Below are 57,671 nucleotides of genomic sequence, written 5' to 3'. Positions count from 1 at the left end.
ACATAAGGCGGGTCTAAATAGGTATTAAACACCAGCTCAACACCTTGCGCTGGCAAGCTTAAGGCTAGGCTGGCACTTAAGCAGCTGGCTTTTAAGGTTGCCATTGTTTAATTAACTCTGTGTAGTTTAAGGTTTTACCCGGCGGTTTTTCGTTTTCCAGCTTGGGTTTGGGAGAACCGGGATGAGCCAGCCATAATGAGGCTTGTTGTGCTGAGATGAGCTTAGGGCTGCAGGGACCAGGGTTGTCTTTACCAATTTTAGCTAGTGCTAAATCCATGCTTTGTGCCAATTCTTTCATTATCTGGGGAACTGCTTCTCCATGGTCGCTAGCGCGGCCAATGTATTGCCACCACAGCGAAGATAAAGCTGGATAATTGGGCACATTTAGCCCGGTGGGCGTCCATTCATTACGCGCATTGCTTTGGTAAAACTCTACCAAGCCGCCTAGCTCGGCTGAGCGCTCACTAAATGGTTTCGACATCACATCACTTTGGCGAATAGGGGTTAAACCCACCATGGTTTTACGCAGCGAAACCGTTTTGGCGACATTAAATTGAGCGTATAACCATGCCGCTTGTTGGCGCTTTAAAGGGGTAGATTTTACCAGTGTCCAAGCTCCTACATCTTGGTAGCCCGACTTCATGCCGGGTTGCCAGTATGCACCACGCGGTGAAGGTGCTACTCGCCATAAGGGTAAGCCATCTTTATCGGTAACGGCTAAGTCTGGTTGGCTTAAATCTGCAGTAAAGGCGGTATACCAAAAAATTTGTTGCGCTATGTGGCCTTTGGCTATTTCGGCCCCAGCTTGGCTAAAGGTCATCTTTTGTGCTTCTGGAGGGGCATAACGTTTTAACCAATCTACATACTTTTGAATGGCATAAATGGCAGCGGGAGAGTCGAGAGCGCCGCCCCGTCTCATGCTTGCGCCCACAGGGCGACAACCATGGCGACGTATGCCCCATTCATCCACAGGTACGCCGTTGGGTAAACCTACATCACCCATGCCTGCCATAGAAAGCCAAGCGTCGGATATTCGCCAGCCCAACGAGGGATCGCGTTTCCCATAATCCATATGGCCATATACTTTTTGCCCATCTATTTCTTTTACGTGCTCGGTAAAAAATTCGGCGATGTCTTCATAGGCCGACCAGTTAACTGGCACGGCTAAGGGGTAGCCATAAATGGTTTGAAATTGCTGCTGAAGCTCGGGGCGCTTAAACCAGTCTTGGCGGTACCAATAAAGGTTGGCGAATTGCTGGTCGGGGAGTTGCAACAAATCGCCGTAAGGGCCGGTGGTAAAGGCTAAGCCAATAAAATCGTTGATATCTAGGCTGGGTAAGGTGACGTCTTTTCCTTGATGTTGCATAAACTGGCTTAAGTTAACGATGTTGCGAGAACGAAAGTGACCACCAATTAAATCACTGTCACTGACATAGATATCATAATAGTTGATGCCCAAGTCCATTTGGCTTTGTAGCTTTTTTACTACGTCGTCTTCACCGCTGATCTCGTGGATAACTTTGATACCCGTGAGTTGGTAAAACAAGGGGGCAATAACAGTGGCTTCGTACCAGTGAGTATTAATGCGCTCTGAAATAGCGCGAATAGTAATGCCTTGATAGGGTTGAGCGGCTTGTTTAAACCAACGTAGCTCTTCGATTTGTTGCTGTTGGCTTAGGCTAGACGGCTGAAATTCTTCTAGCCAAGGGCTAAAATCCTCTGCCCAGCAGCTGCCTACTAGCCAATAAAGCATCCAAAGCGATCGCCGCAACACCTTTCTCCGTTGTTTTTACTCCTATAAAAATAGCAGTAAAATCAGGCTGTCAGGATCTAGCCTTGGATATTGTGAACAGGATTAGTCTTTTAGTACGCTTTGTAGATATTGATCTTTAGTTTGCCAAGTCTCATCAAGCCAAAGCTTAAAGTGGCGCTTAAATTGTTTATCTTGCAGGTAGTCGCCGCGTAACTCTTGGTTAATTGCTATGGTATCGATTTTCACCACTACCTTATCGAGCTTACCTGATAATAAGGCCTTAAAAGGCGGAAGTGTTTCGGTGGTGCCGGGATAGGCCAAGGTTACATCAATAATCTGGTCAAATTGTTCGCCTAAAGCCGATAAGGTGTAAGCAATACCCAGCGCTTTGGGCGGCAGCAAGTGTTGATAGTTAGAGTGGCTTTGTTGTTGCTTTTGTTGGGTAAAGCGGGTCCCTTCTACAAAGTTAATGACTGTTGTGGGGTTGGTTTTAAACTTCTCACAAGAGCGTTTGGTTGATTCTAAATCTTTACCGCGCTTTTCTGGATGTTTGAGCAAGTACTGGCGTGAGTATCTGCGCATAAAGGGCATGTCTAAAGCCCAGCAGGCTAGACCAACAAAAGGCACATACAAGAGCTGTTGTTTGAGAAAAAACTTAGGCATGGGAATACGTGAGCCAAACAACATGCACAGTAATACGATATCGGCCCAGCTTTGATGATTACAAATCATCAAGTACCAACTTTTTTTGCTGAGCTGGCTATTATCTTCGATCACAAATTCGGTGTTGTTTACCAAGCGAAATATGGCGCGATTCATTTCGCTCCAACACCACATTAAAAAGTTAGTTAGTTTACCCACCCAAGGATAAAGCCCTTTAGGTAACAACAGTTTAATGATGCCACAAACAATGATTAAAGAGCCCACCATGGCGGTATTCATAATGGCTAAACTGGCAGAAAGAATCATTAACAAGGATGCTGGGAAAAAACGTAACATAGTGGTCGATATAGCTCTTTAAACAGCCAAGGGCTGGTAGTTATTGAGATTTAAATCAGCTTAAATTATGGTTGGCGCCATTCTAGCACTTTTTTTGATAAGCGAAACGCCGACCACTGTATAGTATCTGTCAGTTGGCTGCAGTTTAAGGCCGCAAGGGAGAATAAAATGAGCGAATTTAAGTTACATCCTCAACTAGAAAAGGATGGCATTTGGCTGGGTGATTTTGAGTTATCGCGGGTTCTGTTGATTAACGACAGCCAGTTTCCTTGGTTAGTACTGGTGCCAATGCAAAATGATATTGGTGATATATATCAATTAGATAGTTGCCAACAAGCGCAGTTTTGGCGAGAATCTAAGCGCTTAAGTGAAGCGGTAATGGCCCTTTATAAAGGTGATAAACTAAACTTGGCGGCCATTGGTAATATGGTTCCGCAGCTGCATGTGCATCATATTGTGCGTTTTCACAACGATGCTTTGTGGCCACAGCCTATATGGGGCAAGCTTCCTGCCAAACCTTATAGTGAGCAACAAAAACAACAACAAATAGCTCAGTTACAACAGGCTTTACAGCCACATTTTCAAGTTGTTGCTGAGTATTAAAACGGTAATTTAGTCGCAAATTTACAGTAGGAAAAACTATGGACGGTTTTTGGAAGTGGTTATTTATCATCGTGATGGTGATGTTAACCGTAAGGTGTGAAACTAACAGCTCACTCTACGAGGCCGAAGAAAACGGTATTCGATTTGAAGCGCCGCGTTTTTTAGTTACGCCAATTATTTGGTTTGATAAGCAGGTGGGCGAGTCGCCTGAATGGGGTTACAACTCTCCGTTTGCCGATGATTACGAGTTTAAGTTTGCTAAAGCCAGAGAAGAAGAGGCTATTCCCGAGGAATAGCCTGCTTAAACTGGTTTTAGTTGAAGCGGAGGTTTTTGAGGTGAATACTCAAGGCCTCTGCTACGCCAGACAAGTGACTATGTACTTGTTTACCTTGCTCCGCTGCACCGGCGTTAGCTTCGCTGCCATCACGTAGTGTGAGCACATTTTGGTTAATCTCATCACTCGCTAAGCGCTGCTGCTCGGTGGCCACTGCGGTTTGTTGATTACGCTGTTCTAAATTGCCCACCATATTTTCAATTTTTTCAATTTGTAGAATATTTTGTTGAGCTTGCTCAGCCTGCTGCGCCAAACCTTCGGTAGTAGTAACAATTTCGGTTTCTACAGTGAGCGATACTTGCTGCAGTTGCGCAATGGTTTGCATGATCTCTTCAGTAGACTGCTGAGTACGTGAAGCTAAGTTACGCACTTCGTCTGCGACCACTGCAAAACCTCGACCTTGCTCGCCGGCTCGGGCGGCCTCAATGGCAGCGTTTAAGGCCAATAAGTTGGTCTGCTCAGAAATTGCGTTAATCACATCAATCACCGAGCCAATGTTTTGGCTACAATCTCGTAGCTCTGCAACCGCAGGTTTCGCCGAGGCCATTTGCTCCGACAGTGCGCTTAAGCTTTTAACGGTGTTTAGCTGTTGCTTTAAGCTAGTACCTGCTAGCTCCAAGGCTTGCTTAGAGGCTTCAGCCGTCTCTGCACTGTTGTTGGCTACTTCTTCTACCGTGCAGTTCATTTCGGTCATCGCTGAGGCTATTTGGTCTATTTCCGAGAACTGTCTTTGGGTATTACTGTGAGTAGTATGGGTGGCCGAAGCTAGGTCTTTGTTAGCATCTAATAGGCTATCACTTGAGTGTTTTACATCTTGCAGTAAACCTTGTGTTTGCAGACGTAGGCTTTCAAGCTGCTGGCCAATATTAGAGAATTCATTGCGCCCACTCACCTTTATGGCTTGTTGGTAGTTACCTTTGGCTAGGCCTTTAATGGCACTATCTAACTCTTGCATTTGACCGGCTAAGCTGCGGCTAACTAGCCACGCCACTAAACCAAATAAGCCAAAGGCTAATGCTAAACGCAGCAAGGTGTAGAAATAGATACTGTTAAGCTGGGTGTCTATTTGGTCGATATAAACGCCAGTTCCAATTATCCAATTCCAGCCCTTAACTTGTTTAACGTAAGACAGCTTAGCGTGCATGACTTGGGTTTGTGGGTGTAAAAAGTGGTATTGCACCGCGCCTTCGCCCTGTTGTTTTACGGTATCGCGCATGGCTTGCCAATGGGCTAAGCCTTTAGCATCGCGCACTTGAGTCATGTCTTTACCGATGCTGGTGGGGCGAATTGGGTGCATAAGTAATTTAAGATCTAAATCGTTTACCCAAAAGTACTCGTTACCTTGATAGCGTAGCTCGGCTAAGGCGGCTAAAGCCAGTTGTTGGGCTTGTTCGCGACCAAGATGTTGCTCTTGTTGTTGGTAGTGATTGACCAAGCTGGTAGCTAGGTCTAAGTTGCTAGCTAATTGGGTTTGGTAACCTTGATACAGCGTTTCTTTAATTTGCTGGGTATTGTTCCATGCTTGGATGGAAACCACTACTAGTACCAATAGTGAGCTTAATAAGAAGAGCTGTGGAATTCGGATTTTATTGAACATAGTTTTACTTCTCTAATGGAATAAAACTATGTTCAGTTAATATTGAGGTTTTGGGTTTAATTAAGATCAATAATCATTCCGGAAAAAACTCAAAATTAAAGCAATTACTCTAATTTTATCATTTATTCCTGATCTAGCTTATCCCAGGCTTCTTTGTTCATTTGCATTTTTGCCCACCATTCATCGTCGGCTATGATTTGGCCTTCTTCATCAATGTGGGGAATAGGCAAACCTTTGCGTTTACATGCTTTAGCAAAAATAGGGTGACCGCCTTCAAACATGATGCGATTTTGCTCGGTTTTATCAACCATGCTGGGCGCTTGATACATGCCGGCTATTTCACGTTGGCGTTGTGCTTCATATAAGATTAATGCGCTAGCCACTGAAACGTTGAGTGATTGCACCATGCCCACCATGGGAATAATAATGTCTTGGTCGGCAAGAGAAAGCGCTTTATCAGAAATGCCATACTTCTCTTGCCCCATTAAGATGGCGGTAGGTTTGGTGTAGTCTATTTCACGAAAATCCACCGCGCTATCAGATAAGTTGGTGGCTAGAATTTGCATTCCGCTGGTGCGTAATGCTGCTACTGCATCTTCAATATTTTCGTGATTATGTACTTTTACCCAGTTTTGGCTGCCAGTAGCAGTACCACGACGGATCTCATCTTGATAGTTTTCCCACACTGCATGCACGTGGTCTACACCCACGGCATCGCAGGTACGCACAATGGCCGACAAGTTATGAGGTTTGTGCACGTTTTCCATGCACACGGTGAGGTCGGTTTGGCGAGCATCTAACATTGCACGAATGCGTTGATAGCGTTCTGGAGTCATGGCTTTCTCGTTATTTATTTCTTAATCGAACAACACGTAATACTTCTGGCATTACGCGAATTTTTCGCATGATATCGGCAAGATGAATACGGCTATGCGTGGTTACCAATAAGTCTACGGTGTAAACCCGGCCTTCTTTTTCTTCGGTAACAATATTCACGATGTTAGCGCCGGTTGAGGCAACCACACTGGTTAGGCTAGCAAGTATGCCTTGGTGGTTAACCATATCAATGCGCATTTCGGTTTTGTATTCAGCTTCTTCGGCAGCATCTTTAGACCAATCAACATTAATGTAGCGATCGGGTTCTTTTTGGTAGCCGCTAATATTTTTACAGGCTTCCATATGCACCACTAAGCCTTTACCTTGGCTAATGTGGGCAACCACAGGGTCACCCGGTATCGGGCGACAACAGTTAGCGTAAGTAAGTAGTAAGCCTTCGGCGCCTTGAATAGCAATCTTACCTTTGCCTTCTACATTGCTTAGTTCATCGGTATTACCTAATAGGCGGCGTGCCACCACAATGCTCATGGCATTGCCTAAGCCAATTTCGGCTAACAAGTCGTTGAGTGACTCGGCTTTTAAGTCTTTAAGAACTTGTTCTAAAGATTCGGGATTAATCTCGTCTAACTTAACGCTGCCCAAAGCATGATTAAGCAAGCGGCGGCCAAGGTTCACTGATTCTTCACGGCGCTGGTTTTTAAGTAGCTGGCGAATCTTTCCGCGTGCTTTACCGGTCACCACAAAGTTTAACCAAGCGGCATTGGGGCGAGCCCCCGGCGCTGTAATAATCTCTACGGTTTTACCATTGCTAAGTGCTTTACTCAGCGGGAAGGGGTGGCGGTTTACGCGCGCGCCTACACACGCATGGCCTACATCGGTATGCACCGCGTAGGCGAAATCAACTGGAGTAGCTCCAGCGGGAAGTTCAATGATTTTACCCTCTGGGGTAAACACATAAATCTCGTCGGGGAACAGATCAGTTTTTACGTTTTCGATAAATTCGAAAGAAGAGCCAGCGCTTTGCTGTAGCTCTAACAAACTTTGCATCCAGCGTTGAGCGCGAATTTGCGCGGTGGTGCCTGGGCTTTCGCCCGCTTGTTTGTAAGACCAATGTGCCGCTACACCCTTGTCGGCCATTTGGTCCATATGTTCGGTACGAATTTGCACTTCCACAGGAACGCCATGAGGGCCAACTAAAGAAGTATGTAAGCTCTGGTATCCATTTGCTTTAGGAATGGCTACATAGTCTTTAAATCGGCCAGGACGAGGCTTGTAGAGGCTGTGGCTTAAGCCTAGTACTCGATAACAGGTATCAAGGCTGTCTACGATGATGCGAAAGGCGTAAATATCCATAACTTCATGGAATTGCAGCTCTTTGTTTACCATCTTTTTGTAGATGCTATAGAGATTTTTTTCACGACCCGTTACCGAAGCTTGAATGCCCGCCTCTTCTATGCGGCCTTGCAACTCTTGATGAATACCGTTGATTAACTCTTTACGGTTACCACGGGCATTTTTTACCGACTCTTTAAGTACTCGATAACGCATTGGGTATAGGGCTTCAAAGCCAAGCTCTTCCAATTCGTTTTTAATGCTGTGAATACCCAAGCGGTTGGCAATTGGCGCGTAAATCTCTAAGGTTTCGCGGGCAATGCGGCGGCGCTTATCTGGGCGTAACGAACCTAACGTGCGCATATTGTGGGTGCGGTCGGCCAGTTTAATAAGGATAACGCGGATGTCTTGCACCATCGCCATCATCATTTTGCGAAAATTTTCTACCTGGGCTTCTTTTTTGTCGCGAAACTTAATTTTATCTAGCTTGCTCACGCCTTCAACTAAGTCGGCGATTTCGGTGCCAAACTGTTCTTGAAGTTGTTCGTAAGTAACCGGAGTGTCTTCAATAGTATCGTGTAATACAGCGGCTACTAGAGTTTGATTATCTAGCTTGAGCTCGGCAAGAATGCGAGCAACAGCCAGTGGGTGAGTAATATATGGCTCACCGCTAGAGCGGAATTGTCCTTCATGGGCATCTTTACCCAAAATATAAGCATCACGTAATAGGTTTACGTGTTCTTCACTTAGGTAGCTAGAGGCGACTTCACGCAGGCTTTCGAATAAATACAAACATTACCTCATCAGCGGAGGAGCGCAGAAATAGATATGATTGAATTATGGGAGTTTTACCGTGCAGAGTAAACCCAGCACGGTAATTTTATAGACGGGGACGAATTAGATGCGCTTATCGGCGATAGCGGCAACGGCTGCCAATTCGGCTGCCTCACGTTCCTGACGTTCTTGACGGTCTTGAGCATCCATTGTTTCGGTGGTGATCAAACCTTCTTCAATTTCACGCAAAGCGATAACGGTTGGTTTATCGTTATCTTCTTCAACTAGAGGGTCTTTGCCTTCTACTGCGATCTGACGCGCGCGACGTGCGGCGATAAGGACAAGATCAAAGCGGTTGCCGACTTGTTCTACTGCATCTTCTACTGTTACTCGTGCCATGCACAGCTCCGTTGACTAAAAATGACGCAAGATCCTAGCCGATCTTATGAAGATTTACTAGGACTTAGCGAGATTATTTCGATAAAAGTTCATCTAACAAGTCGCGATGTTTGGCAGCTTGCTGACGGGTTTGTAATCTTTGCCCAGTAATAATGGCGGTAAGCTCGCTTAAGGCTTCGTCGAAATTACTGTTAATGATTAGGTAATCGTACTCATTATAATGAGACATTTCACTTTCTGCTTCGTCCATGCGTTTCTTAATAACGTCGGGGCTATCTTGGCCACGCATGTGCAAACGGTTTTCTAATTCTTCGCGACTTGGCGGCAAAATAAATACTGATACCGCTTCTGGCATCATTTGTTTTACTTGGCGAGCGCCTTGCCAGTCAATGTCCAAAAATACATCAATGCCTTCGGCAAGGGTTTTTTCGATGGTGTAGCGAGAGGTGCCGTAAAAGTTGCCAAATACTTCGGCGTATTCAAAAAAGGCTTGTTCGCTAATGAGTTTCTTAAAGTCATCATGGCTAACAAAGTGATAGTGATTACCATCAATTTCACCGGGGCGCGCTGCACGAGTGGTATGGGAAACCGATACTTGAGCTGGATATGCACGATGGCGTGAAAGGTACGCATTAATCATGCTTGATTTGCCAGCGCCGCTGGGCGCAGAGACGATGTATAAAGTGCCGGTGATTGCCATGTTGAATTCTAAGCGAATGTATAAAGGCGCCTAAGGTTACCATTTTGTGGCTTTTTTTAAAGAGTCGGCGCTTGGAATTTATCCCTGTAGTTTAGTTAATCTTGTTGTTTTTGCTCAACTTTGCAATTCAAGCCTGCAGTTTCATGGCAACAATCGTTTTTATTGCTACATTTAACTTATTGTATTGATTCATTTTTGTTTTTATTCAACAGGTTGCTTAGTCGTGGTTATCAACATTAAAGGTGAGTTCGTTTATGGCGGGTAAAATTGATAAAAAGACCTATGAAAAACGCTTAGAAGAATTGCAAACAGAGCTAGTTAAACTGCAGCAATGGGTGGTAGCAAAAGGTCTTAAAGTGGTGGTGATATTTGAGGGGCGCGATGCAGCCGGTAAAGGCGGCGTGATTAAACGGATTGCCGAAAAGCTAAATCCTCGGGTTTGTCGCATTGCTGCGCTGCCAGCACCTAATGAACGAGAAAAAACCCAGTGGTACTTTCAGCGGTATGTGGCGCATTTGCCCGCTGCTGGAGAAATAGTTCTGTTTGACCGCTCTTGGTATAACCGGGCGGGTGTGGAAAAGGTGATGGGCTTTTGTAGTGATGAGCAGCATCAGGATTTTTTACGCGCTTGTCCTGAGTTTGAAAAAATGTTGATCCGCTCTGGCACTATTCTGATTAAATATTGGTTTTCGGTGTCTGACGAAGAGCAGGAAAAGCGCTTTTTAGAACGCATTAATAACCCTCTCAAGCGCTGGAAGTTTAGTCCAATGGATTTAGAGTCACGCTCACGTTGGGTGGCTTATTCACAAGCCAAAGACGAAATGTTTGCTTACACCGATACCAAGCATTCGCCGTGGTGGGTGGTCAATTCCGACAATAAAAAAGCGGCGCGGCTTAATTGCATTAGCCACTTTTTATCGCAGATTGATTATCAAGATCTTGAGCATGAAAAAATCATTTTGCCGGACATTGATAAGAAAGATTATGTGCGCGTGCCGATTAACGAACAAAGTTTTGTGCCCGAGCAATATTAGCACCTAGAACTTTATCGCTATAATAGCGGGCTACTAAGTCCGCTATTAGGTTTGATATTGTGACAAATTGGCAAAGTCTGTTTGCTGAGCAACAGCAGCTTGAATATTATCCTCGTTTAATCGACAAGGTGGCAGAGCAACGCGCTGCTAAGGTGATTTACCCACCAGACGCTCAGGTATTTAGCGCCTTCGACAGTTGCCCGATGGATCAGCTTAAAGTGGTGATTCTTGGTCAAGATCCTTACCACGGAGAAGGCCAAGCCCATGGTTTAAGTTTTAGTGTGCCAGAGGGCGTTAAAATTCCACCGTCGCTGCGCAATATCTACAAAGAACTTGCCACCGACATCGACGGCTTTGTGATTCCAGAGCATGGCAATTTAAGTGCCTGGGCCAAGCAAGGTGTGTTGTTACTAAATACGGTGCTTACCGTTGAGCAAGCAAAAGCTCATTCACATGCAAAATATGGCTGGGAAACCTTTACCGAGGCTGTAATTAGTTACATAAGCCAACATTGTGATGGTGTGGTGTTCTTGTTGTGGGGAGCCCATGCGCAAAAGAAAGGCCAAGTGATTGATGCTAACAAACACCATTTGTTATGTTCGGTACACCCCTCGCCTTTATCTGCCCATCGCGGCTTTTTAGGCTGCCGCCATTTTTCTAAAACTAACCAGCTGCTAGAACAGCAAGGAAAAGCCGCTATTGATTGGCAGCTTTAACTGGCGAGTTGGGTGCGATTGCGGCCTTTATCTTTGGTTAAATAAAGGGCGCTGTCGGCACGATTAAAGGCAACGTTAAAGGCTTCATCTTTATCGACCAGGGTTAAGCCAATGCTCATGCTCAACTTAATGTGTTGTTGCTTGCCCTCAAACGACAGCAAGAAATCTTGTTGGTGGATCAGTTTGCGCAAGCGCTCGGCAAAGTTATAAGCATCTATTTCATGCTGCTGTTCAGAAAGTAAAACAAACTCTTCACCGCCCCAGCGAGCAAACAAATCTTGGCTGCGAATCACCGAGCTTAATTGGCGAGCAAAAAAGCGCAGCACGGCATCACCGTTGTTGTGGCCATAGCTATCGTTAATATGTTTAAAGTGGTCGATATCAAAAACAAATAAGTAGTAGTTATTGTTGCTTATTGGTTTCTCTTCTAGAGCGTCTAATAGACCTCGGCGGTTAAGTACGCCGGTAAGTTGGTCGTTACTGGCGGTGTGTTTGAGTTCGTCTACATCTTTCTCAAGAGTATGAATAGACTGGGTTAAGTTCTTTTTCTGATGCAGCACGTAGCGAATCAACTCGGCAGTAAAATAAACAAGCCACACGGCAATGATAGTGGCATATAAGCTTTCGTTGCTGATCCACTTCCCTTCAGCTTCAACCTTATTCACTGTTATGGTGTATTCGCCATCGGACGAGGTGGAAGGAATATCAAAGGATATTTCTTTAACTCTAGAGAAGTCTAAAGTGAAGTCATCGCGTGATTGGTAATATCGATTTAGCCACCACGCGGGAATAGAGAATTGGTTAAATTGAGCTTTCGCTTCTTGCTCTGCCAGTTCTTGTTTCTCAAAGTAGGTAAACATAAATTTTGCATCAGACAGATCGTGGCCGCTGGTTGCTTCGGTGCTGCGCATAAAGAAGCGTAGTTCGCTAGAAGGACCTTCGAAATCTGCGTCCACCACCAATTGTTTATAGTCACTTAAATCTATGTTTTCTAAGGACGCGTATTTGTCTGAGGTACCCGCGTCAGTTGGCTTGTGGAATTTGATGCTTATACCACAATACTTTGCCGGCAAATGGCTGCTTTCTAGGTTACAGACAAACTTTTGGTTGCTGGTTAGCCAATATGCACTAGAGTTGCCGCCTTGTCCTTTATCGGAGTACAAATCCACTAGCATGTTTTCACTGGGGTAGATCTGAAGGCGCTTGGCAGGTATCCATTGGGCAGCCACAAGCACTAGCACGGTAAGGGCTAAAAGAAAATTGCGCAGCCAAGTCCAAGAAGATGAATATCGTTCCATTTATACCTGTGAAAGGTGAGTAAATACTTTTGTTTCTTGCTAAAAATATAGCCTGCTTGGAGACAAATAAATGTGAGCTATTTGGGCATCTTTACTTTTGTCTTATGTTTTTTTGCTAATTTTAGGCTCGGGCTTTGGTTGATTTACTGTTCGGTGTATAACAAGCAAAAACTTAAGAGGCAGCAATGGCAAAAGCACAGGCACGCGCTCAACACATTATTGTTAGTTCAGAAAAAAAAGCCTTGGAAATACTAGAAAAGCTTAATAAAGGCTCTAGCTTTGAGGCTATGGCGTTACGTTTTTCGTCATGCCCTTCTGCTAAGCAAGGTGGCGATTTAGGCGAATTTGCCAAAGGTGATATGGTAAAAAGCTTTGATAAAGCAGTGTTCTCTGGACCCTTAAACGAAGTAATAGGGCCAGTTAAAACACAGTTTGGTTTTCATTTAATTAAAGTGAATGAGCGCTGGAGCTAAAACCTTGCAACAGCCCTATCAGCGCTTACTTTATAGTGCCTGAACACTTGAGCTTATTTGCTGGCCAAGATCTTCTAACTTAAATGTGCCCTTCTCGCTAAGGTTTACCGCTGGCCACAAGCTTCCAATGTCCAGTTTTACATCTACCTGATAATCTAGCTCAGGGCTTTTTAAGGCGACAAACGAGCTTAACAGGCGGAAGGTAGCAATTAAGTTGGCTTGGGCTGGCAAGGTAAAGTTGGCCTCGCCATAACCGGGCACTTCGGGTAAATCGCTGGTGGCTCCAGTGACGATTTCGTGGCCGTTGAGTGACAAGGTATATACCGCCCCAGCTAGGCTGAGCGCTTGTTTATTGGGGTTAACCACCCGTAAATTAATATCGAAGCTCGGTGTCATGCTGTCACCTGCTGTTGGCACTACCGATACCAAGTTTACTTTAGGTGGGTCGCTAGGAACCATGCTGCTACAGGCGATAAGCCATAAACTGGCAGATAGAATTAAGGTTTTAATAAGTGCTTGGCGCATGATGAGAAACCTAAGAGAAAGAAACTACAGCTAGTTAAGCACAATCTGTTTGGCTTTGCATTGTTATACCAATCGTACCAAGCAACTGCTCATTTTATCTGGTTAAAATGCTCGATAACTGCGCTGGGATTTTTGATTGTAGAATAACTACTTATCGAAAAATTCTGCCTTATTCTCGAGTATTTTTGCTGCGTTATTTCTGAACACTTTCTTAGTGTTATTGGTATTAGAAAAATGAACAAGCCAGCAGAGCGCTGGCTTGTGAAACGAATACTCTAAGTATTGCTTGGTTCTACGGCTTCCACCCAAAAGGTGCCTACTTCGGCGCGAATCACTTCTACTTCGCTACCTGCAGCAATGGTTTGCTCACTTTTTAAGGTCCAGCTAATGCCAGAGTGCTTATAGCTGCTTAAACCACGTTTATCGATGTCTTGTTCGCAAAAAAAACGGTGACCATCAAAGTCGCTGCTTACTTGTTTGTTATCAGCACTATTTTGTAGCTTACGCATCGGCTTCCACAATACACCGGCCAGTAAGCTGCTCATAACGGCATTGGCTAACAAAATACTATTCCAAGTTTCTGGGAGCACATTTAACCATACCAATGAGCCAGTAATGACTAAGGACAAGCCAATAAAAAACAAGATGAAGGTGGCAAAACCGATGATCACCACTTCAATGGCAAGCAAGATGATGCCGGAGGCAATCATTAACTGAGGAATGTGGTTAGCAAACAGTTCTGCCATAGGGCTAGCCTCTATTTAGGGTATTTAAAATGGTGGTGGCTTGAGCAACTAAAGAGCCTGCTTCAGTGCTGCTGTCGGGTAACAATACCACACTCGATTCTTTGGCAATGGCGTGTTTAGCTTCAATCGCTTTAGTCGCAAGATCTAGCTGAACCGCTTTTTGGCCTTCTGGTGTTGCGGCTGATTGACCAACCGTGGTTAAGGCTTGAGCTTGCGCATCGGCAACCGCAATAATCGCTTCTGCTTCACCTTCTGCACTTAGTACTTGCTCACGCTTTTCTGCTTCTGCTTGTAATACACGGGCTTGTTTTTCACCTTCAGCAATGTTGATTGCGGCAGCTTTTTCACCCTCAGACTCTAGGATTTTAGCGCGACGTTCACGTTCGGCGCGCATTTGCGATTCCATCGAATCCATAATTGAAGCCGGCGGAGTAATATCTTTAATTTCATAACGCAACACTGCAACTCCCCAAGAGGCAGAGGCTTCGTTAATTTGAGTAACAATTTTGGCGTTAAGCGCATCACGCTCTTCGAAGGTTTTATCGAGCTCAATTTTACCAATTTCAGAACGCATAGTGGTTTGCGCTAATTGAGTTACCGCAAATACATAATCTTCTACACCGTAAGTGGCTTTGTATGGGTCGAGTACTCGAAAGTACAACACGCCATCTACCGACAAGGAAATGTTGTCTTTGGTGATAGCCGCTTGGCTTGGTACGTCAAAGGCTTGTTCTTTTAAAGAACGGCGCGCCGATACTTGGTCAATCATAGGAATTAGGAAATTTAAGCCCGCTTCTTTGGTTGATTGGTATTTACCAAAGCGCTCAATAACCCAAGCCTCATTTTGTGGCACAAACTTGATGGAAGATTTAAGTACAAATAGCGCAAAAATTAACAGCGCAACTTGCACGGTGAGAAGATAATCAAAAATCATAGGCATAATACTTTCCTTACCAGTTAAAAACGAAGTTGTATCGCGAATATACCGTTACGCTGCGAAGCTTATATGTCACCCATATCTATTTGTTGGGGACGTTTTATTTAGCAGCAAGGTAATCATAAAAAGCCTTGAGAATACAGCGCTTTTTGACAGATAAGTGATTACCGTTGGGTCGGCTTACAGAAAACCTTATTAATCTGCTTTAGCCCTATTTAAATGCTGGCTTAAGGCTTGATCCCAATACGGGTTTAAGCCAAAACGTTGGGCTAAAAAATCTATCATTACGCGGCTACGGTGTGGCAAATAGCGGGTATTGGGGTAAACCGCCCAAGCGTGCAAAGCGGGTAATTTATACTCGGGCAGCACTATTTCTAGCTCTCCTTTTGCGATGGCTTGCCAAGCAATAAAACTCGGAGTGTGGGCAATGCCGTGCCCGGCAATGGCTAAGTCTTGTAAAAAATCACCATTGTTGGCGCTAATATGCGGTTGATAAGCCACTTGATGAACTTTCCCCTTGTTATCACTTAATTGCCAACTGGCAGCGCCGCGTAAGCTGTAATGCAGCACTTGGTGTTGGCTTAGTTGTTCAGGCTTGGTGGGACGGCCATGTTTGGCAAGGTAGGCCGGAGAGGCAACTAAGGCAAAATTGATAGGGGTGATTTTTTTTGCCTTAAGGCTGGAGTCTTTTAGCTCAGCAATGCGCAGTGCTAAATCGATGCCTTCGGCCACCAAATTATGTTGGCTGTCAGCCAAGCTTACCTTAAGTTTTAGTTGAGGATGCAGCTGCATAAATGCATCAAAAGCGCTGCTTAGGTGAGCCTGACCAAAGGATAAGGGCACTGCAATATGTAAGCTGCCAGTTAAGGTTTGCTCTTGGCAGCTAGCGGCTTGGTTTAGCTGATCAACCTCATCAATAATACCTAGACTTCGTTGATAAAACTGTTGGCCAGCGTCGCTTAAACTTAGGCGACGCGTGGTGCGCTGCATTAGGCTGCTGCCTAGGCGTTTTTCTAAGGCACTTAAACGCCGGCTCACCACCGATTTAGCGACTCCTAACTGTTCCGCCGCACGGCTAATGCTGCCTGCCTCGACCACCCGCACAAAAATCTGCATTTCTTCGAGCTGTCCCATTGCCATATTCCATGTTCGCTAGTGATTATTGTTGCCATTATAGGAACAATTATTTGCCAAGCGCACGGTTTATCGTTCTTCATAACAACATTAATCTGTTGTTAAGCAAATGGCCTTGAGCCAAAAAACACATGGAGAACATGACAATGAATTTACTACAACAACTAAGCCAGCCTACAGCACGGGTATTTTTAGCGTTGATTTTTATTCTTTCTGGTTACGGAAAAATTGCAGCTTACGCTGGCACCCAAGGTTATATGGAAGCCATGGGAGTACCGGGTGCATTGTTACCTTTGGTTATTGCCTTAGAGCTGCTAGGGGGCTTGGCAATATTACTAGGCTGGAAAACTCGCCCAGTGGCGTTTTTGCTAGCAGGCTTTAGTTTGCTGTCGGGTTTGTTGTTTCACTTCAACCCTGGCGATCAAATGCAAATGATTATGCTGATGAAAAACATTGCCATAGCTGGTGGGTTCTTATTATTGGTTGCCCATGGTGGTGGCGCATATTCACTCGATAAACGCAGCGCATAGGAGCAAACATGACTAGCTTAAAACAGTTACAACAAGTGGTGGCTGGCCAAGCCACCAGCGATGGAGCAGGAGTAAAGCTCACCCGGATGTTAGGCAATAGTCAGTTACGTCATCTAGACCCATTCTTGATGTTAGATTGCTTTGAGTCAGACAAACCCGATGATTATTTAGCGGGTTTTCCGGAGCATCCGCATCGTGGTTTTCAAACGGTTACTTATATTCTTAATGGCCGGATGCGTCATAAAGACAATGCTGGCCACGAAAGCGTAATCGAAGCGGGTGGCGTGCAATGGATGAATGCTGGGCGCGGAGTGATTCACTCAGAAATGCCCGAGCAACAAGATGGCCTGCTGAAAGGTTTTCAACTGTGGGTGAACTTAGCCGCAGAGCACAAAATGTCGGCGCCAGATTATCAAGAGCTGAGCGCCGAGCAAATACCATTGAGCCAAGATGAGCAAGGCAACGTAATAAGAGTAGTTGCCGGAGAGCTGGCTAACGGAACGGTTGGCGCGGTGCAAACTAGCCACACTGCAGCTAGCTTTTTAGATATTAGTTTGGTGGCAGGGGCAAAGGTTAATCTAGATTTACCTTCTCATCATCAAGGTTTTGTTTACGTGATTGAGGGGGAAGTAACGGTTGCCGATAACCCGCAGGCTATTACTGCTTATCACTTGGGCGTGCTTAGTGAAGGTGAACAACTGTTGTTACAAAGCCAGCATGCTAGCCGCGTATTAGTTGTAACGGGAGAGCCGCTTAACGAGCCAATTGCTTGGGGTGGCCCCTTTGTTATGAATACTCGAGAGCAAGTATTACAAGCATTTGACGATTTTCAGAATAATAAATTTTAGGAGCGCAACCGTGGGATTATTAGTTGATGGAAAATGGCAAGACAAGTGGTACGACACTAAGCAAAGCAAAGGCCGTTTTGTGCGTAGCGAATCGCAGTTTCGTAATTGGGTAACTGCCGACGGTAGCGCCGGACCAACTGGCAAAGCTGGGTTTAAAGCCGAGTCTGGGCGCTATCACCTTTATGTTTCCCATGCTTGCCCTTGGGCCAACCGCACCATGATATTTCGCAAGCTTAAAGGCTTGGAAGAGATGATTGATTACTCGGTGGTGCATTGGTTTATGGGCGAACACGGCTGGACATTCGCGCCTGGCGAAGGTGTGGTTGCCGATCCGATTAACAGCGCCGAGCTGTTACATCAAGTGTATACCGCTGCTGATGCTAACTACTCAGGTCGAGTGACGGTGCCAATTTTATGGGACAAGCAACAGCAGACCATAGTGTCTAACGAGTCTGCCGATATCATCCGTATGTTCAACTCAGCTTTTGATGATCTAGGAGCTAAGCAAGGCGACTACTACCCAGAAGCGCTGCGCGAAGAGATTGATGCTCTTAATCAGCGTATTTACGACACCGTTAACAATGGCGTGTATAAAGCGGGCTTTGCAACTAGCCAAGAAGCCTACGAAGAAGCCGTATTTCCTTTGTTTGAGAGCTTAGATTTTTTAGAGCAAACTTTGTCAAACAATCGCTATTTATTGGGCGAACAACTCACCGAGGCAGATTGGCGCTTATTCACCACCTTGATTCGTTTTGATGCGGTGTATGTGGGGCATTTTAAATGCAACTTAAAGCGAATAGTTGATTACCCAAATATTGATGGCTACATGCGCGAGCTTTATCAAATTGAAGGGGTTGCAGATACCATTCATTTTGACCATATCAAGCGGCACTACTATGAAAGCCACAGTACGATTAACCCCACTGGAGTGGTGCCTGTTGGTCCTATCTTACAATTAGACAAGCCTCATAATCGTGGCTAAGTTGAGCAAGTTCTAGTGAATAGTCAGTGCCTTAAAAGGGCATTGACTATACTTAGCCAAAGCGTTTACGAATGAGACAGTTGGTGAGCATTTTAGGTCGATTTTTCTGTGTGTTTTTGTTGCTGCTAGCGCCCGCTGGGGCTCTCGCCAAGCAAAAGATTCTGGTGATAGAAAGTTATCACCAAGAATATGCATGGGATAAAAGTTACATAGAAGGCTTAGAGTCGGTACTTGGCGAACATTATCAACTCACTTATTTTCAAATGGATACTAAGCGGCTTCCGGTTACCCGTCACCGCAGTCGTGGCGAGTTAGCTTGGCAGCGCTACTTAGATGTAAAACCCGATCTAGTTATTTTAGGTGACGATAATGCGCTAAAGTACCTCGGTTCGCGGTTTGCCAAAACCTTGGTGCCGGTGGTGTATTTAGGCATTAATAATAATCCTCGCCGTTATCACGTTCATCAGCGGCACAATATTACCGGTGTTTTAGAGCGACCCTTAATCAAGCGCTCAATCTCTAGCATTAAGCCGTTATTTCCGAATGACTTAAATCGCATGCTTATTCTGTTTGATGACGGCACCACCGCTAAAACGGTACTGCAGGAGATGTTTGGCGGCGATACGCAATTGCGAGTGTCTGGAGTTGATGTAGAGTTGCGATTAATTAGCCGTTGGGACACATGGCAGCAAGCGGTTATTACTGCAAAAGATGAAGGCTTTGATGCAATAGCCTTTGGCCTTTATCACACCTTGAGAGACGAGCGAAACAAATATGTAGATGCAAATGAAGTATTGAAGTGGTCGTCGCAGCATACACCGCTGCCTCCTTTCGGCTTTTGGGATTTTGCCGTGGGCAAAGATAAAACCATTGGCGGCTTAGTACTGTTTGGTTACGAGCAAGGACGCATTGCCGGCGAGTTGGCCCATACAATATTAACGACCGATGTAGAGCCACACACCCTTGGGCCTAAAACCGCTGAAAAAGGCCGGTATTTGTTTAGCCGCAGCGAGTTAGAGCGCCATCAAATGACCTTACCGAGAAAAATGGCCAATAAAGCCAACTTTGTTGAATAAGCCCGTTGCTTCACAATTAGTTTAGCTATTGGAATAAAAAATCAGAGATAGTTAACTCTGACCATTTGTTCAGTTTGCGTTAGTTGTTATTTGATATTATGTTTAATTTTTGTGCGTTATGTTAACGAGCGGCTAAGTGGTTAGCTTATCCATTGCTTGTTATGTGGTTTCAGTATTTACAAGCAAGATACTTTATCAATGTGAATACTCTTTACATCCATTGCTCAAATAGTAAAAAAGGAACTTAACTATGAGAAGACTCAGCACATTAGCTGTTTTATGTACTACTAGTTTGCTTTATGCCTGTGGTGGCTCAAGTGATTCTGGTACACCAGATCCTGCTCCTGCGCCCGGTCCAACCACCGCATTTTCTATTAGCGTAGATGCCCCACCCAGTTTAGTGACAGTAAGCACTGGCGGATTTAGTTTATTCTCTAAGGCCTATGCAGACAGTGTTGATAACTTAGAAAAAGACAACTTTGCGGTAGCGATTATTGATGCAGACGGCAATGTGATTGAAACGGTAGAGCTAGCCGATGACCAGTGGTCTAGAGAGCCTGATGGCACTTATGTGATTACTTTACCAGGTGGTGAGCGTTTAGATTGTGTTGTACTGATTGACCTTGATGGAACACCAGCCCTGCAGCTTAATCAGCCACTACCTAGCGATAACTTGTTTGCGCCAACTACTTCAGAGGAATTCCAAGTAGATTTAAGCTCAACAGCCGCCTACCGTGCAGTGGTGGAACAAATTGCCGCTGCCAGTACCTCTGCCTCCGACTGGGGGGAGTTTGCCTCGGCAGTGCCGTCTGGTGATGAGCTGGCCAGCAATGTAGACATTGCCCAACAATTAGTGGCCAGTGTGATTGAGGAAGTACGTGAAGAAATCAATCAAGCAATTATTGATTCTGGCAATGATTTTACGTTAGAAGACATTTTGGAAGACCCGGCAATTCTAGAGCTTGCCGATAATGTTGTTGATCGTATTGAAACCGAAACAGAAGCTGCTGACACCAATGTAGCCGAAGTACTACAACAAGGTGTGTGGTGGGTATATGCCGACAAATATGATGGCGACTTAGAGTTTGAAGCAGGAAAAATGAGCTTTGATGGCGTGACTACTTCTGAGCAAGTTTACTTGTGGGATGTTAGTGGCGGTGAAGCCTTAGATTTAAGCACTCCTGAAGAAAGCTACTCGGGCACTATCGATAACGTAGATACTACTCAATATGATGTTGATCGCTGGATATTGGGGAGTGAAGGCTGGCTAGAAGATTTTGATATGCCCTTATTCCGCAGTGCTACAGAAACTACCGCTGTGCTAACCAATGCTGGTTTGCAATCGGATACTAGCCTTGATCGAGAGGCAAGCTTAAAACAAATTGACTTGGCAGGCAGCTCTGTACGAGCCTTTGCGGCAACCGAAGACGCCAGCGAGCTATTGCTGTTAATTCCAAGCAGTGCGACCTTTAGTGAAGGCGCAACAGCTTACCTTGGTTCTGAGACTCTTGCTGAAGATAGATACCGAATCTTCAATTGGGGTTGTGACGACCAAGAAGGTGAATTTTGTAATCGTATCTATCGCAATATGGGGGGCGGTGCGGAAGAAAGTGCCCCAACAGTTTTGTCGGCACTGTTTTCAGCAGAACCCGCTGAAGCCAATGATTACAGCATGCAAGGTGTTTGGATGACGCCGACGCAGTCGGGTAATGCCAGTGTTTTAGCTGAGTTCGTAGAGGATGAAGCTAATACCGTTAACTTCTATAAGATTTTCCATAACGATCAAACTACAGAAAAGCTCGCCTTTAGTACCACTTGGTCTTTGCAAACGGTAAACGGGCAGGAATTAGTCAGAGTAAGCCTACCAATCGCCTTAGTTGCTTATGGTGCTGAGATTGATGATTTAGAGATTTTTTATACAGTAGCCGAGGGCTTGGTTCGTCGAGGCAACGTAGAAAAGGCTGGAATGCCTACCTTCTACTTGTTTAACCAGCAAGCTATTCAAGATATTGGGGCTGCACTTGATCGAGATACCTGTGATGTTGAGGAAATACAAGAAACCTTTACTGAGCAAGAGTTTGTGAACTTCTTTAATGCTTGTAACTATATTTCAGCGCAACAAGCATTTCCTGACTTATACGAAGAGCGCATTGTTCGTGTTAGAGGTAGTGATGGAACCACTCGCGCTTATGAGTTCAATCAAGATGGAAGCGTAAATTTCTACAAAGCCGGTTTGCTAAGTGGCGAGTTGAGCTACAGTCTAACCGACCAAGATTTCATTAAGTTGATGTACAGTGAAAACGACTACGATTTGGTGGTGATTGTAGAAGCCTTTGATGAAGTAGATGAGGTATCGGTAGCAGTATTCTCTAATGAAGCTGATATAGGCACCGAAGCATGGTACTACAAAGGCAAAGTGTTTGAGCGTAACGCAGGTGTGGACTATTGCACTACCGGTGATTCCGATTGGGATGATGAGAACGAAGTGCCGTTTGAAGGCACCGAAAAAGTATTCAGCGACTACGTAGATGCAGTAGCAGAGTGCATTGAAACGATTGGTGGTCGTAGTGCCAAATTTGGTGCTGATTCCTTAATGGGCAATGCGTTAGTTGCTAGCGATGATGACGAAGAGGCTTACTATATCTTCGGCGATACAGAGAGTAGTAATGCCGGTTGGTACAATGGTGAACTTCGCGAACTGGTTGAAGAGTTTAGTGTACCAATGGAATGGCAGGTGAGTGAGGACGGAGAACTAAACTTGCGCCTGAATGCTGAAGCTCTATTTGGCTTAACTGTAGAAGAAACCACTACCATCATTGCCACCGATGGAGTTGAAATGGCGCTTAAGATCTTTGCGCAACAAAGTACTTGGGCAGAAGACTTTCCATACATGAGTGAAGATGAAGGAGAAGTATGGACCGATATACGGACACTTATTAGAGCCAGCGATGTACCTGCTTTACCATAAGGTAGCAGCTTGTTAATACAAAACGGCCATAAAGGCCGTTTTTTATTGGTTTAGAAAAGGCAGCTTCTAGCGGCTTTGACTACGCTCAATAGATAACCTGAGCTCGGGATAACAAGCCGGTTTCTAGCGGCTACTTTTACTTATTTCGGTGTTGAAGCTACTTGCAATAGGCTAGCTATTGGCGCGCGGCTTCGCCTTGAACTAAGCGAAACTATCTCGCCAGAACCATTAAGCTAGATTAAGTACTGGGTTGCGGGGTTATTGCCACTTCCTTATCCCAAGTTCAGGTTAAATAAGCGGCTAGGCGCTATCTACTTGCCGCCGGATAGCGTAGAATCCTGCTGGTTTTTCAGCCTGTTGGCTGTAGGTTTACTTTATTTGGGATTTATCCATGACTAATAACGATATTCTTCGTCGTCTTCGCTACTGTTTTAATTTTAACGATAACAAGATGATTGCCATTTTTGCGCAAGCTGAGTTAACAGTGAGCCGCGCAGAAGTGAGTGATTGGTTGAAAAAAGATGATGACGCCGCTTATCGCAATTTGAATGATAAAACCCTAGCGATTTTTCTTAATGGCTTAATTAACGAAAGACGCGGTAAGCGCGAAGGCCCGCAACCCGAGCCAGAAAAGCGCCTTAATAATAATCTCATTTTGATGAAGCTAAAGATTGCTTTAAACCTTAAAGCAGAAGATATGTTAGAGGTACTAGGGCTAACCGGTTTTCAGCTAAGCAAACATGAATTAAGTGCTTTTTTCCGCAAACCCGATCATAAGCATTACCGCCTGTGTAAAGATCAAATCATGCGTAACTTTTTACACGGTATGCAGCTTAAATACCGCGCTAATCCAGACGAAGCCCCTGATTTTGAGTGGGACGAAGAGTAGTCTTCAGATAAATAAAAAAGCCGAGTTTAGCTCGGCTTTTTTGTGAGTAAATATTGGCTTAGTAGTAAGTATCGCTTTCGCTATGAAACTGCTCGTCATCGGGAAATAGGTCGTGGTAGGCGCGGGTATGCAAGTTGCCGGTATGCTGGTCGCGAACCAATGCGACATTGTTTCTTTCATCTAAGGTGTCTATTAGGGCTTCACCGTTGTCGTAAATACAACGCATGCCTACTTTGAAAATATGCTGGCTCATGGTGCTGACTCCTTGTTCCAAGGTTCAGCTTATATAACGTTGCCATAAGACGTTTCGATCGACGTATTGGTGATTTTTGCAAATAAAAAGGGCGAGCCTTGGCTCACCCTTTTTGACATAGACAGTTTGTTTATGCGGTTTGTGCTTGGTTTAGCTCGGTGTCTTGGCTAGCTAATTGTGGGTCGTCTCGGTCGGTTACGGTTAAGGTAACCAAAGCCGCTACTACCATAGATGCACCACCTAATACCAAGGCCATCATTGAGTCGCCACCAAAGAATTCGCGGGTGAAGTAACCTAAGATACCGGCCGCCAAAATTTGTGGAATAACAATGAAGAAGTTAAACACGCCCATAAAAAAGCCCATTTTTTTGCTAGGTAAAGAACCCGCTAAAATGGCGTAAGGCATACATAAAATACTCGCCCAGGCAAAACCAATACCTACCATGTTAAGCATTAACATTTTTGGATCGTTAATAAAGTACATGCCGGCTAAGCTTACGCCGCCCAAGGTTAAACATAGGGCGTGCACTACTTTACGGCTGCTGCGTGCAGCTAACCAAGGTAGCGCAAAGGCAGCCAAAGCACTAACACCGTTATACATGGCAAAACATAAGCCTACCCAGTCTGCACCTTCGTTATAAAGGGCTGAAGAGGTGTCGGTGGCGCCGTAAACGCTGCTAGTTACCGCCGAGGTGGTGTAGATCCACATGGCAAATAGAGCAAACCATGAGAAGAACTGCACTACGGCTAATTGGCGCATGGTTGTAGGCATTTTCTTCACATCGGCCCAAACTTCGGCAAAACCTTCGCGCGTTTCTTGATCTTGTTCTGGCTCTGCGCCTTCAAAGCGCTCCATTTCTTCTGGGCTGTATTCTTTGGTTTTGAGAACTGTCCATAAAACAGCACCAAAAAACACCACGGCACCAGCATAAAATGAGATTTTAACCGATGGCGGAATAACCCCTTCTGGGGCAGTGTTGGCAATGCCGAACCAGTTAGCCAGTACATACGGCATGGCAGAAGCAATTACTGAACCCACACCAATAAAGAAGGTTTGCACCGCAAAGCCTTGAGTACGCTGTTCTGAAGGAAGATTATCAGCAACTAAAGCGCGAAACGGCTCCATTGAAACGTTAATCGAGGCATCTAGTATCCACAACATGCCTGCTGCCATCCAAAGGTAAGGCGAGTTAGGCATAATGATTAATGCGAGAGAAGACATGATCGCGCCAGCTAAAAAGTAGGGGCGACGACGACCTAAACCATTCCATGTTCTATCACTCATATAACCGATAATCGGTTGAATAAGTAATCCTGTTACTGGCGCAGCTAGCCACAAAATTGGGATTTGATCGATGCTAGCGCCTAGGGTTTCAAAGATTCGACTTACGTTGGCATTTTGTAAACCAAAGCCAAATTGAATACCTAGGAAACCGAAACTCATGTTCCAGATTTGCCAAAAGTGTAATTTTGGTTTGTTTGTATTCATGGACTTACCTGATGGTGAGAAGGGTTTTTATCTGGTCTAACCAGATGGTTTGAAAGTTGCCGAGATTGTGAATACAAAAGGTGATTTAATCCACAAAAATTAAGTGATCTGCATCACGTTAATGGTTGAAAGTGTTTTCAAAATCACATTTTTAGGTGTTTTTAGCTAATTTTTATTGGTTTTTCGAATCGATATTCTGGATTTGGGGTTCTGCTTAGAGGCTTATCACAGTGTTTTCTTGGTATCTGCTGTTTTCTTGCAAGCTGGCTCACAAAGCAATCACTCCATTTTAGAATATTTACTCAAACTCTGCTTAGCTAATAAATGTTAATAAAATGTAACCGTTAAAGGTTTGGTAAATGCAAAACTCCCAACAACTAATCTCAGCTCCTAGTAGCTTAATCGCGGCGAATGGAGAACTTAGCTTTGGTCACTTTAACGGTCCGGTTAGCCAGTTGGGTTTAGCAAATTTTGTATATACCAATGTGATGGACAAACCTGCGTCGCTTTGGGCAAAGCATTTTCATTACAAGCAGTTTCAGTTTGTGAGCATTAATTGCGATGAATACATTTTGGGCTTTGCCTTGGCAGATATTCGCTATCTAGGCAGTGGCTTTTGTTACGTGTTTCATATCCCTAGCCAAACCTTGCAAGAGCACACCTGGCTTAAGCCTTGTGGCATGGGTTACGGCACCCAGCCAAGTCCGGTAAATAGTTTGGCTTATCTAAAAGGCAAACATTCGCTGCAGATTCAGATCGTTGAGGGGCAATGGCACATCCGCGCCAACACACCGTTTTTGGAAGCCAAGTTAACAATAACTCCAGCCAATCAGCAACAATGCATGGCCATGTGCGGCCCTACGGGCTACTCCGGTTGGACTTATACCCAAAAGCAAAATGCTTTGCCGGTGGCTGGCCATTTGTTGGTAAACGGTAAAACACAGAATTTGGCGACAGCCTTAGGCGCTTATGATTTCTCGGCGGGCTATATGCGCCGAGAAACCTCTTGGCGCTGGGCAAGTTTTTCTACTCGTTTAAATCAGACCTGCATTGGCTTAAACCTCGCCGCAGGGGTAAACGAAACCGGCTGTAATGAAAATGCCTTATGGATTGATGGAGAGAAGCACTTGCTTGGCCCGGTGCATTTTAGCTTTAAACGCAGCCTAGCAAGTGAAACTAGCAAGCCACATCAGCCTTGGCACATTTACTCAGCCGACGGTCGAGTAAATCTTAGGTTTACTCCCTTAAATTGCCGCCAAGAACGTTTAAACCTGTGGTTGCTTAAGAGCAACTTTCGGCAATACATGGGACATTTTAGCGGCACGCTAGTATGCCAACATGGTCAAACACACCAACTACAAGACGTATTAGGCTTAACCGAAGATCACTTTGCTTGTTGGTAGCGATATAAGGAAAGTAAATGGATTTTGCTATGTTAATCGCTCACCCCGAATACTTGTTAATGGCTTTAGCACCACTGTTTTTGTTGTGTATGGGGCTAGAGTGGTATTGGGGAAATGTGCGCCAAAAGTTGCCATTGTCGGCTCAGTATCATACCAAGGAATTGCTCTGCAATTTTGCACTAGCGGGCATGCATCAACTCAGTGATATTTTAATGGGTTTGCTGGTTAGCCAAATATACTTAAGCCTGTTTGGCTGGCGGCTGTTCGATATAAATATGACAGAGCTAAGTTTTGTTGGCTTATTTATCGCTCAGGATTTTTGTTATTACTGGTTTCACCGCGCTAGTCATCGAGTACGTTGGATGTGGGCGGCCCATGTGGTTCACCATAGTTCCGAGAATATGAATTTTAGCACCGCCTTTCGCCAAAGCTTAATGTACCCACTAGCGGGAATGTGGCTATTTTGGTTACCGCTGGTAATTATTGGGTTTGCCCCGCATTGGGTCGTGTTTGTTGTGCTGCTTAACTTGGGTTTACAATTTTTTGTTCATACTCAAGCAGTTAAGAAGTTGGGCCCCTTGGAGTGGATATTTAACACTCCATCTCATCACCGCGTACACCATGGGCGCAACCCGCAATACATTGATAAAAACTATGCGGGAGTACTAATTATCTGGGACAGGCTGTTTGGCAGTTTTGAGCCAGAACTTGAAACCGTTGACTACGGCATTACTCAGCCAGTGAAAAGTTTTAACCCCATCGTAGTTACTTTTAGCGAGTGGCGCTGCATGGTTATCCAAGCCAGTGCGCCGGGCTTAAGCATCGCTCAACGCTGGCGTTTATTGTTTGCGCCACCGGCCAAACAAAGCAAAGAGTAATTTTTTAACAACTCGGCTTGATCTTAAGTTTCGCTTAACTATAATAAGTTTCGATTCGAAACTTAGCTAATGGCATTATGATCAAACGAAACACTCAGCAGCGCCGTCGCCTTATCTTAGATCGCCTCGCCGACCTCGGCGAAGTGAAGGTTGATGAACTTGCTCACGCTTTTGAAACCTCAGAAGTTACGATTCGAAAGGATTTAGCTAGTCTAGAAGCTAACGGCTTGTTACTAAGACGTTATGGCGGTGCAGTGCCTATTCCTAAAGAATTGATAAACGAACCGCACGACGAGCAAGTATCCAAGCAAAAACAGGCGATTGCTCAGTCTGCTGCAGGCTTAATTCGTGATCATAATAGAATAATTATCGACAGCGGCAGCACTACCGCTGCGCTACTGCCAGAGCTTTCAGAAAAAGAAGGTTTGGTGGTAATGACAAATTCTTTAAGCATTGCTGGCGCCTTACGAGAGTTAGAAAACGAGCCGACACTTTTGATGACCGGTGGCACCTGGGACACTCACTCAGAAGCGTTTCAAGGCCAAGTGGCCGAGCAAGTATTACGTGCTTACGACTTCGACCAATTGTTTATTGGCGCAGATGGCATCGATGTAGCACGAGGATCGACTACCTTTAATGAATTAGTCGGTTTAAGCCAAGTAATGGCCGAGGTTGCCCGCGAAGTCGTGGTACTGGCCGAGTCCAATAAAATTGGCAGAAAAATTCATAACCTAGAGTTGGCATGGTCGAAGATCTCAACTTTAGTAACAGACAATCAGCTAGAGCCTAGCGTGGCTGAGCAAATCCGTGCTCAGGGCGTTAATGTGGTAATAGCCCAATAACTTTATCGACAAGGAAATAACTATGTGTGGAATTGTAGGAGCGGTAGCTCAGCGTGATGTAGCAGATATTTTGGTTGAGGGACTACGCCGCCTAGAATACCGTGGTTACGACTCATCGGGTGTAGCAACCATCACTGCCGATGGCGAATTAAGTCGAGTGCGCCGCTTAGGTAAAGTGCAAGAACTCGCCGATGCCTTAGAAGGCAACCCTGTACTTGGCGGCACCGGTATTGCTCATACCCGTTGGGCCACCCACGGTGAACCTAGTGAGCGTAATGCTCACCCACATGTTTCATGTGAAACCATTGCTGTTGTGCACAATGGCATCATCGAAAACCACGCCGAACTTCGTGAGCAGCTTATTGCCAAAGGCTACACCTTTGCCTCAGATACCGACACCGAAGTCATTGTTCATTTGGTTGAACACAAGATTAAACATCACCAAAGTTTGGTAGAAGCGGTGCAATCGGCAGTGGCCGAGTTAGAAGGTGCCTACGGTATGGTGATCGCCGATAAACGCGACCCAAGCCGTTTGGTGGTAGCACGCTCTGGCAGCCCACTGGTTATTGGTTACGGTGTTGGTGAAAACTTCATTGCTTCTGACCAACTAGCATTACTACCGGTAACTCGCCGTTTTGCCTTCTTAGAAGAAGGTGACGTAGCCGAAGTTACTCGCCAAGGCGTAAGTATTTTTGATGAGAATGGCGAGCCGGTAGAGCGCGAAATTAGTGAGTCTACTGCATCACACGATGCCGGAGACAAAGGCCAATATCGCCACTACATGTTAAAAGAAACTTACGAGCAGCCAATTGCGATTCAACGTACTTTAGAAGGTCGCTTACAAGCAGGCAAAGTGCTAGACAGTGCTTTTGGTCCTAAAGCCGCTGAGATTCTACCTACCATTGAGCATGTGCAAATTATTGCTTGTGGTACTTCTTACAACTCAGGCATGGTAGCGCGCTATTGGTTTGAAGAATTGGCTGGCATTCCATGTAACGTAGAGATTGCCTCAGAGTTTCGTTACCGCAGGTCATTTACGCCTAAAAACAGCTTACTGGTTACCCTTTCGCAAAGTGGTGAAACGGCCGATACGCTGGCAGCATTGCGCTTAGCTAAAGAACAGGGTTATACCTCAAGCTTAACCATTTGTAATGTTGATGGTTCATCTTTAGTGCGTGAATCAGACATGGCTTACTTGATGAAAGCCGGTACCGAAATTGGCGTTGCTTCAACCAAAGCCTTCACGGTTCAGCTTGCTGGTTTATTAATGCTGGTTGCGGCGATTGGTCGTAATAAAGATGTATCTGCAGATTTGGAAGCGCGCATTGTGGGCGCACTACAATCGCTACCTGCCAAAATTGAACAAGCTTTAACGCTAGACGGTGCCATCGAAGAACTAGCCGAAGATTTTGCCGACAAGCACCACAGCTTATTCCTTGGTCGCGGTACCCAATACCCAATTGCTATGGAAGGTGCACTTAAACTAAAAGAGATTTCTTACATTCACGCCGAAGCTTACGCCGCGGGTGAGTTGAAGCATGGTCCACTCGCGCTAATTGATGCAGAAATGCCAATTATTGTGGTAGCGCCTAACAACGAACTGTTAGAAAAGCTTAAATCAAACGTTGAAGAAGTTCGTGCTCGTGGCGGTATCTTGTATGTATTTGCTGATAAAGACGCGAAGTTTGAAAGCGACGAAACCATGCGCGTGATTAATGTTCCACATGTTGATGAGCTAATTGCGCCTATTGTGTACACCTTGCCAATGCAGCTATTGTCTTACCACGTAGCCCTGATTAAAGGCACCGACGTAGACCAACCTAGGAACTTAGCTAAATCGGTAACGGTTGAGTAAAATCAAATGTTTAAGCTCTTTCTTGTTTAAGGGTAATTAAGTTTTAAGCAATAAAGGCCGCTTTTTGAAGCGGCCTTTATTATTGGAAGCTAGTTGTCTTTTAGCTTCAATTTTAGTGCGTAATAAAGCGTATCGCTTAACTCAAAACTCACCGATTCATTCACTTATGCCTGCGTTTTAGAGTATTTAAACCACGCTTTCGCTTGAGCTTTTAAGATAATAAACGCTGGTTTGCCGAGTATGGCGATACTAGCAAAAAACATCACTTCTCCCAGTACCCATAAGCCGCCGCCTAAGCTGGCAATTTGCACCGCACTTAAACTGATAACCGCGCCAATTACACCTGCAACGGCTAAAAATCCAAAAATAAGCAGCTGGCTACAAAGCAAACCAACGAAGGCAAGCTTCTTCCAAGGCGTATTGATTAACTCTTTCAGTTGGGGCGCTTGCAAATTTGTTACCGGGGTCTCGAGCACCGGTTTGGTAGAGGTGGGCATAATAGCCTCCTAATCATCAAAGAAAAAATAGCGCACACCTTGATAGATGTGCGCTTTGGCTTAAGTGTTATTTCACACTGTTGTCTTTAGTAGCGATGCGAGCAAAGATGTCCTCTTCCCAACCATCGATGTCACCTAGGTGGCCTGTCTCTGGCAAGATACCTGTGTCGTGCACACTCACATACACAGGGTTTGGGCGCGCCTCTGGGTAAGGCAAAGCTTGGTCGGCATAAGGGCAGTTACTCACCACAAAGTACATGTCCTTCTCTGCGTAGAACTCCACACCAACGCCATCATCGACACTTGGGCTTGGCGCTAATAAACAGCGGGTAATGCCGTTTTCGTCTTGGTCGAACTTCTGTGGCTGGAACATGTTGATGTCATTGCGATCAGCATATAGTTTGATGATGCGACGGCGCTCGGCTTCGTCTTCTATGCTGGCAATGGCTGGTAAGCGGCCAAAGGCTTGGTAGAAGTTCTCTTGGCATGAGTTCACATTGCCTTCTTTGCCGTAACACATGTTGAGCCAATCTGGGCAGCAGTGCGCGGCGAAGAAGATATGGCTATAGTCTTCTTCTAACTTGTCGTACGGGAATTCGTCTTCCACTAGGGTTGCCATTTTCTGGCAGAAGCCACTTTGCGACCACACCGCGCTATACATGCGTTGATTTAAACCTTCTAGTGCGCCTGTGTTTAAGTGGTCGCCCCATTGTTCCAAATCTGGGGTAACAAAGTGCACATCGATAATTTGGGTGCGGCCATTGTGCAAGCTTGGGCGCTGCTCAAAGCGGATCACTTGGCCGGCTTTAACCAAGAACGAGTTACCAGTGTGTGGTAGCAAGATGTCGTCATACACATGACGGCGCGTGTCGTTGGCTTTGGTAGCGCGTACTTGCTGATAGAAGGCCACATTCGGCGCAACTTTACGCTCGTAAGTTTTCACTGGGTCAACGTCTGCGTTGTAAGTGGTATCGATAACTTGTGACATAATCATTCTCTCTTTTTTGGTTTAAGGTTTTTAACTCGGTAACCGCTGTTGCTGCCCCGTGTCGTTGATGTGTAATTTATAATAATTAGAGAAAATACAAAGTTAGATACCTTTCTAAAAATCAGACAGGTTGTGCTACTTTAGAAGACGTAATCAAGTGAGGGACACGTAATGAATTTCAGTTTGCACCAACTACAAGCTTTTGTATTTGCCGCTGAGCTTGGTTCGTTTTCGGCGGCTGCGCGCAAAATGCGTAAAGCACACTCGGCAGTGAGCACGGCAATTTCTAACTTGGAGTTAGATGTAGGGCAGGAGCTGTTTGACCGCAGTGCGCGAGAGCCGGTGTTAACAACCGCTGGTGAAGTGTTATTTAGCGAAGCCAAAAGTATATTGGCGAACTGCCGTTATTTCGAACAACTGGCTAGTGAATTACACCCACAGCAGGAAAGCCAGTTTACTATCGCTATCGACGATTATTTTGACTTGCCTAAACAGCAAGAGTTGTTGGCTATGTTGGCTGATAATTTCCCCAATTTAGAGTTACGCATCCGCGAAGCACTATCGCAAGACATTGTTGCGCTGGTGACCAAAGGGGAGGCCGATATCGGTTTTACCCTGCTGCAGCAGGCGGTATCAAGCCTGATGAGTTATATGCCAATGCCTGATGTGCAGATGCATTACTTGGTTTCACCGCAGCATGAGCTGGCGCAGTTGGCTCTTGGCAAATCAAAGCCGATTCAATTACATCAACTAGAGCGCTATCGCCAAGGAATACTGGCGCGCAGTAGCTACTTTAGCTCGCAACAAATCTCTGCCAAGGTATGGAAAGTCGATACCTTATTTGCTGCTGGAGAGTTAGCGGCTAGCGGTACCTGTTGGATTATGTCGCCGTTATCATTTGTACGCCCGCTGGTAGATGCAGGCAGTTTAGTATCTTTACCTGTGCATCAAGATCTACAACGCAGCATACCGTCAGCCGTAATTTGGCGTAGCCAAGCGTCTCAAGGTTTGGTACATCAAGCGGTGCGTAGTTGGGTGCAGCAGAAGCAAGTCACGGGTGAAATGTAACTTGTTTTGGCAATCGGTCACGATATCTCACCAGAGACTTGCGATGGTTTAAAGCGTTTTAATTAGGTAATGCTTGATCAGGTTATTTGGATAACCACCATGCTGTGCATATTCTTTAAAACCAAATCGTTCATAAAATGGCTTGGCTTGAAAATTCATGGTGCCGATCAGTATTGTTGTGCAGCCACGTCGCTTTGGTGTTTTCGAAGAGTTTCGAGATAAGTCTGCATTTGAGCACCATCAAGCCAGAGTGAAAGCATCTCACTGGGGCAAAGTGACAGTAAATGTTGAACGGCATTATCAGATGGTAGAGTAAACACATAATCAAGCATTTAAGAGCGCCTGCGCAACGCGTGCCGGTTTCGCTTCGCCCAAAGTTTGAATAAAAGAGGTTAGAGTTATTATAAATAGCGCAAGCTGCTCTGGCTTATGAACCGCTCCTTTTCCAATACCCATTCGTGCCTAAGGTCGGTAACTGGCCACGAAACTGTCGTTTTTTTTCAATCTTAACTCTGCCGTAATGACTAATATTTGTGGCATCCGAAAGCGAGACATTTCTTAGGAAATGGATTGCGGCTTTCATGTATATCAGCAGACGTTAGGCAAAAACGATGTTAGAAATTAAACCAGTTGAAAACCAACAAGAACTTAGCAAACTAAAGCAAGATTATTTTGCTCAATCAACGGCTCCGCTCGATGGTATGTGGCACTTTGGCTTTGCGCCTATGGCTGCTCATTTTGGGTTTTATGAGCATGAGGCATTAGTAGGCTACTGTTGCATTAATGGCGAAGGCTATATGCTGCAGTTCTATTTGGCGCCAAACGCTAACAGCGATGCTAAAGAACTATTTACCTTAATTGCGGAGCAAAATAGTGCAGTAATTGGTGAAGTAAAAGGCGCATTTGTGAGTACTGCAGAGCCTCAATACATGTCGCTTTGCTTTGACAACTCGTCGGCATTTACCGTGAATGCGCTGATGTATCAGCAAGTACAGCGAGGCTCCAGGAGTAATCAGAGCGCGCTTAAGCTCACATTGGCGCAGCCAGAGCAACTTGATGAATTTGTTGAATTTGCAGCAAGCAATATAGGTGCACCAGAACAGTGGTTGAGCGGATACTTTGGCAACTTAATCAAGCGTAATGAGCTGTTTGGTTACTGGCTTGAAGGTGAGTTACTGGCAACGGGTGAGTGTCGTTTGTTTGATGAATACCAAACTGATTATGCTGACCTAGGTATGATTGTTGCTCAATCTCAGCGTGGAAAAGGTATTGCTACCCAAGTACTTAGCAGCTTGGTTACGCTTGCTAATGAGCGCGGTTTAAGCCCTATGTGCTCCACCGAACGTGTTAATACTGGGGCACAAAAAGCAATTAAACGGGCAGGCTTAACACCGCTAAACCGTATTATTCAAATTGAGTTTGACCAACAGTAAACCAACAAACCCTTGCAGGTAGTTAGTAAGGGTATTTGTGATGTGTGGCTACCAAGCTTATATTGTGGTGAGTCCCTTAAAATAGGCGGAGAGCGGCATGATTCATTGGTTACAGCCACCACAGTCGTTAATTGTTGCTAAATATGTTGAATGCTATTGGTTAATCGAAAAAACGCCAGACTCTACTGCTTACCAGTATCCTAAACTGAATCCAGATCCTTCGGCGCATTTAATCATTTCCCCGCCGAGCCAAACGTATCATTACGATCTAAACCCAGGTATCGCTGTGGGTGAAGGCAGTCATTGCTTGTATCCACACCAACAAACCTTGGCGTTAGATCACTCAAAACCCTTTGTTCACCTTGGAGTAAAGTTTCATGTTGGTGCGCTATATAGTGTGCCTCATTTCACTGCTCATCCGTTGGCACTTGATAAGGTAGAGCCTGTTAAAGGCTCAAGTTTATTCAAACTGCTAGGTTTAGATGAGAACGCATTGATTGCATTGGCGCGAGATAATGCAGAACGGTGCGGTAAACACTTAGATTCTCTGCTTGAGTCATGGTTAGCAGAGGGCAATGAGGATCAGCACAGTAAAATTACCCGTAAAGCCCTGCAATATCTGGACAAAAGCGCAATTTCAGATCTAGGTGAGCAACTTTACTGCTCGCAGCGAACCTTGGAGAGAAGTTTTCAGCGGGTAACCGGGCTAACGCTTAAACAATGCCAATCGATGAATCGCTTGGAGGCGATGTTGGAGTATGTATACCAGCGTGAATCAGCAGAGCTAGATTGGGTAGATATCGCGTTTAGGTTTGGCTTTAGCGATCAGCCTCATTTGATTCGACATCTCAAAAAGCAGTTAGGCTTTACGCCAAAAAACTATGAAAAAGAGCGTGGCTTAACCATTGATGTTTATGGTGGGGTGAGTTCTGCTGCTAGTTCTGAACAAAAGGAATAAATAATAAGGATCTGAGTTACTTTACATCGTTTGGTGAGGGAGCCAATTTCGCTTTATCTCAAGCTGCGTTTCCTTAGCCAAGTTTAATGGCTTGCAACACCTGCTTATTAACCCCCAGGCTTTACCTAAACTCAATCTAACAGTTGTTCTCAATATGACGCTCTCGGCTCTTTCTAAATATATATAATACAATTTAAGTCTTTGTTTTATAATAAATTGATCGCTTGTCTTAATTAGTATAGAGTTCCGCTCACTAATATTAAAAGTAATAATAATGAGAGCGTGTGGTGCAAAGGAACTTATCAAAAACAGGGATGTTAGTGGCGTTATTAGCTGTGTGTTTTCCACTTAGTGCAGCTAATTATTATGTTGCTACTAACGGCAACGACGCTAACGCGGGCACCTTTGCCAGCCCTTTTTTAACGCTTGCTAAAGCCGCTGAGCTGGCGCAAGCGGGTGACGTGGTAAACATTAGAGCAGGTAGTTACCACGAAGTATTACGCCCTAGCCATTCTGGCACTGTTGATCAGCCGATTGTATTTCAGCCTTACCAAGATGAGAAAGTGATTATTACCGCCATGGAAGCGGTGAATGGTTGGTCACTAGACGCTGAAAATATTTACGTTGCCGACGTTGGCTGGGATTTAGGCCAGTCCAATTTTGTTATGCAAGGCAACACTGCAATGGATTTGGCGCGTTGGCCAAATAATGTGGATGGTGACCCTTTTACCCAAAACTCTTTAAGAAATACCGGTGGTAGCGGCAGCGATGTTGCCAATAACGCCTATCTAGATTACGCACCGGGCATCCCCGATGCAGATTGGTCGAAAGGCGGTTCGCTATATTTTTACGGAGATAAGCCGGGCTCTGGTTGGACAACGTGGCGCGCATTTATTACCAGTAGCACTCCTACCCAAGTGAGTTTTGAACTGGATAAAAACCCTACTTGGATCCGCACTTTTCATGCCCCTGCCGACGGTGGCGACTTTTTTCTGCAGGGGATTAAACAAGCCTTAGATTACCAAAACGAATGGTACTTTGATGCTGACACTAAAAAGCTGTATGTGCAGCTACCCAATGGTGAAATGCCTAGCGAAAACCAAGTACAGATGCGCAAACGTGAACAAACCATCGATTTATCTGCGCGCAGTTACATTCATATTAAAAACTTGGCGGTGTTTGGTGGGTCTATCGAGATTACTAATGGCGCATCCAATAACCATATTTACGGTATAACCAGTTTGTACGGTAACTACACCTTGGGTGTGGTTAGTGGATTTTCTTCGAATAATCAGAGTATTAATATTCGTAGCGATTGGGGAAAATATAACTCGCTAAACAATGTTATCGAAAAAAGTGAAATTGGTTTTGGTTCGGGCACTGGCATTTATGATTCGGCTGAAAATACCCAAATTATTAACTCTTACATTCATGATTTTAATTACTTGGGTAATTACGACGCGATTATCAATGCCCGTGGTGGTAACAATACTAAGGTACTTAACAATACCATTACTCGCGCTGGGCGCGATGCGATTCAAGCTTTTAATAACAATGCTGAGTATGCCTATAACGATGTGTCGCGCAGTAACTTGATTGCCGATGATTGTGGTTTGTTTTACACCGTGGGTGGCCCAAGCAACAGCGAAATTCACCATAACTGGCTGCATGATGCTTATTCATCGGGCAGTAAAAGCAAAGCGGCGGGTATTTATTTAGATAACGACGCGGCCGGTTTTGAGGTTCACCACAACGTAATTTGGAATACCGAGTGGTCGAATATTCAAATTAACTGGAATGGCACCGACATTAACATTTACAACAATACTTTATGGAACGGCAGTGCCACCATGGGCGCGTGGCATAAAGAGGGAACTGAGTTTTCTAATGTAAATGTATGGAATAACTTGTCGGATAAAAGCTCGTGGGAGCCGCAATCGGATAAACAAAATAACCTAACGGTGGCTGACTCGCCGTTTGAGGATTATGAAAATGGTGATTTTCGCCTTAAAGCTAACGCTAGCCCCATCGATGTGGGCAGGGTGATATCGGGCATTACCGACGATGTATTAGATGGTAAACCCGATGTAGGCGCTTACGAGCGTGGTGGCGACAATGCTAATTGGGTGGCCGGTATTAATTGGGATCGTAAGCTGGGCCCTACAGGTAATGGCTGTTACGGCCTGCCTGGAGAAGATTGCCTTGATCCCGAAGTGAGCCTGCCTTTAGTTAACTTTGTTGTTTCAAATGTTGAGCTTAACGAAGGCCAAGAAATAACGCTAAGGCTTAATCTATCTAAGGCCGCAGCCACCTATCCGGTAATGATTCCCTATCAACTAAGCGGCACTGCCGACAGTAACGATCATAACCTAAGCGCTGGTGATATCACGATTAATGCTGGAACCGAAGGTTTGTTAAAGGTGCAGGCTCTTGCCGATGCATTGCTTGAGGGTGATGAAACCTTGGTGATAACTTTGCAAGCACCTAGCAACGCACTGTTAGGTGAAAATAATACAGTTGTTGTAACCATTAAGGACCAAACTGTAGACCCAGACCCAGACCCAGACCCAGACCCAGACCCAGACCCAGACCCAGACCAGCCTAGCCAAGGTTCAGAAAGTGGTGGAGGCAGCAGTGGGTATGAGATGGTATTGTTGTTACTACTGGCGACATGGCGTTTGAGTAAACGGATTAATCAGCCATAGTTAAAAAGAGCTAAGCGAGCATGGCCTGCATGTTGTGTTGGTTAATTAGAGGTTGGCGTTGTATGAAGAATTGGGCGTATCTCATCGCAACACTGCCATGCTATGTATGTGCTGCAGATGTACATATCGATGTAGTGGGGGTAAGTTCGGCAGAAGGGCAAATAGTGCTTAGAGTATGGGACTCTAGTGAAAGCTATTTAAAGCAGCCTATTTTTAGTAAAACCGTGCCAGTAAAAAATGTGGTTAACGGTGAGTTACGCATTAGTGTGAGTGACCCTCTCCCAGTCGAGTGTGCGATAAACGTTTATCATGATAAAAATGCTAACGGAGTTCTTGATACCAATTGGTTTGGCATTCCCAAAGAGCCAACTGGTATGAGTAATAACCCCAAGGGGAATTTTGGCCCACCAAGCTACCAAGACGCTAAAATTAAACTAACTGGGCAAGCGCAGGTAATTCGAATTAAAATTGAAGAAATTTGAGCAATTGCTTATTGTTGATTCATAGCGATTAGCAGATCGCCTCTTCACTAAATTGGGCTGCAGGATGCAGCTTCAACGCAACAAGGATAGTAATGAGAAATCCTCTAGGCTTTTGCCTTAGCATATTTGCCCTGTTTACCTTGGCTGCTTGTTCTAGCAAAACCGTGATTCCAAGTGGTGAGCGAGAGGCTGTGCGACAGCAAGTTGAGCAACAAGCCAAAACGGCTATTGAGCGCTTGGTAGCACTAAATCCCGACCTACAGCAAGAACTCGACCAAGCCGAAGGCTACTTTTCCTCTGAGCTATCTAGCTTTAAGGTACCAGTGTTAGGCAAGTCCAGCGGCTTGGGCGCTCTTTACAATAAGCAAGACGACAGCATTACCTACATGGACGTGGAGCGCTACGATGTAGGCGTGGGCCTGGGTTTAAGCTCCTATTACATTATTGGCTTGTTCGAAGATCAGCAGAGTATAGACGCCTTTACTCAAGGTGGTTGGGGCACTGGCGTGTCGGCCGAATGGCGTTTGGGGGAAAGCGGCCAAACTTATGCTAGTACCATAGAAGTGAACCAACACAACATTCCAGCATACGTGGTGAACGATAGCGGAGCTAATGTTTCGGGCTCTGCGGTATTGGTGAATTTATCGCGCAATGAAGAACTTACCGATAGCGGCTTAAATAAAACCACCCTACCCATGCGTGATACTAAATCACCAGGCAGCCAAACTGAGCATTCACCACGAAAATGGGACCGGGTATTGCCGTTTTATGGGCAACGAGTGATTGATTTGGGCTACGATCTTCCCTTGCCTATTGGCATTAGTTTTATCTATGTTGATACCTATCAGCACATGGATCTCGATGAGTTAGAAGTGGGTGCTGGTGGCAGTGGTGCCAATGTACCCATCGATTTTGTCGCCTTTAGTGATAATGATAACCACACCCAAACGCCACAGATTAAGGTGGACGCTTGGATATTTCCTTTTATGAATGTGTTTGGCACTTTTGGCCGAATTACCGGCGAAGCCAACGTCAATTTTGCGCTTAACGGTGATGATTTACTGGAGCAGTTAGAAATAGATTGTTCCGGCATTATTAGCCACCCTGCTTGTCGCGTATTAGAAGGTAAAGAAACGGTGCCGTTTAATGTGAATGTAGACGTAGACGGCTATAGCTATAGTGTTGGCACGGTATTAGCCGGCGGCTGGCGCTCTTACTTTTTGGCAGTGCCGCTTACCTTTACCTACGCCGATATGGACAGAACCAACAGCGACGGTATTGTGTTTAGCGCTGTGCCGCGGGCTGGTAAATTGTTCCAGTTTGAAGATGACCGCAGTTTAGCGGTATATGGCGGCGTAAGTTATTTGGATAGTGAATTACGCATCGACGGTAACCAGCCAATTCCCGGCACGGATCTTTCTATCGACTACAAAATTCGCCAAGAAAATACCGATAAATGGCAGGGTCTAGTGGGCGCTAACTTCAACTTTAATGCCTATTGGTCAGCCATGTTTGAATATGTAGGTTTTGGTGGCGATCGTCGCCAGTTTATTGCTGGTTTAAATCGTAGGTTTTAGTTCGCTTAGCTGAGCGCTTATGCTTGGCAGCGCTGACTTTGGTTGTACTTGATGAACAGCCACTTGTTCACATTGGTTAAACTGCATAAAAGCGCTAAGTTCTTTGCTTAATGCCTCGCTAAACTTGGTTATGCTTTTAAGGCTTGGTTCCAATACCAAGTTGTAAATGTGCAAGGTGTGAGTTTGGCGCTCGGCTTTGCAATCCATTCTTGCGACTAGTTGGCCTTCCCACAAAATAGGTAAACAAAAATAGCCGTATTGGCGCTTCGCTTTTGGCACATAGCATTCGATAAGATAATCGAAATTAAACAACTGCTGTAGACGCTTACGTTGAATTACTAGGTTGTCGAAGGGCGACAAAATCTTTAGCTTGCTGCGAGCCAGCGGTTTGTTGAGTAAGCTTAAGCTGTTTTCTCGCGCGTAATAAATTTGCCCAGCAACCGCTACTTTAATGACCTCACCGTTTAATAACATGTCATTTAAACAATGATTCAAGGGGCCTTTTAGGTTCTTAAGTAGATAGCTCATCTCGCTTACCAGACCAATGCCGTTAGCACTTAAGTAGCGCTGGATTAAGTGCCTGCAGTATTCTTGCTGGCTAGGAATGCGGGTATCTGTGTTGTTTGGCAACACTTTTTCGGTAAGTTGATAAACCTTATGAAAGTTATGGCGATAAGGCACCATTAAGTCGCCTTGCATAAACAAACATTCCAAGGCTTGTTTTGCTGGTTTGCTTGCCCAATCAGCAGTCTTTTTTCCTTGATGTTCAAAGTCTTTGGCCATGAGTGGGCCTTCATCGGCAATTCGCTTTAACACCGCATCCATTAAGCCGTGGTTTTTTAGATACCAATGCTTTTGTTGGCCATTAGCAAAAGCCTGTTTACGTACCAAGCTAAAGCGATAATCTCGCATCGGCAAATACGCCGCTGCATGTGACCAATATTCAAATACTTGGTGTTTACGCATTAGGGTATCGAGATGACTTAACCGATAGCGAGGGTTGCGGCACCACAAAGTATGGTGATGAGCGCGCTGAATGACCGATATAGTGTCTATTTGCACGTAACCTAGCTGCTCTATCGCCGCTAGGCTAGCATCAAGCGCCGAGCCTTTGGTTTTAGCAGATGGCAAGCGCTGAGAGTGTAAAACCAGTTTTCTGGCTTGTTGTAGCGAGAGCTTTTCGGTCATGGGCAACGCTTAAGTGGTAACAATAGCAACAGCTTAGCCTGCCTTACGTTGCTAAGCTATGGCAAACCAAGCGCTAGCCTTGGTTTATTTTAGCTGAATGTAGCTGCTTATTTGCTTGTCTTCTATCCAGTTTTTGGTGGTTTCGTTGAAAGACAAAAAGTGAACTGAGTTTAGGTGATCGTCAAAGGCTTGTTGGTGTTGGTAAACCTCGTAGAGATAAACATGATTGGTGTTCTCTGTTGATTGGCACACATCAAACTGCAAGCAGCCTGGTTCTTGTTTCAAAGAGGTGGCTGCATTGGCCAGCATCTCTGGCAAGAACTTGTCTAAATATGCTGGCTTAATTAAGAACAGCACAGTGATCACGTACATGGTTGATCTCCAGATGGTTGATTTATAACTTACCCTTGTAGGCGTTTTGTAAGTACTCGATTTGCTGTTGGCTTAAGTAATTGACTTGCTGTTGGCCCAGCAAGAGTTGTAGTTTGCAGCTTTCTTCGAGCTCTTCCATGGCATACAGCGCTTTTTCCGGGCTATCGGCGGCTACTATTGGCCCGTGATTGGCCATTAATACGCCACAGTAATTAGCTGCTTGTTGCTTTAGGGCATCCACCAAATCGGAGCTGCCCGGCGGATGATAATCAACCATAGCAATCGAACCTAAACGCATGCGCAAATAAGGAGTAAGCGCAGGGATTGCGTCACTTTTGTTTAAGCCTTTTAAGCAGGACACTGCCGTGGCGTAAGTGCTGTGCAGATGCAGCACGCAGCGCATGGCGGGCTGCTGTTGATAAAAACATTGATGCAGCAAAAACTCCTTAGATGCGGGCTTGCCACTCACTAAATCTCCCTTGGCATCCAAAACTGATAAGTCGTCGTATTCAAGAAAGCCAAAACATGAATTAGTCGGAGTGACTACAAAACCTTGGTCTAGGGCAATGCTCATATTGGCGGAGGCGCCGCCAGTAAGCCCGCGTTGAAAAATCGACAATCCAAACTTGATAATGCAACGTTTGGCCTGCTCCAGTTGCTGGGCGTGGTTCATGCTTGCGCTCCCAATTGTTGAATTAAGCTCACGGCTTGGTTAAAGAAGTGTTTGTCGCCAAAGTTGCCAGACTTTAAGGCAAGGCTAATAGCACGCTGATCGTTAGACTGCATAATTGGAACGCCCGGGCAAATGGATGGCCCTATGTTAAAACTGCTTATGTTCAAGGCGCTTACCACTGCGCCAGAGGTCTCGCCGCCTGCCACCACAATATTACTTGCTTTAGATTGCACCGCCGTTTGCGCTAGTAGATTCTCTATTTTCTCAGCAATGTTTTGCTGGCCTAGTAACTGTTGAGTTTGGCTTACTTGTTCTGGTGCTTGCGAGGAGTAAACCAATACTGCTGGAGCCTGTTGCTGGTGTATCCAGTCCAATATGTGTTTTAGCTTAAGTTCACCTTTGGCCAGCTTGACGGGATCAACACAAAATTGCGGTAAAGCGTTGGCCTCGGCAATTTGTTCTCGAGTTGCCTTGGAGCATGAGCCTGCAATTATCAGCACTGGTTGAGGTAAGGGTTTTACCGCGCACTGATGTTGCTGGGAAAGCGTGTGTCCTCGCGCTGTTAATAGCTGCGCCATGTATTCAGCTAAGCCAGAACCGCCAGTTAGCAGCATTGCTGGTTGTTGGGCAATGAGTTGAGCTATTTGCGATAAATGTTGTTGGTTGATGCAGTCACAAATTAAGTAACGTGCCTGTTGCTGGCTTGGGTTTAGTTGCTTTGCATTTAAATCATCAATACTTAGGTGTTCAATGGTTTGCTGATAAGCAGTGGCAACTTGTGGCCGAAGTAGCTCGGCTACCCGCGAATCGGCCATTGGCGTGAGCGGGTGATCTTTTAAGGGGCTATCGCTAAGCAATTGTTGATAAACAAACAAATGCCCCTGATAAACGGTTCTGCCATTCGCTGGTAAGGCTGGGCAAATAATGGCTTGAGCTAAATTTAGTCGCGCTAACAGGGCATCGATGACTGGGCCAATGTTACCTTTTGCCGTGGAGTCAAAGGTGGAGCAATATTTAAAGTAGAAGTATTGGCAGCCCTGTTCAAGCAAAAACTCTAAGGCCTGCAGGCTTTGCTCGAGCGCTTGTTCCACCGCTACGGTGCGGGTTTTTAAGGCTAGCACAATCGCGTCACTGTTAAGGGTTTGCTTGTGAATGCTGGCTAAGCCATTGATTTGAATGCAGCTTAAGCCACCTTTCACCAAAAAGCTGGCCATGTCGGAGGCGCCGGTGAAGTCATCAGCAATAACGCCGAGTAGCGGTTTTGTTGCCATTGCTTAATCCCTTAAGTACAAAAACTAATCGCAGTATAGATTGATGAATAACTTAATGTATACATTAATTTGTGTAATAATCCCAAAATCAATAGAGAATTTGGCTCTAACTAATCACTTACTGGAAGAGTAAATCGATGTCTGTAACTACCAAACGCCAAGACCTACCGCTCGCTCAGGTGGCTTATCAAACCTTGCGCGAGTTAATTTTGAACAATGAGTTTAAAGTGGGAACTCAATACCTAGAAAAAGTATTGGTAGAGCGTTTGAATATTAGTCGAACCCCAGTGAGGGAAGCTTGCGTGCGCTTAGAGCGGGAAGGTTTAATTGAGATTCAGCCGCGCCATGGTATTCGGGTTAAGCCTATTTCTCCTGATGATATGCGTGATATCTACGAAATTCTCACCGCTTTAGAGTCGCAAGCGATTGGCACCTTGGCGAGCAAGGGTCTAAGCGAGCAACAATTACAACGTTTAGAAAAAACTACTGCAAGAATGGCCGAGGCTCTGCAGCAGGATAACTTAGAAGCTTGGGCCGAAGCGGATGAAGAATTTCACCACACCCTATTGGATCTCACCGACAACCAACGGCTAAAAGATGTGGTACTGCAGTTTTGGGGGCAGGCACACCGAGTACGCTTTGTTACCTTGCACCTGCGTGATACGCCACATGATTCAACCAAAGATCATAGTGAAGTGGTGCAGGCTATTCGCGAACGAGACCCAATTAAAGCAGCCGATATTCATCGTGAGCATAGGATTAAAGGCGGCAAAGCCATGGTCGCCCTGTTAGAAAAACTACGTTTAGCCAATATCTAAGCTGACCCACTGGGTTGCTCGTTATTCCAAGCCGCTTCTAGCGGCTTTTTTAATGGCTGCAGTAGCTGTGCTTCATTATTCGCTGGTCAAATATTTGTTAATTAAATGTTGACAAAGTAAATCATCGGTATACATTTATGTACAAATTAATGTATACATTGATTGTTGTCAGAAACTTCACTTGGCCAATTCACAAGGAGTGAATGCAGCTTATGAGCAAACAGATATTTGAAATCACCGTGTTTCCTGGCGATGGCATAGGCATAGAAATTACCCCTGCGTGCTTAACGTTGATTCAGGCGGCAATTGATAAAGTTGGTGGGCTAAAGCTTAACTTCACCAGCTTTGAAGCAGGTGCGAACTACTACCAACAGCACGGCATTGCACTTCCTGAGCAGGCCATGCAGCACGCCAAAAATTCTGACGCGACCTTGTTGGCGTGTATGGGAATGCCAAGTATTCGTTATCCCGATGGCCGCGAAATTGCTCCCCAGTTAGAACTGCGTGAAACCTTAGATTTATTTGCAGGCGTTCGCCCGGTAAAAACCTTGCCCGGTATTCCGCTGCCGTTGGAAGACGCCCGCGGTAAGCAGCTGGATTTTGTATTGATAAGAGAGAGTACCGAAGGCCTATTTGCGAGCCGAGAAAGCTTTAGCATTAACGGTAGTGGCTCGGAAGAGTTTGCCACAGACACCCAAAAAATTAGCCGTAAAGGTTGTGAGCGGCTATTTGAGTTTGCCTTCAGCTTAGCCAAGCAGCGCAAGGGTTTAGGTTACAAGGGCGAAGTGACTTGTGTCGATAAAGCCAATGTATTGGGCTCGTTTTATTACATGCGACAAATCTTTGATGAGGTTGCCGCCAATCACCCTAGTTTAGCGGCTTCACATATCTATGTTGATGCTGCCGCTTTGCAGTTGGTGCGCCAGCCTTGGCAGTTTGATGTGATGGTTACCGAGAATATGTTTGGCGACATATTGTCGGATTTAGGTGCCGGGCTAATGGGTGGTATGGGCATGGCGCCATCGGCAGATATTGGCGAGCGACATGCGGTGTTTCAACCTTGTCACGGCAGTGCCCCAGACATTATCGGTCAAGGCAAAGCCAACCCCACAGCGATGTTTATGTCGGCAGCGATGATGCTGAATTGGCTGGGTTTGCAACACCAAAATAGCGATATTCAACAGGCTGGAAAGTTTATCGATAAGGCCATTGAGTTGGCCTATGCCAGCGGAGAAATTCTGCCATATGAGTTAGGCGGCAGCGATGGCACAGAAGCCATCACCAATAAAGTATTTAGTAGTTTGGCGTTACTTTAAGTTTATAAAAATAAAGAACTAATTCACGTTCAAATCTGCGTAGTAATCAGCCTTGAATGTCGATTAAGCAGAAACAATCTATGATTCTGAAGAGGGCATAACATGAAAGCTAATTATAAATCTAAAATCGCATTATTTGCGGCAAGCGCCACTTTAGTGCTGGCGAGTATCAGTCAGCCGGTTATGGCGGCCAAAACCTATCCATCTCGCACCATTACAAATACCGTGGTGTGGGGTGCTGGCGGCGGCACCGACAGCATTAACAGAATGATTATGGCTGAAATGGCCAAAGCCTTGGATGTGAGTATTAAGGTGACTAATAAAACTGGCGGGGTGGCTGGTTCGATTGGCATGAGCAGTGTGTTTAGCAAGAAAGCCGATGGCTACAACCTAGTGGGCTTATCCGAGTCAAACGTTACCGCGGCGGTAAATGGTGGTTGGAATCAGCGCTTTAATGTGTGGTCTCCCTTTATTGTTGGCGGCTCACCTGATCTTATCTCGGTGAGTGCTAGCTCCCCTTACAATAGTCTGCAAGAGTTAATTGATGCGGCTAAGCAGCAACCTGGCTCGATTAAAGCGGGTGCTGGTGGCGCGGGTTCTATTCATCACCTTAATTTGTTAGCGCTAGAAAAAGGCACCGGTGCGGCATTTAAGTTTGTTCCTTACCCTGGCTCTGCTCCTTCGCAAACTGCTGCAGCTACTGGAGAAATCACCGTTGTGGTTACCTCTGCTGCGGAGCAAGCGGCATTATTGCGCGCCGGCCAATTGCGCCCCTTAGCGATGTTGGTTGAGCAAGATTTTACTATTCCTGATGTAGGCACGATTCCTTCGGCATTTAGCAGTTATGCTAGCTTGTCTGACTACTTACCGATTAGCCAAGCCATTGGTTTTGCAGTCCGAGATGATGCGCCGGCAGAAGTAAAAGCTAAGTTAGGTGAAGCGTTTGAAGCGGCCATGGCCTCAGACACAGTCAAGCAATGGGCCGATAAAAACCTCTATTCACTAAGTGGTGCGCATGGCGCTCAGGCCAAAGACATTTTCTCTAAACTTGAGTCTAACTTCTCATGGACCTTGTGGGAGCTAGGATCGGCGAAGGTTGAGCCCAGCCAATTTGGTATTCCTAAAATGTAAGTTTGTAGTGGGTTTGCTCTCTTGCCAAGTTTGGCAAGAGAGCCCTAGTAGTGACATTTAAGTATTTGACTATACTTGGTTTTCAAACTCTTTTAGGTATCACGGATGAACAGTAGTAAGCCAGAAACCGCCTCTCGATTGCGCCAAACCGATTTTAAAATAGCCTTGGTTTTATTGGCCCTATGTGCCTTGTTGGCTTGGGAGACCTTGTCATTTCCTATGAGTGGTAGTTTTGGTGGTGTAGATAGCCGCTGGTATGTTTCACCGGCCTTGTTCCCTTTTATTTTGTTGTTGGTATTGAGCATTGCGAGCAGCATATTGCTGGTGAATGCGATTCGCAGTGCTGGCCACCGTGAGTTTTTTAAGCTGCAGCGCTGGCTGGGTGATAACACTAAAAGTATTAACCGCGACCGTTGGTACGTGATTGCAGCGCTTTGTTTATACATCTACTTGTATGTTCCATCTTTAGACTTTTATTTAGCCACGGTGATGTTTTTACTCAGCTTGTGCTTGCGTTTTTACACTCAAGAGCCACTGCTGTCGCGCATTGTTGTGCAAGCTAACTTGGCGTTGGGCTTGTTTATCTTTGCTATGCGTTGGATGTTTGCAGAGCAATTTTATTGGCTGGCCATGGATGCCACGGTAAATGAAACGCTAATACTGGCCAGCGATATCGGTGCAGTGCTCGCAGTGGGCGTTTGTTTATTGTGCTTGTATTTAAGCCCAGTTAGCCAAAATAAGCGTCGCCATATTTTGCTTACAGTGTTGGCGGTGCCCTTGCTGCTGGTGTTTTCTTTTAACTTTCTATTACAAGTGCCGATGCCGGTGGAATACGGCTCGGTGATCAAAGCAATGGAATTTATCTGGTACGAACTCTTAGGCCTGTAGCTAACGGCTACCACCTAATTAGGACAATAATAATGATGGACCAGTTTGCACATTTTTTTGGGATTCTCTTTGAGCTTTGCACTAGGCCAAGCAATTTGTTGGTGCTGTTTGGCTCAAGTTTACTCGGTATTTTGTTTGGCTCTATGCCGGGATTAACGGCCACTTTAGGTGTGGCTTTGCTTACCACACTTACTTACAACCTTGATACCAGCACTGCACTTATCTCATTGTTGGGCATGTATGTTGGCGCTATTTATGGTGGTTCTTATCCGGCTATTTTAATTAATATTCCTGGTACGCCTGCTGCTGCAGCAACCGCCATGGACGGTTATCCTTTAGCGCTAAAAGGTGATGGCGGGCGAGCCATAGGTTTAACCACTACCGCTTCGCTAATTGGTACGGTAATTGGGCTTATTTGTTTGGTGGTGTTATCGCCACTTATCGCCAGTTTTGCCTTGCAATTTACCTCTTGGGAGTTCTTCTTACTGGCGTTATTTGGCATTGTAATTAGCGGCACCTTAACCAGCAGTGATTTGGTGGTTAAGGGTTGGATAGCCGGATTTATTGGCTTGTTTATGGCCACAATCGGCCGCGATACCCTGCAGTTTTATCCCCGCTATACCTTTGAGCAAAGCCAGCTAGATAGCGGTTTGGAGATTGTGCCAGTGTTAATTGGTGCCTTTGCTATACCGCAAATTATTAGGGTGCTAGCCGAGAAACAAACTCTGCGAAAAGCAGAAAAATTTGGTCGAATTTTGCCAGATTTTCGCACCATTGCGCGCAATATTAAACATATCGTTCGTTCCTCAATGATTGGTGTTGGCATTGGCTCGGTACCTGGTGTAGGTGAGGATATTGCTGGTTGGGTTTCTTATAGCACCGCAAAAAACACCTCCACTAAACAGCAACAAGAGGAGTTTGGCAAAGGCAGTGCAGCGGGTTTGGTTTCTTCAGAAACCGCTAATAATGCCAGCATTGGTGGGGCGCTGATCCCATTGCTTACTCTGGGTATTCCGGGTAGCCCGCCCGCAGCGATGTTACTGGGCGCACTGCTGTTACATGGGGTGGTTCCTGGCCCTACTATTGAAGCGGAACATCCCGGATTTTTACTAGAAATCACCGCCATTATGGTGATGGCTTCGTTTGCTATGTGGGCAAACGGCATGCTGCTAGCTAAACAAGTGATAAAAATTTTAAGCATCCCTAGCCCACTGTTTATACCGGTTGTGGGGGTGTTATGTATTTTGGGCTCTTACGCCTTGGGTCTTAATTTGTTCAATCTGTATTTAATGCTGCCGGTGGGCATTGTGGCTTTTGTGTTGAGCGAGAATAAATTCCCCATTTCACCGCTTGTGATTGGCTTGGTGTTAGGTGGAATGGCTGATGAAAGCTTACGTCGTGCCTTGATGATCTCTGACGGTAGTTTTTTACCAATGTTGCAACGGCCAGTATGTTTAATTTTGGTGTTGTTTATTTTGTATTTCTTGTTATCACAATTTGGCCCCGTAAAGCGTTGCACTCAGCGTTTGTTTAGCCGATTTAAACCAGCCGTGGGAGGCTAACCATGAGCTCTAAAAATCTTAAAGTTGTGGCGGTGGGTGCGGGCTACTTTAGCCAGTTTCATTATGAGGCTTGGCAGCGGGTAGCTGATGCTGAGGTGGTGGGAAATTGCAATCGCCACATAGAGGCCGCAAATGAGATTGGCAAACGTTATGGCATTGCTCAGCAAAGCAACAACTTAGCGCAGCTTATTGAGCAAACTCAGCCAGATATTGTAGACATTATCACTCCGCCACATACTCACCTCCAACAGCTAGAAATTGTTTGTGAAGCTGGTGTGGATGCGATTATTCAAAAGCCTTTTGGCGAGTCTTTGGCGCAAGCGAAACAGCTCACTGTTATGGCGGAACAAGCCGGCATCAAGCTAATTGTGCACGAGAATTTTAGGTTTATGCCTTGGTATCGAAAAATCAAACAGTTGCTTGATGACAAGGTGCTTGGTCAGCTACTCAATGTGCAATTTAACTTGCGCCCCGGCGATGGCCAAGGGCCGGAAGCTTACTTAGAGCGCCAACCTTACTTTCAGCAAATGGAAAAGTTTTTGGTGCACGAAACGGCGATTCACTTAGTAGATACCTTTCGTTACTTGTTTGGTGAAGTAGAAAACGTTTATGCCAGTTTGCGTAAGTGTAATCCGGTTATTGCTGGCGAAGACGCTGGCCTGATTGTGTTTGGTTTAACAGGCCAGCTACAAGCAGTGTTTGATGGCAATCGCTTACTTGACCATAAGGCTGACAATAAGCGCACCACTATGGGAGAAATGCTGGTTGAAGGTAGCCAAGCTAGCCTGCGCTTAGACGGTGATGCCAATATATTTTTGCGCAACTTTGGCGACAATAACGAACAACAGATTGATTACTCATGGCAAGCGAAAAACTTTGGTGGAGATTGTGTTTATCAGCTTATTGAGCATGTGGTGGCTCATTATCAGCACGGAACCGAGCTAGAGAATCTCGCTCAGCAGTATTTGCGAAATATCGAAATTGAGAATGCGATTTATCAGTCTCATCAACAACAAAAGCGAGTGAGTATTTAATGTCGCAAATTAACCTATTTAACCAGACCTTAGTTAAGCTGGGCCAGCAGCTAACTCGGCCAGAATGCGTATTAACCAACGTTTTTGGCGATGTATTTGTTTCTGATTTTAGAGGCGGTGTAACTCGTATCGCAGCAAATGGTGAGCAAAGTTATTGGGGAGGAGCGCACCCAGAATTTGGCCCTTTGCAAACCAATGGCTTTGCCATGCTAGCCGATGGCAGCTTTCTTATTGCGCATTTAGGGGCCGAACAAGGCGGAGTATTTAGACTCACTAGAGATAACGCAATTTATGATTGGCTGCTGGAGGTGGATGGCGTGGCGCTGCCTCCCACTAATTTTGTTTATCTAGATCACCAAGGGCGTATTTGGATTACCGTGAGCACTCGCACTCAACCTAGAGCAGATGCTTATCGTAAAAGCTGCGATGATGGTTTTATTGTGCTGGTAGATGAGCAAGGTGCTCGTATTGTTGCCGACGGATTGGGCTACACCAATGAGCTTTGGGTAAACCCTGAGGGGACAGAGCTATACGTAAATGCAACCTTCTCTCGCGAGCTGATTAAGTATCAAATCGTAGATAACCAGCTGCACCAAGCACAAGTCATTACCCAGTTCTCTGCTGCGACTTTTCCTGATGGATTAACCATGGATACTAGCGGTAACTTGTGGGTAACCAGCATTGTGAGTAATCGGGTGATTCGAGTTAGTCCAAATGGTGAGCAGCAAATATGGTTAGAAGACTCCGACGATGAGCACCTAAGGTGGGTTGAGCAAGCCTTTCAGGATGATGTTATGGGAAGGCCGCATTTAGATGGCAACCCGGCTAAGCAGCTTCGTAATATTTCATCTCTCGCGTTTGCCAAGGATGGCATTCTTTTAGGATGTTTATTGGGTCACAGCGTCACTAAAATTAAAACAGATGTTACAGGGATTAAACCTGCACATTGGCGTTTTAAGTAGCCTTAACTGGGCTAAAGCGACTAAATTACGGGTTTATTTCAAGCTGCTAAAATCATCGCTTCGAGCTACAATTAACTGAGAGAGTATAACTAAGCTTCTGATAATTCAGGCGCTATGCTCAGTGAATTTGTAATATAGCAAGGACCGCTAAATGATTGATCAAGAACTCGCCCAACTTGAATCGGTATATCAAACCATTGTCGACTTTTTAGTGAGATATAGCTTCCAACTGGTGGGTGCAATTATCATTGTAGTACTGGGTTTATGGTTTGCCGGCAAAGTCGCTAAGTGGTTATTTAATACCCTAGAGCACAAAGGTTTAGACATCACCCTCGCCAACTTCATTGCCAATGTGGTGAAAGTGCTGTTAATTAGCATTACGGTGATCATTGCCTTAGGCAAACTGGGTATTAGTATTACCCCCTTTGTGGCCGCATTGGGTGCTATTTCTCTAGGTGCTGGCTTGGCGATTCAAGGTACTTTGTCTAATTACGGCGCGGGTTTAGCAATTATTCTCACGCGACCGTTTGTGCTTAAAAACACCATTACCGTAAAGGGCTACACCGGCATTGTTGAAGAAATTAATTTAGCTACCACGGTGCTAATTAATGAAGATAACGAGCGAGTGACCATTCCTAATCGCCATATTGTCGGCGAAATACTTAAAAATACCGAACAAAACAGCTTAGTTGAAGGCGAGGTAGCGATCGCTTATGGCAGCAATCCAGAGCAAGTTATTAGCCTAATCGAAGAGACCTTGGCGGCTATTGCCGAGGTTCAGCAAGCCCCTGCTACCAAGGTGGGCATTGATGCCTTTGCCGATAGTGGCATTAATATTAGTTATCGTTTTTGGGTGCCAACACCGTTATTTCATCAAACTAAGTTTGCCGCCAATCTGGCGGTGTTTAATGCCTTGCAACAAGCGGGTGTGCAAATACCTTTTCCACAACGCGAAGTACGTATGCTATCGGGTGAGTAATCTGCTAAGTGATTTAGTGCAAAGGAAAAAATACAGTAAATAGCCTAGAAGAACTTACTAACTTAGTTCTCATTAAGCTCGTATGGCTCTATGATTAATTTTTGACAAGATGTTGACCATACAACCAGCATCAAAAAATCAGGGATGATCAATGAACATGCGTGAAGTGATATGGATGTTAAGTAAAAGTAAGCTTTGGGCTTTGCTGATTGGGGGGCTAGCTAGTGCCTCAATTAGTGCCACCCCACAGTTACACTGGCAATCAAATAGCCAAGACTATTGGCAACTGTCTCGTTATCAAGATTTGCAATTTCAGCTGAGTTACCTGCCCTACTTTTCTAGGGTGAAAATGCAAACAGGACCGTTAATTATTAACGGAAACAACGGTGGTTTGTTAAATATTGACCAAGCCCTTCCTGCAAACTTAAACATCAATTATCAGGTCTGTGGTGAACAAGTTGAAGCCGACAGTATTCGTCAAGCTGTTGTGTGTACCGTAAGTGACGGTGGGCGTGGCAATGTTAACCCTGAGCGTGTCGGTGCATCCACTCAAGGCCGTGATCTGTTGGCTATTCGCATGGGCAATCCTAATGGTACTCGAGTGATGGTGATTACTCAGCAACATGGCAATGAGCCGGCGGGCACCGAAGCAGCCCTGAGCATTGTTCGTTGGTTAAGCACCGGTTTTGGCCGCAAAACTAAAACCATCTTAGCTAACTTAGATCTGTTGGTTTTATTGCGTGCCAACCCTGATGGCGGCGAACCGGATCCAGATAATTGCAGTTTGAATCCTATTCCGGGAACGGTGATCGATAATGACTGTGCGCTAATTCGCCAAAATGTTGATCCCATGGCTGGCGGCGCCTTTGCCGATAATTCAGAAGCAGACTTTGTGGGCATTGTCGGTCGCGGTTACGATTTAAACCGCTATCATCATGTGACTTTAGATAAACCCATTCGCCCATTAGAAAGCCAAGCTATGGTTGCTGCAGCATTAGCGTTTCAGCCTGAAGTTGTTCTTGATTTACACGGCGACTTACAAAAAACCGACTGCCAATTAGATTTCACCTCCATCAAACCTGCCCAAGTATTGGGGCAGTTACCCACTGTTAGTTGCTTACATGGCCAAACCGCCCATAACTTTCGATTGTTAAGTCCCTTTGCCGATGCACTTCCGGGCTCACCGCAACAGTTTTTAGCGCAAAGCTTGGCGGTGAAAGTGATGAAAAAAGTCGACCGGGTATTTGTAGGTTCAACCGGGCGCTTTTCTCAGGTTCAACTTGGCGCTGGAAATATTAGTAGCGGCGCGACAGCAAATTATCAACATATTGGAGCGGCGGCTGGTGGTTGGGAGACAGTAAATTTTGTACAAGATTTACGTGCCGATGTTACAGCTGTGCATCTTGGTCAGCCGCAAATTGGCGTTAACCCAGGCCTACCGGACCCAAGCTTTTTGAGCAAACAAATCTGGATAAATCGAGTGGCCTTATTTGAAGCGCTCGCCACTTTAGCCAACTACAGCGATAATGCGCCAAGTGACAGTAGTGGGTTCTGTGATTACCCCTTAGCACAAGGCTTACAAGCAAGCTTACCGGTAGAACATTGGGGGCCACAAGCCACCAACGGTTCCGTGCTAATACCCATAGAGCCCAGCATTGGCGTACCTTTGTACATTAGCGGCAACTGTCCAGATAATCCTTTGTAAGTTCATCATTTGTTTTAGCTTTAATGCGTGTTTTTCTTAAAGGCTTATCAAGTGCTGCTAGTTTAAATAGCGGCACTTTTTTAAACCATTGCCAATCACTCAATTGCGGTAAATCATCTTTCTGTGGGTTTATTTGTCTTATTTTTTGACATAACGCTAAATAACAGCATTTTTCCTTTTTGTATGCTTGTTAACTCATTTCTTATTTGTAGCATGTTGATGTTAATGGCCTTTTTTTAGGCTAAAAACTCTAATAAAAATTACTACTTACAATAGCAAGTTTTGGAAAGGACTCTAAATATGAAGTATGCCAAGTCGAAGTTGGCTTCGCTGATCGCTGTCTCGCTTTCGCTAACCGCGTGTGGTGGAGGTGGTGGAGGCGACTCAACCCCTGTAAATGTAGCTCCCAATATTGGTGGTACGCCGCAAACGAGCATAGATGAGGGGGTAGCATTTACGTTTACTCCAACTGCCAGCGACGAAAACAACGATGAACTAACATTTTCGATTACCAACAAGCCTGCTTGGGCAAGCTTTGATGAAGCAACGGGTCAATTATCAGGAACACCCGCTCGGACAGATATTAGCGCCTATTCAGATATTGTTATTAGTGTAAGTGATGGCAGTGAAAGCGCTTCTTTGGCTTCTTTTGAATTGACCGTGAACCGAGTGATGGCCTTAAGCGGTAAAGTAATTGATGGTTATGTAGCTGGTGCGGTTGTTTTTCTTGACCTTAACCTAAATGGTCAACTTGACGAGGATGAGCCTAGCGCTATTAGTGATAATACCGGTGCTTACACCTTGGCATTAAAAGGCTCCGACATCAGCAGCTTAAAATCGGCGCCTATTCGTGCCTTGTTAGGCGAAGGAGCTACAGATATAGATACTGGTGAAGACTTCTCTGAAAATCCAGTCGTGCTTTCTGCTCCTCCATTGGTTGACTTAGATGAAAGCATTGACCCTACTGGAGCCGCGATTTCCCCGTTTACCTCTTTGGTTGTTGATGAGTTAAAAGAGAGCCTAATTTTGTTAGCTAGCGGTTCTGTAACCAGCGAACAAATTGACCAGGAGCTAATGGCTGCAAAAACCAAGGTGATTGGTGACTTAGGCTTAGATGGTGGCCTTGATGTGATTTTAGGCGACTTCTTGTCTGATGATGTTGGTGAAGCGATTAAAGAAGCCTTAGCGAAAGAGGCGATAGAGCGCACCACCGAACGCCAAGAAGCAGCTAAAAAAGAGCAAGAACTTAAACAAGATTTGGAAGATAACCAAACGGTAGAGGTTACCACCCAGCGAAGCAGTCGAAAAAACTGGATTACTGGGAAAGAAGATTACTTCCTAGTTGAACAAAGCAAAATTACTACCTTATTAGACGATGGTACGAAAAAAGTAGAGGCTGAGTCCGTTAGTTACCTCACCGATGCTAACTATAAAAGGAAGCTAGATGAGGATCAGGAAGCACTGATTTATGAAAAAGAGTCTTGGACAGAAAACTATTTAGCTGATGGGGTTTATACCGCTCATTTTTATTGGGAAACCGATTTAAACCAAGACAACCTTCGAACTTTTAAAGGGCGAGTTTATCGAGTTGGAACCCATGATGAAGCTGGTCAGCTTTCATACCTAGCATATCATGATGAGTCTTCTTCAATTGACGAAGGTGGCTATGACGATGATGAAAGCTTTGATGATATAGATATTGAAGCAGCTGTTAATGCTGGAAACCTTTCTCAAATTGAATGGGTTCAAAGAGTTACACATTCTTCTGAGACCTTAGAAAGCGGTGAACAGGTAAAAACTAGAATCAGTGAATCTTTAGATAAAGAAGAGCTAGAGCCTTACTTTAGAAGAACCCAAGTGACCACCTCTTTTGCTGACGGCTCTGTTTCGAATGAGGAGCTGAGAGATTCTTCAGCAGATGGAACGATAAATGACTATACCAAAGAAACGCTAACGCCAAACGGTGAAAGAGAGTTCACTAAGCGAGGTAGTGTTTATACTTGTTGCATCAATGGTGTATTTGAAGAGTATGCGCAATACCGTTGGGATCGAGGTGAGCTTACTAATTATTGGGAAGATTACCAAGAATCAAGCAAAGTAGTTGATGGCTTAAAGGTATCGGAAGGTTCTGGTGGGCGTTATGTATATAGCAATGACACCAGGATGGCTGAATTAGGTTCTGATGGCCAAGCTATTAAGTTTCAGGATTGGAAATATACGACAACAGATCTATCTGACACCCTAAGTTTAGAGTTTAACGAGTATCACCACTACGGCTTGGATAACTATTCATTTACTAAAGAAGAGCCTGGCCAAGCAGTTAAAGTTTGGGAGAAAGGAGCTTCGGGTTTGTGGCTTGGCCATGACTACCCTGAATGGAACTCTACGAATATCGAGGAACTCGATAGTAAAATTAAAGCCGCCTTAGATAGTGGCTTATCTTACGCTGAAATTGATGAAAGTGTGGTTGCAGGCTTGAGTGCTTATAACGTACTGCGTTTTAGCGATAGTTTTGTTTACCAAGAAAATGGCGATGTAAGAACGTGGTTCTTAGTCAACCAGTTTGAAGGGGAGTGGGAGCTACAAGAGACAGGTTTAGAACAGCTACCGAACGGCTGGCGCTTTAACGTTGTCCCTGGTGGAATGATCGTTGAGCTGGATACCAGTGGTAACGATTATTCACGTAACAATTATACCTCAGTGCCGTTGGTTGATGCTGATGTTGATACGGGTTACTTCGAATCTCAAATGTATTGGGATCCGAATCAAGCGTTTTATGGCTATTTAGATCAAGCAGAAGCTCAAGCTAAATTAGATGCGCTTATTGCTGAAGAGATCGCCAGAGAAGCTGCGATGCCGCGTGAGCAAGTGAGCGTGTTATTTACTCTTCCTAGCGAGCAAACCGCTGGCTTAAACCAAGCTGAATTAGAGGCGCTATATGCAAGCTATAGCCTGCGGGTTGAAAATACAGGCATATGTAATAGCTTAACCAAAGCTTATTCCGACAAAAGCGCTGTAGGTGAGACTATATCGCTTAGCTCGGTTGACGTGCAGGGCGCAGTGTTCAATGTTGATATTTATACGGAAGTGGGCGATGGCTGTTTTGAGTTTGATGTAGTAAAAGAAAACGGCTCGGTATTTGCTGTAAGTCCATTAACCTTTGAGCGTGATAAGTACGCCATAGCGGAAACTACCGTAGATAGTGAGGTTGTTGATTTTGTTGGCCGATATGTAAACCATGCAAGTTGTGATTTGGAGCCATTGGATGAATTGGGTCCGCTTCAACAGGAAGTGCACATACGAGGGACGTTTGATGGCGGTGAAGATGCCACTGCATTTCTTGATAGCCACAAACTGAACTATGTTGGTAACAATACTTATCAAGCTAAAGTCTTTGCTGATGTTTTTCAATATTTTGACTTTAAAATTTCTACATTAGATGAAAACCTAGAATTTACTTCGCTGTTTCATTCATCTGATTATCGTGGAGATGGCAGCCCTGAACAAACTGAGTTGCATTTACTAGCTTCTCCTGAAGGACTAAGTTCAATGTCTTTCGGCAACAGCGATATTCCGGGTGTTTATTTAGTCGCTATTGAACTAAATGCTAACTTGGACAAAGGAGCTATCTCAGTTTCAGCTTGTGAAGACGGTACGCTGTCAAATGTAGAAAGCACTACTGGCCCAATGTTGATGTCGGATACGGAGAACTTTGAAGAGTATTCGCATTATGTTTATAGCTCACCATGGCAGCTTACGGACTATTGGTCAGAGAATACCCTAGCCAAGAAAGTTGAAAATGGAGAAGTTGTTACAGAGCAAAGTGGTAGACGCTATGTTATTAACAGTAGCAAAGATG

52 protein-coding genes and 1 pseudogene (2 of these 53 running past the window's edge) are annotated in these 57,671 nt (G+C 45.1%); 32 read left to right on the top strand and 21 right to left on the bottom strand.

From position 1 onward, the window contains the following. The 3 genes from OAG1_RS21305 to OAG1_RS21295 form a co-directional block, all read right to left on the bottom strand. Positions 1-104 carry the 5' end (the start) of a transporter substrate-binding domain-containing protein gene (locus OAG1_RS21305; RefSeq protein ID WP_016400221.1) on the bottom strand. 637 nt of this gene lie to the left of the window's left edge, so the window shows 104 of its 741 coding nt (coding positions 1-104); it begins with the start codon at positions 102-104; its stop codon lies off the left edge, out of view. Then, complete coding sequence (locus OAG1_RS21300; protein ID WP_338622787.1) at positions 92-1,774, bottom strand: ABC transporter substrate-binding protein; 1,683 nt, start codon at positions 1,772-1,774, stop codon at positions 92-94. Before OAG1_RS21300 ends, OAG1_RS21305 begins: the two co-directional genes overlap by 13 nt. Before the next feature lie 81 nt (positions 1,775-1,855). Beyond that, a complete protein-coding gene (locus OAG1_RS21295) occupies positions 1,856-2,752 on the bottom strand; it encodes an acyltransferase (RefSeq protein ID WP_338622785.1) in 897 nt (298 codons plus the stop codon). Positions 2,753-2,920: 168 nt separating this feature from the next. On the opposite strand from OAG1_RS21295, the gene OAG1_RS21290 reads away from it, so the two are divergent. Together OAG1_RS21290 and OAG1_RS21285 are read left to right on the top strand one after the other, a co-directional pair. Next, the gene (locus OAG1_RS21290) at positions 2,921-3,355 is read left to right on the top strand and encodes an HIT domain-containing protein (RefSeq protein ID WP_016400218.1); all 435 of its coding nucleotides are present in this window, start codon (positions 2,921-2,923) and stop codon (positions 3,353-3,355) included. A gap of 38 nt (positions 3,356-3,393) precedes the next feature. Further along, a complete protein-coding gene (locus OAG1_RS21285) occupies positions 3,394-3,651 on the top strand; it encodes a hypothetical protein (RefSeq protein ID WP_016400217.1) in 258 nt (85 codons plus the stop codon). Positions 3,652-3,667: 16 nt separating this feature from the next. Here OAG1_RS21285 and OAG1_RS21280 read toward each other — a convergent pair whose 3' ends face one another. The 5 genes from OAG1_RS21280 to gmk form a co-directional block, all read right to left on the bottom strand. Beyond that, complete coding sequence (locus OAG1_RS21280) at positions 3,668-5,287, bottom strand: methyl-accepting chemotaxis protein (protein ID WP_338622781.1); 1,620 nt, start codon at positions 5,285-5,287, stop codon at positions 3,668-3,670. Positions 5,288-5,409: 122 nt separating this feature from the next. After that, complete coding sequence (gene trmH / locus OAG1_RS21275) at positions 5,410-6,123, bottom strand: tRNA (guanosine(18)-2'-O)-methyltransferase TrmH (protein ID WP_016400215.1); 714 nt, start codon at positions 6,121-6,123, stop codon at positions 5,410-5,412. Positions 6,124-6,133: 10 nt separating this feature from the next. Continuing rightward, positions 6,134-8,248, bottom strand: a complete 2,115-nt coding sequence (gene spoT / locus OAG1_RS21270) for a bifunctional GTP diphosphokinase/guanosine-3',5'-bis pyrophosphate 3'-pyrophosphohydrolase (protein ID WP_016400214.1) — start codon at positions 8,246-8,248, stop codon at positions 6,134-6,136. A 105-nt stretch (positions 8,249-8,353) separates the two neighbouring features. Beyond that, on the bottom strand, positions 8,354-8,629 hold the full coding sequence (rpoZ, locus tag OAG1_RS21265) for a DNA-directed RNA polymerase subunit omega (RefSeq protein ID WP_016400213.1): 276 nt from the start codon (positions 8,627-8,629) through the stop codon (positions 8,354-8,356). A 73-nt stretch (positions 8,630-8,702) separates the two neighbouring features. Further along, positions 8,703-9,329 (bottom strand): guanylate kinase, encoded by a 627-nt coding sequence (gene gmk / locus OAG1_RS21260; RefSeq protein WP_016400212.1) that lies wholly within the window; start codon positions 9,327-9,329, stop codon positions 8,703-8,705. Positions 9,330-9,583: 254 nt separating this feature from the next. Here gmk and ppk2 point away from each other — a divergent pair, with 254 nt between their 5' ends. Further along, the gene (gene ppk2 / locus OAG1_RS21255) at positions 9,584-10,363 is read left to right on the top strand and encodes a polyphosphate kinase 2 (protein ID WP_016400211.1); all 780 of its coding nucleotides are present in this window, start codon (positions 9,584-9,586) and stop codon (positions 10,361-10,363) included. 59 nt (positions 10,364-10,422) lie between these two features. Next, the gene (ung, locus tag OAG1_RS21250; RefSeq protein WP_338622776.1) at positions 10,423-11,079 is read left to right on the top strand and encodes a uracil-DNA glycosylase; all 657 of its coding nucleotides are present in this window, start codon (positions 10,423-10,425) and stop codon (positions 11,077-11,079) included. On the opposite strand, the gene OAG1_RS21245 is transcribed toward ung, so the two are convergent. Then, on the bottom strand, positions 11,076-12,377 hold the full coding sequence (locus OAG1_RS21245) for a GGDEF domain-containing protein (RefSeq protein ID WP_338622774.1): 1,302 nt from the start codon (positions 12,375-12,377) through the stop codon (positions 11,076-11,078). The genes ung and OAG1_RS21245 overlap by 4 nt on opposite strands. 185 nt (positions 12,378-12,562) lie before the next feature. On the opposite strand from OAG1_RS21245, the gene OAG1_RS21240 reads away from it, so the two are divergent. Further along, entirely contained in the window at positions 12,563-12,850 is a 288-nt protein-coding gene (locus OAG1_RS21240) for a peptidylprolyl isomerase (RefSeq protein WP_016400208.1), read from the top strand. 30 nt (positions 12,851-12,880) lie between these two features. On the opposite strand, the gene OAG1_RS21235 is transcribed toward OAG1_RS21240, so the two are convergent. From OAG1_RS21235 to OAG1_RS21220, 4 genes are all read right to left on the bottom strand, one after another. Further along, positions 12,881-13,375: an LEA type 2 family protein gene (locus OAG1_RS21235; RefSeq protein WP_338622771.1), complete on the bottom strand. Its 495-nt coding sequence runs from the start codon at positions 13,373-13,375 to the stop codon at positions 12,881-12,883. A gap of 275 nt (positions 13,376-13,650) precedes the next feature. Continuing rightward, on the bottom strand, positions 13,651-14,121 hold the full coding sequence (locus OAG1_RS21230; RefSeq protein ID WP_016400205.1) for an NfeD family protein: 471 nt from the start codon (positions 14,119-14,121) through the stop codon (positions 13,651-13,653). Positions 14,122-14,125: 4 nt separating this feature from the next. Continuing rightward, on the bottom strand, positions 14,126-15,061 hold the full coding sequence (locus OAG1_RS21225) for a slipin family protein (protein ID WP_016400204.1): 936 nt from the start codon (positions 15,059-15,061) through the stop codon (positions 14,126-14,128). Between the two features lie 192 nt (positions 15,062-15,253). Further along, positions 15,254-16,192 carry a LysR family transcriptional regulator gene (locus tag OAG1_RS21220; RefSeq protein WP_338622766.1) on the bottom strand — a complete coding sequence of 313 codons (939 nt, stop codon included), beginning with the start codon at positions 16,190-16,192 and terminating at the stop codon, positions 15,254-15,256. Positions 16,193-16,332: 140 nt separating this feature from the next. On the opposite strand from OAG1_RS21220, the gene OAG1_RS21215 reads away from it, so the two are divergent. The 6 genes from OAG1_RS21215 (at position 16,333) to OAG1_RS21190 (ending at position 23,485) form a co-directional block, all read left to right on the top strand. Next, positions 16,333-16,722: a DoxX family protein gene (locus tag OAG1_RS21215; RefSeq protein ID WP_338622764.1), complete on the top strand. Its 390-nt coding sequence runs from the start codon at positions 16,333-16,335 to the stop codon at positions 16,720-16,722. Between the two features lie 8 nt (positions 16,723-16,730). Beyond that, positions 16,731-17,570 (top strand): pirin family protein, encoded by an 840-nt coding sequence (locus OAG1_RS21210; protein WP_016400201.1) that lies wholly within the window; start codon positions 16,731-16,733, stop codon positions 17,568-17,570. A gap of 10 nt (positions 17,571-17,580) precedes the next feature. Next, positions 17,581-18,552: a glutathione S-transferase family protein gene (locus tag OAG1_RS21205; RefSeq protein ID WP_338622761.1), complete on the top strand. Its 972-nt coding sequence runs from the start codon at positions 17,581-17,583 to the stop codon at positions 18,550-18,552. A gap of 71 nt (positions 18,553-18,623) precedes the next feature. Further along, positions 18,624-19,628: a sugar ABC transporter gene (locus tag OAG1_RS21200; RefSeq protein ID WP_152785157.1), complete on the top strand. Its 1,005-nt coding sequence runs from the start codon at positions 18,624-18,626 to the stop codon at positions 19,626-19,628. Positions 19,629-19,878: 250 nt separating this feature from the next. Next, positions 19,879-22,596 (top strand): hypothetical protein, encoded by a 2,718-nt coding sequence (locus OAG1_RS21195; RefSeq protein WP_338622759.1) that lies wholly within the window; start codon positions 19,879-19,881, stop codon positions 22,594-22,596. Positions 22,597-22,987: 391 nt separating this feature from the next. Beyond that, positions 22,988-23,485: a DUF1456 family protein gene (locus tag OAG1_RS21190; RefSeq protein WP_338622757.1), complete on the top strand. Its 498-nt coding sequence runs from the start codon at positions 22,988-22,990 to the stop codon at positions 23,483-23,485. 58 nt (positions 23,486-23,543) lie between these two features. Here the strand turns inward: OAG1_RS21190 and OAG1_RS21185 are convergent, their stop codons facing one another. After that, positions 23,544-23,738: a hypothetical protein gene (locus OAG1_RS21185; RefSeq protein ID WP_152785159.1), complete on the bottom strand. Its 195-nt coding sequence runs from the start codon at positions 23,736-23,738 to the stop codon at positions 23,544-23,546. Between the two features lie 130 nt (positions 23,739-23,868). Further along, on the bottom strand, positions 23,869-25,227 hold the full coding sequence (locus OAG1_RS21180; RefSeq protein ID WP_338622753.1) for an MFS transporter: 1,359 nt from the start codon (positions 25,225-25,227) through the stop codon (positions 23,869-23,871). 359 nt (positions 25,228-25,586) lie between these two features. Here OAG1_RS21180 and OAG1_RS21175 point away from each other — a divergent pair, with 359 nt between their 5' ends. From OAG1_RS21175 to glmS, 4 genes are all read left to right on the top strand, one after another. Beyond that, positions 25,587-26,630 carry a DUF2804 domain-containing protein gene (locus OAG1_RS21175; RefSeq protein WP_338622751.1) on the top strand — a complete coding sequence of 348 codons (1,044 nt, stop codon included), beginning with the start codon at positions 25,587-25,589 and terminating at the stop codon, positions 26,628-26,630. Between the two features lie 17 nt (positions 26,631-26,647). Beyond that, positions 26,648-27,508 (top strand): sterol desaturase family protein, encoded by an 861-nt coding sequence (locus OAG1_RS21170; protein ID WP_338622749.1) that lies wholly within the window; start codon positions 26,648-26,650, stop codon positions 27,506-27,508. A gap of 77 nt (positions 27,509-27,585) precedes the next feature. Beyond that, on the top strand, positions 27,586-28,350 hold the full coding sequence (locus tag OAG1_RS21165) for a DeoR family transcriptional regulator (protein WP_152785165.1): 765 nt from the start codon (positions 27,586-27,588) through the stop codon (positions 28,348-28,350). Between the two features lie 22 nt (positions 28,351-28,372). Beyond that, positions 28,373-30,205 (top strand): glutamine--fructose-6-phosphate transaminase (isomerizing), encoded by a 1,833-nt coding sequence (glmS, locus tag OAG1_RS21160; protein WP_016400192.1) that lies wholly within the window; start codon positions 28,373-28,375, stop codon positions 30,203-30,205. Positions 30,206-30,369: 164 nt separating this feature from the next. Here the strand turns inward: glmS and OAG1_RS21155 are convergent, their stop codons facing one another. Continuing rightward, positions 30,370-30,702, bottom strand: coding sequence for a hypothetical protein (locus OAG1_RS21155; RefSeq protein WP_338622745.1), 333 nt, complete (start codon positions 30,700-30,702; stop codon positions 30,370-30,372). 67 nt (positions 30,703-30,769) lie between these two features. Further along, positions 30,770-31,690: a hypothetical protein gene (locus OAG1_RS21150; protein WP_338622743.1), complete on the bottom strand. Its 921-nt coding sequence runs from the start codon at positions 31,688-31,690 to the stop codon at positions 30,770-30,772. 171 nt (positions 31,691-31,861) lie between these two features. Between OAG1_RS21150 and OAG1_RS21145 the strand changes: the two genes are divergently transcribed. From OAG1_RS21145 to OAG1_RS21115, 7 genes and pseudogenes are all read left to right on the top strand, one after another. Beyond that, the gene (locus OAG1_RS21145; RefSeq protein ID WP_338622741.1) at positions 31,862-32,758 is read left to right on the top strand and encodes a LysR family transcriptional regulator; all 897 of its coding nucleotides are present in this window, start codon (positions 31,862-31,864) and stop codon (positions 32,756-32,758) included. 184 nt (positions 32,759-32,942) lie between these two features. After that, positions 32,943-33,074 (top strand): annotated as a pseudogene (locus tag OAG1_RS21140) (antibiotic biosynthesis monooxygenase); the annotation flags it as partial. A 295-nt stretch (positions 33,075-33,369) separates the two neighbouring features. After that, a complete protein-coding gene (locus OAG1_RS21135; protein ID WP_338622739.1) occupies positions 33,370-34,191 on the top strand; it encodes a GNAT family N-acetyltransferase in 822 nt (273 codons plus the stop codon). Positions 34,192-34,288: 97 nt separating this feature from the next. After that, positions 34,289-35,149, top strand: coding sequence for an AraC family transcriptional regulator (locus tag OAG1_RS21130; RefSeq protein WP_338622737.1), 861 nt, complete (start codon positions 34,289-34,291; stop codon positions 35,147-35,149). A 320-nt stretch (positions 35,150-35,469) separates the two neighbouring features. Beyond that, entirely contained in the window at positions 35,470-37,854 is a 2,385-nt protein-coding gene (locus tag OAG1_RS21125; protein ID WP_338622735.1) for a right-handed parallel beta-helix repeat-containing protein, read from the top strand. A 62-nt stretch (positions 37,855-37,916) separates the two neighbouring features. After that, complete coding sequence (locus OAG1_RS21120) at positions 37,917-38,336, top strand: DUF2141 domain-containing protein (RefSeq protein WP_338622733.1); 420 nt, start codon at positions 37,917-37,919, stop codon at positions 38,334-38,336. A 92-nt stretch (positions 38,337-38,428) separates the two neighbouring features. Beyond that, a complete protein-coding gene (locus tag OAG1_RS21115) occupies positions 38,429-39,913 on the top strand; it encodes a hypothetical protein (protein WP_338622731.1) in 1,485 nt (494 codons plus the stop codon). Here OAG1_RS21115 and OAG1_RS21110 read toward each other — a convergent pair. From OAG1_RS21110 to otnK, 4 genes are all read right to left on the bottom strand, one after another. Further along, positions 39,896-41,101 carry a crosslink repair DNA glycosylase YcaQ family protein gene (locus tag OAG1_RS21110; RefSeq protein WP_338622729.1) on the bottom strand — a complete coding sequence of 402 codons (1,206 nt, stop codon included), beginning with the start codon at positions 41,099-41,101 and terminating at the stop codon, positions 39,896-39,898. The two genes, OAG1_RS21115 and OAG1_RS21110, sit on opposite strands and share 18 nt — an antisense overlap. A gap of 84 nt (positions 41,102-41,185) precedes the next feature. Beyond that, complete coding sequence (locus OAG1_RS21105; protein ID WP_338622727.1) at positions 41,186-41,473, bottom strand: putative quinol monooxygenase; 288 nt, start codon at positions 41,471-41,473, stop codon at positions 41,186-41,188. A 22-nt stretch (positions 41,474-41,495) separates the two neighbouring features. Then, the gene (locus OAG1_RS21100) at positions 41,496-42,146 is read right to left on the bottom strand and encodes an aldolase (protein ID WP_338622725.1); all 651 of its coding nucleotides are present in this window, start codon (positions 42,144-42,146) and stop codon (positions 41,496-41,498) included. Further along, on the bottom strand, positions 42,143-43,417 hold the full coding sequence (gene otnK / locus OAG1_RS21095) for a 3-oxo-tetronate kinase (RefSeq protein ID WP_338622723.1): 1,275 nt from the start codon (positions 43,415-43,417) through the stop codon (positions 42,143-42,145). Before otnK ends, OAG1_RS21100 begins: the two co-directional genes overlap by 4 nt. Before the next feature lie 137 nt (positions 43,418-43,554). Between otnK and OAG1_RS21090 the strand changes: the two genes are divergently transcribed. The 10 genes from OAG1_RS21090 to OAG1_RS21045 form a co-directional block, all read left to right on the top strand. Continuing rightward, on the top strand, positions 43,555-44,235 hold the full coding sequence (locus OAG1_RS21090; protein WP_016400179.1) for a GntR family transcriptional regulator: 681 nt from the start codon (positions 43,555-43,557) through the stop codon (positions 44,233-44,235). Positions 44,236-44,447: 212 nt separating this feature from the next. Beyond that, positions 44,448-45,551, top strand: a complete 1,104-nt coding sequence (locus tag OAG1_RS21085; protein WP_338622720.1) for an isocitrate/isopropylmalate family dehydrogenase — start codon at positions 44,448-44,450, stop codon at positions 45,549-45,551. A 102-nt stretch (positions 45,552-45,653) separates the two neighbouring features. Further along, on the top strand, positions 45,654-46,682 hold the full coding sequence (locus tag OAG1_RS21080; RefSeq protein WP_338622718.1) for a tripartite tricarboxylate transporter substrate binding protein: 1,029 nt from the start codon (positions 45,654-45,656) through the stop codon (positions 46,680-46,682). Positions 46,683-46,787: 105 nt separating this feature from the next. Beyond that, positions 46,788-47,570 (top strand): tripartite tricarboxylate transporter TctB family protein, encoded by a 783-nt coding sequence (locus OAG1_RS21075; protein WP_338622716.1) that lies wholly within the window; start codon positions 46,788-46,790, stop codon positions 47,568-47,570. Between the two features lie 32 nt (positions 47,571-47,602). Further along, complete coding sequence (locus tag OAG1_RS21070; protein ID WP_338622714.1) at positions 47,603-49,132, top strand: tripartite tricarboxylate transporter permease; 1,530 nt, start codon at positions 47,603-47,605, stop codon at positions 49,130-49,132. 2 nt (positions 49,133-49,134) lie between these two features. Beyond that, on the top strand, positions 49,135-50,166 hold the full coding sequence (locus OAG1_RS21065; RefSeq protein ID WP_338622712.1) for a Gfo/Idh/MocA family oxidoreductase: 1,032 nt from the start codon (positions 49,135-49,137) through the stop codon (positions 50,164-50,166). Next, positions 50,166-51,128: an SMP-30/gluconolactonase/LRE family protein gene (locus OAG1_RS21060; protein ID WP_338622710.1), complete on the top strand. Its 963-nt coding sequence runs from the start codon at positions 50,166-50,168 to the stop codon at positions 51,126-51,128. The genes OAG1_RS21065 and OAG1_RS21060 overlap by 1 nt, the downstream gene beginning before the upstream one ends. Before the next feature lie 151 nt (positions 51,129-51,279). Beyond that, positions 51,280-52,107 carry a mechanosensitive ion channel family protein gene (locus OAG1_RS21055; protein ID WP_338622708.1) on the top strand — a complete coding sequence of 276 codons (828 nt, stop codon included), beginning with the start codon at positions 51,280-51,282 and terminating at the stop codon, positions 52,105-52,107. 151 nt (positions 52,108-52,258) lie between these two features. Then, on the top strand, positions 52,259-53,812 hold the full coding sequence (locus OAG1_RS21050; protein ID WP_338622706.1) for a M14 family zinc carboxypeptidase: 1,554 nt from the start codon (positions 52,259-52,261) through the stop codon (positions 53,810-53,812). Positions 53,813-54,112: 300 nt separating this feature from the next. After that, positions 54,113-57,671, top strand: the 5' portion of a protein-coding gene (locus OAG1_RS21045) for a putative Ig domain-containing protein (RefSeq protein ID WP_338622704.1). 659 nt of this gene lie beyond the right edge of the window; 3,559 of the gene's 4,218 nt are visible here — the first part of the coding sequence; its start codon is at positions 54,113-54,115; the stop codon falls past the right edge of the window.

Origin of the sequence: Agarivorans sp. OAG1 (assembly GCF_037076485.1) — a bacterium.
Lineage (GTDB): Bacteria > Pseudomonadota > Gammaproteobacteria > Enterobacterales > Celerinatantimonadaceae > Agarivorans > Agarivorans albus.
This window is presented reverse-complemented; position numbering and strand designations above follow the sequence as displayed.

Coding starts and splice junctions, on each gene's coding strand:
- OAG1_RS21295 (WP_338622785.1), bottom strand. CDS start 2,752: ATGTTACGTTTTTTCCCAGCATCCTTGTTAATGATTCTTTCTGCCAGT.
- OAG1_RS21290 (WP_016400218.1), top strand. CDS start 2,921: ATGAGCGAATTTAAGTTACATCCTCAACTAGAAAAGGATGGCATTTGG.
- OAG1_RS21285 (WP_016400217.1), top strand. CDS start 3,394: ATGGACGGTTTTTGGAAGTGGTTATTTATCATCGTGATGGTGATGTTA.
- OAG1_RS21280 (WP_338622781.1), bottom strand. CDS start 5,287: ATGTTCAATAAAATCCGAATTCCACAGCTCTTCTTATTAAGCTCACTA.
- trmH (WP_016400215.1), bottom strand. CDS start 6,123: ATGACTCCAGAACGCTATCAACGCATTCGTGCAATGTTAGATGCTCGC.
- rpoZ (WP_016400213.1), bottom strand. CDS start 8,629: ATGGCACGAGTAACAGTAGAAGATGCAGTAGAACAAGTCGGCAACCGC.
- gmk (WP_016400212.1), bottom strand. CDS start 9,329: ATGGCAATCACCGGCACTTTATACATCGTCTCTGCGCCCAGCGGCGCT.
- ppk2 (WP_016400211.1), top strand. CDS start 9,584: ATGGCGGGTAAAATTGATAAAAAGACCTATGAAAAACGCTTAGAAGAA.
- OAG1_RS21245 (WP_338622774.1), bottom strand. CDS start 12,377: ATGGAACGATATTCATCTTCTTGGACTTGGCTGCGCAATTTTCTTTTA.
- OAG1_RS21240 (WP_016400208.1), top strand. CDS start 12,563: ATGGCAAAAGCACAGGCACGCGCTCAACACATTATTGTTAGTTCAGAA.
- OAG1_RS21235 (WP_338622771.1), bottom strand. CDS start 13,375: ATGCGCCAAGCACTTATTAAAACCTTAATTCTATCTGCCAGTTTATGG.
- OAG1_RS21230 (WP_016400205.1), bottom strand. CDS start 14,121: ATGGCAGAACTGTTTGCTAACCACATTCCTCAGTTAATGATTGCCTCC.
- OAG1_RS21225 (WP_016400204.1), bottom strand. CDS start 15,061: ATGCCTATGATTTTTGATTATCTTCTCACCGTGCAAGTTGCGCTGTTA.
- OAG1_RS21220 (WP_338622766.1), bottom strand. CDS start 16,192: ATGGGACAGCTCGAAGAAATGCAGATTTTTGTGCGGGTGGTCGAGGCA.
- OAG1_RS21215 (WP_338622764.1), top strand. CDS start 16,333: ATGACAATGAATTTACTACAACAACTAAGCCAGCCTACAGCACGGGTA.
- OAG1_RS21210 (WP_016400201.1), top strand. CDS start 16,731: ATGACTAGCTTAAAACAGTTACAACAAGTGGTGGCTGGCCAAGCCACC.
- OAG1_RS21200 (WP_152785157.1), top strand. CDS start 18,624: ATGAGACAGTTGGTGAGCATTTTAGGTCGATTTTTCTGTGTGTTTTTG.
- OAG1_RS21195 (WP_338622759.1), top strand. CDS start 19,879: ATGAGAAGACTCAGCACATTAGCTGTTTTATGTACTACTAGTTTGCTT.
- OAG1_RS21190 (WP_338622757.1), top strand. CDS start 22,988: ATGACTAATAACGATATTCTTCGTCGTCTTCGCTACTGTTTTAATTTT.
- OAG1_RS21185 (WP_152785159.1), bottom strand. CDS start 23,738: ATGAGCCAGCATATTTTCAAAGTAGGCATGCGTTGTATTTACGACAAC.
- OAG1_RS21180 (WP_338622753.1), bottom strand. CDS start 25,227: ATGAATACAAACAAACCAAAATTACACTTTTGGCAAATCTGGAACATG.
- OAG1_RS21175 (WP_338622751.1), top strand. CDS start 25,587: ATGCAAAACTCCCAACAACTAATCTCAGCTCCTAGTAGCTTAATCGCG.
- OAG1_RS21170 (WP_338622749.1), top strand. CDS start 26,648: ATGGATTTTGCTATGTTAATCGCTCACCCCGAATACTTGTTAATGGCT.
- OAG1_RS21165 (WP_152785165.1), top strand. CDS start 27,586: ATGATCAAACGAAACACTCAGCAGCGCCGTCGCCTTATCTTAGATCGC.
- glmS (WP_016400192.1), top strand. CDS start 28,373: ATGTGTGGAATTGTAGGAGCGGTAGCTCAGCGTGATGTAGCAGATATT.
- OAG1_RS21155 (WP_338622745.1), bottom strand. CDS start 30,702: ATGCCCACCTCTACCAAACCGGTGCTCGAGACCCCGGTAACAAATTTG.
- OAG1_RS21150 (WP_338622743.1), bottom strand. CDS start 31,690: ATGTCACAAGTTATCGATACCACTTACAACGCAGACGTTGACCCAGTG.
- OAG1_RS21145 (WP_338622741.1), top strand. CDS start 31,862: ATGAATTTCAGTTTGCACCAACTACAAGCTTTTGTATTTGCCGCTGAG.
- OAG1_RS21135 (WP_338622739.1), top strand. CDS start 33,370: ATGTTAGAAATTAAACCAGTTGAAAACCAACAAGAACTTAGCAAACTA.
- OAG1_RS21130 (WP_338622737.1), top strand. CDS start 34,289: ATGATTCATTGGTTACAGCCACCACAGTCGTTAATTGTTGCTAAATAT.
- OAG1_RS21120 (WP_338622733.1), top strand. CDS start 37,917: ATGAAGAATTGGGCGTATCTCATCGCAACACTGCCATGCTATGTATGT.
- OAG1_RS21115 (WP_338622731.1), top strand. CDS start 38,429: ATGAGAAATCCTCTAGGCTTTTGCCTTAGCATATTTGCCCTGTTTACC.
- OAG1_RS21110 (WP_338622729.1), bottom strand. CDS start 41,101: ATGACCGAAAAGCTCTCGCTACAACAAGCCAGAAAACTGGTTTTACAC.
- OAG1_RS21105 (WP_338622727.1), bottom strand. CDS start 41,473: ATGTACGTGATCACTGTGCTGTTCTTAATTAAGCCAGCATATTTAGAC.
- OAG1_RS21100 (WP_338622725.1), bottom strand. CDS start 42,146: ATGAACCACGCCCAGCAACTGGAGCAGGCCAAACGTTGCATTATCAAG.
- otnK (WP_338622723.1), bottom strand. CDS start 43,417: ATGGCAACAAAACCGCTACTCGGCGTTATTGCTGATGACTTCACCGGC.
- OAG1_RS21090 (WP_016400179.1), top strand. CDS start 43,555: ATGTCTGTAACTACCAAACGCCAAGACCTACCGCTCGCTCAGGTGGCT.
- OAG1_RS21085 (WP_338622720.1), top strand. CDS start 44,448: ATGAGCAAACAGATATTTGAAATCACCGTGTTTCCTGGCGATGGCATA.
- OAG1_RS21080 (WP_338622718.1), top strand. CDS start 45,654: ATGAAAGCTAATTATAAATCTAAAATCGCATTATTTGCGGCAAGCGCC.
- OAG1_RS21075 (WP_338622716.1), top strand. CDS start 46,788: ATGAACAGTAGTAAGCCAGAAACCGCCTCTCGATTGCGCCAAACCGAT.
- OAG1_RS21070 (WP_338622714.1), top strand. CDS start 47,603: ATGATGGACCAGTTTGCACATTTTTTTGGGATTCTCTTTGAGCTTTGC.
- OAG1_RS21065 (WP_338622712.1), top strand. CDS start 49,135: ATGAGCTCTAAAAATCTTAAAGTTGTGGCGGTGGGTGCGGGCTACTTT.
- OAG1_RS21060 (WP_338622710.1), top strand. CDS start 50,166: ATGTCGCAAATTAACCTATTTAACCAGACCTTAGTTAAGCTGGGCCAG.
- OAG1_RS21055 (WP_338622708.1), top strand. CDS start 51,280: ATGATTGATCAAGAACTCGCCCAACTTGAATCGGTATATCAAACCATT.
- OAG1_RS21050 (WP_338622706.1), top strand. CDS start 52,259: ATGAACATGCGTGAAGTGATATGGATGTTAAGTAAAAGTAAGCTTTGG.